This is a genomic window from Mycobacterium sp. 1274756.6, from assembly GCF_001668625.1.
GTDB lineage: Bacteria > Actinomycetota > Actinomycetes > Mycobacteriales > Mycobacteriaceae > Mycobacterium.
Genome location: NZ_LZLJ01000081.1, coordinates 1 through 52,915, shown reverse-complemented (window position 1 = coordinate 52,915; position 52,915 = coordinate 1). Strand labels below are relative to the sequence as shown.

The window sequence follows — 52,915 nt, the reverse complement described above, 5'->3', positions numbered from 1 at the left end:
CCGACGGCACCCACCCACCCCAAACCAACCACGCCCACCACCCCGACGAACTCCTCCACGGCGACACCGACCCACCGGAGCAGGACTGAGGTCGCGCCTCAGGCCGGGCCGCGCAGGTGGATGAACCCGACCACCCGGGCGCCGGTTTGCGGGGCGGTGCCGACAGTCATCTCGATCACCGCGGCCGCCTGGTCGCGCACCGGGGTGTCGGGGTCGAGCACCGACAGGTATTTCTCATGGGCGGCAAGGGCGTCCACCGCCACCTCGAGGTAGTCATCGACCGTTTCGATGTGGGTCGGGTCGGGACCGAACTGGAACAGCCAGCGGGGCGGGTCGGCGAGTAGGTCGAAGGCCTCGGTGACCGCGGCCGCGAATTCCATGTGGTCACGCTGGTTGGGCATCCCCGGGCCCCATTCGCCGCCACCGTAGATGGAGAGCACCACATCGGGGCGCAGCGCGCTGATCCGGTCGGCGATCCGGTCGCGCAGCGCGGCGGTGTTGCGGATCGCGCTGTCGGGAAAGTCCCAGAACTCGACGTGGTCGACGCCGACGATGGCGGCCGACCGACGTTGCTCGCCTTCCCGGATCGGGCCGGCCTGCTCGGGGGGCATGCCTTCGATGCCGGCCTCACCGCGGCAGGCCAACTCGTAGCGGACCGTGCGGCCTGCGGTGGTCCATTTCGCCACCGCGGCGGCCAGCCCGTATTCGGGATCGTCGGGGTGCGGCACGAGCACCAGGGCGCTCTGCCAATCGGTCGGGAACGGTTCGATCGTGCTCACCGCACTATGTGATCACACCGTGCACCACGATCGCGGTGGTCTGATCCACCCAGGCGTCGTCGAGTTCGTCGTCCGGGCGGACCAGCACCCGAAGCAGCGTGGCGCCGCCGATGACCTCCACCAGCCGGTCCGGGTCGACGTCGGGGCGTACCGCGCCGCGTTCCACCGCTTGGCGCAGCCAGTTGCGCACCGCATCGAACGATTCGGCGAACCGGGACAGCACCCGGGCGTGCAGTTCGGGGTCGACCGACATGTCCGCGGTCACTCCCGGTAGGGCCGCCCGCACCACCGGGTTGGCGAACACCTCGCGCGCGGCGACGATCATGGCGCGCACGTCGGCGGTGATGTCGCCGGTCGACGTCTCCAGCACGGTCGTCTCCGCCGGGAACGAGGCCTCGTGCACCAGTTCGGCCTTGCTCGACCACCGCCGGTACAGCGCGCTCTTGGTCGTCCCGGCCCGCTCGGCGACGCCGGCCAGCGTCAGGTTGGTGTAACCGACCTCGCCCAGCAGTTCAGTGGTGGCACGCAGGATCGCGGCGTCGATGCGCGGATCGCGCGGGCGACCCGCGGTCGGGGTCTTGCCATCGAGCCGCACATCTGCTTTCATAACGCTACTCCTAGTATCGTAATACTCGCCGGAGGTGGCCACCGTGGTCGAACAACCGACTGTGACGACCAAGGTCGACCGGGTACAACGATCCAGTCGTGACACCTCGACCGTACCGGCTCAGCTGGCCAATTGGCTTGCCACGGTGCTGCCCGGCGGGGCGACGCCGCAGGTGACCGTGGAAAGCGGCGTCGACGCCAACGGAATGTCCTCGGAAACCCTGATGCTCACCGGACGCTGGACCCAGGACGGTGAGGCGGTCGAACAGCGCTGGGTGGGTCGGGTCGCTCCCAATGCCGCCGACGTCCCGGTGTTTCCCAGCTACCGGTTGGACCACCAGTTCGAGGTGATGCGGCGGGTCGGCGAACTCACCGACGTGCCGGTCCCGCGGGTGCGGTGGCTGGAGAACACCGGCGCGGTGCTCGGCGAACCGTTCTTCCTGATGGACCGCGTCGACGGTCAGGTGCCGCCCGACGTCATGCCCTACACCTTCGGCGGCAACTGGTTCGCCGACGGCAGCGCTGACCAGCAACGCCGGTTGCAGGACACCACGGTGGCGGTGCTGGCCGACCTGCACGCCATCCCCGACCCGCAGGAGGCGTTCGCCTTCATCGATGAGGGGCGCGTCGGCGACAGCGCGTTGCGCCGCCACTTCAACTGGGTGCGCGACTGGTACGCGTTCGCCGTGCCCGATATCGGCCGGGTCCCGCTACTGGATCGCTGCTTCGATTGGCTGGAGCGGCACTGGCCGGCCGAGGCGGCCGCCGCCGCGCCGGTGTTGTGTTGGGGCGACGCCCGGATCGGCAACGTCGTCTACCGCGACTTCGCCCCGGTGGCCGTGCTGGACTGGGAGATGATGACGCTGGGTCCGCGCGAACTCGACGTGGCCTGGCTGATCTTCGCCCACTCGGTCTTTCAGGAACTCGCCGGCCTGGCGAACCTGCCCGGGCTGCCCGATGTCCTCACCGAGGACGAGGTGTGCCGCACCTACGAGCGGCTCACCGGTGTCACCCTCGGTGATCTGAACTGGTTCTACGTCTATGCCGGGCTGATGTGGGCGGTGGTGTTCCTGCGCACCGGCGCCCGCCGGGTGCACTTCGGCGAGATCGAGGCGCCCGCCGACCCGGAGTCGCTCTTCTACCACGGTGCTCTGTTGAAACGTCTGATGGGAGAACAGAACTGATGATCGGACCAGTCGACGAATACCCGGTTCACCAACTGTCCCAGCCGATCGCCTGGCCGGGCTCCTCCGACCGCAACTTCTACGACCGCTCCTATCTCAACGCCCACGACCGCACCGGCGACATCTTCGTGATCACCGGCATGGGCTACTACCCCAACCTCGGCGTCAAGGACGCCTTCTTTCTGGTGCGCCGCGGCGACACCCAGACCGCGGTACACCTGTCCGACGGAATCGACCAGGACCGGCTCAACCCGCACGTCGGCAACTACCGCATCGAGATCGTCGACCCGCTGCGCACCCTGCGGGTGGTGCTGGAGGAGACCGAGGGCATCGCGGCGGACCTGACCTGGCAGGGGCTGTTCGATGTCGTCCAGGAGCAGCCCCATGTGCTGCGGTCCGGAACGCGCGTGACCCTGGACGCCCAGCGGTTCGCCCAATTGGGCTCCTGGAGCGGGCACCTCGTGGTCGACGGGGAGGAGATCGCGGTCGACCCGCAAACCTGGATCGGCTCGCGGGACCGGTCCTGGGGCATCCGTCCGGTGGGCGAACCGGAGCCGGCCGGCCGGCCCGCCGACCCGCCGTTCGAGGGCATGTGGTGGCTGTATCTGCCCGTCGCCTTCGACGAGTTCGCGATCGTGCTGATCATCCAGGAGGAGCCCAACGGGTTCCGCACTCTCAACGACGCCACCCGGGTCTGGCGCGACGGCCGAGTCGAGCAGCTGGGCTGGCCGCGGGTCAGCACCACCTACCGGTCTGGCACCCGGATCCCGACCGGCGCCACGATCGAGGCCACCCGGCCCGACGGCACCCCGGTGCGCATCGAGGTGGAATCCAAACTGCCGGTGCCGATTCACGTCGGCGGCGGCTACGGCGGCGACCCCGATTGGCTGCACGGGATGTGGAAGGGCGAGAACTTCACCGAGCGGCTCACCTACGACATGACCGACCCGGCCATCGTCGCCCGCGCCGGGTTCGGGGTGATCGACCATGTCGGCCGCGCGGTCTGCCGCGACGGCGACGGGCCGGCCGTGGAGGGCTGGGGGCTCTATGAGCACGGGGCGCTGGGCCGCCACGACCCGTCCGGGTTCGCCGACTGGCTGTCGGTGGCGCCCTGACCGGCTGCGCCGGTTAGGAACTGGCTTCCCGCACCGGGTCGGTAGCCACCGCAGCGACCAGGGCGCGCAGTTCGGCGTTGACCGCCGCCGGTTGTTCCAGCGGTGAGCAGTGCCCGCCGGCCAGCTCGACGAGCCGGAACAGGTTGGGCACGTCCTCGGCGATGCGGCGGGACTGGCTGATCGGGGTGAGCCGGTCCCGGTGGCTGCCGATCACCAGCGTGGGCACCGTCAGCCCCGACAGGTTCATGTAGGTGTGCCCCAGTTCGCGGATGAGGGCGCGCGCACAGCCACCGCGCCCGGCCGGCGGCGTGGTCTCGAACATCTCGTAGACGTAGTCGGCGACCACGGGGTCAGCGGCCGCGCCGGCCGCCATCATCGCCACCACCGGGCGGATCGGCATCCGCAGCGGCGGAGGCACCGGTAACCCGCCGATGAGGCGGATCAGGTTGGTGGCGGCCAACCGCCGGGTCGGCACCAGCCGGCGCGGAAACGGCAGCAGATCGATCTTGTCCAGCAGGTCGCCGGTGGTCGTGTTGATCAGCGCGATCCCGTCGGCGTAGTGCGCCACCCGATGGCGGTAGCGGGCCGACCAGGCGTCGACGGTGATGCCGCCCATCGAGTGGCCGGCGATCACGGCCCGCTCGCCCGGGTCCAGCGTGGCCTCCAGCACGGCGTCGAGGTCGGCGGCGAGGTGGTTGAGCGAATAGGCGCCCCGTCGCGGCATCCCGCTGCGACCGTGGCCGCGGTGGTCGAAGGCGATGACCCGGAAATCCTTCGACAGATCGGCGATCTGATTGGCCCAGAACCGGATCGCGCAGACGAAGCCGTGCGATAGCACGATCGGATAGCCGTGCGGGGGGCCGAAAACCTCGGTGTGCAACCGGGTGCCGTCGGCGGCGCGGACGATCACCGGCCGGCCGGGCGGCATCGCGGCAATCGGGGATCGCGTGGGCACGCTCGATGCTCGGGCCATGACAGCTCCCTTCGCCGCGGCGACGTTGCCGCGTGGACGAGTCTAGCCGACATCGGACAACCCGCCGGGCTGCGACATGGATCGGGAGACGACGGACGTCAAATGGAATACGGCCCCGGCGTTTCCTCCGGGGGCCCTTCTCACTAGTAGCGGGGGCAGGGTTCGAACCTACGCCCTCTGGGGTATGAGCTGATGGATGGGCGTTCCACCGGGTGAGCGGTGTCGCGTTTATGCAAATCATGCGTCTGACGGGTTCGATGGTGTTTGCGTGGTCGGTACTGATTTCAACTGTTTTGCGGAGTTTTGTACCCAAATCTGTTCCCAATTTCCCAGGGTGCCCGTCGCGCAAGATCCGACCGTCGAATGTCCGACTACCGGGGAATGAGCACAGTCAACGTGTCACTGCTATCCGCCACCTTTTTGCCACGAGCAGCGCCCGGGAACACATCCGAGTGGTGCCTCCTCCCGGAGGAGTCAGATGGGCCCATCGGGAGCTAGCGGCCAAGAGAATACTCAGGTTAGCGCAGCGACAACCATCTGCACATCTAGCCCGATTGAGCTCGCCAGCTGCACAACGGCTTCGGGAAACGACTTACCTCTTGCACGTGGATAGCGCTCACCGGATCGAGGTACCTCCGCGAGCATCGTCATCGGAGTACTCAACGGCGACGGCTGATCGAAGACACGCCATACCTGTGATTGCGTTTCTGCTAACGCGTATGTTCCGCTGTCGCACAATAGAACACAGGCTCCCCGCTCACCTCGGGCAACGACGGCATAAATTCTGTCGTAGCGTTCGACGAGTGTCGCAATCCGGGCTGCGTAACGCCGAGGCGCCGCGCTGCCGCAGTCGACGACCCACGCGCCACTGTCTATTTCCGCGCCCAACCCTTCCGCCTCGAAAGCGGCGAGTAGCTCGGCGCGCGGATCCTCACGAGCTGCGCTGGCAAGCTCGATGTACGTTTCGATGTCGCGCCACTCGGCGACGCGACTGAAAGACTGCGATGGTTGGTACAGGTATCGATCGATGAGATCTGGGTCGGCGTCCGCGGCGAGGGCTCCAACTGCCTGCCATGCCCGCTGCAGGACGATGTCGCGCGGGCCTCCCCCATGCAGCGTCGCGCCCTGAGCAAGCAACGCCACCCCCACAGCGATCAGGGCACCGACGTAGGGCTCCGCCCTGTCCGGCAGATTGTCGTCCGGAGTCGGTGGAGTCGCGATGAGAACGTCAGCGAGTTGGTCGGCCCACTCGTCGTTATCCGGACCCCATACTCCGCCCGCGAGTAGATCGAAGTGCAGCTGCAGCACCAACATCCGAAGCTCGGCCGCTGGCGCAGGAGTCGCAGTGACCCCCCGCCGCAGCCGCTGGGCCCAGAGCTGCAGCCGGTGGCGTTGTTCGGCGGGAATATCCGGCGTGGGCCGGCGATCCGAAAGGTCTTCGGCCGTCTCGCCTTCATCCTCGCTTTCCTCGTCGAGAGGTCCGTCGGCATCCACGCTGACGGCGGAGTCGACCGCCCAGGTCGAGTTGGAAGTTCGGAGCGTCGCCAGCGATCCCGGGAAAAGCCCTGTTGTCAAGGCGGGTCCCAATGCTGCCTCAACATCGTTCAGCCACGCTCCCCAACGGTCGTTGTCGTCCACCGCTACATCGCGCGGCGCGGAGGTTCCCGAAGACTGGGACGGTCGATGGACGGAGTTGGCCTGCAACAACTTCAGCAAGTCGCTCTCGAAGCGGTTGCGCAACTCGTCATCGGTGAAGACATCCGTGTAGTCGCGAGTAAGCCGAGGCGTCGTGGCTTGGCCGGTTCGCGGTAGACAGGCGGCGGTATCGGTGAGGAACACCACCGAACTGGTCACGGTTTTGTCACCGATGTTGGTCGTTGCCCGAACAGCGGCGCCTGCCGGCTCCGGCGCCAGAAATTCAACCTGGATCACGCGGTGGCAGTCCTCTTTGATCACCTCGAATGAATGGTATGCACGCCACTGCCCCGGGGCAGCAGTCGAGGCCATCTCCAGCGTGATTCGGGCAACCTCGCGGCAGATCAACTCGACTGTGATTCCGGTGTCGCTGGCTCGTGCTCCGAGCAACGTCAGCACCGCGGTGACGCGCTCATCGGAGGCGGCAATCGTGCAGCGCATCTGCAAGTCCGACTTCGCGGCCGCCACACCTTCAGGCACCAGCGACACCCCGGCCGGGCTGACAGCGGCGAGCTCACAGTTCCCCCCGTGGCGTGTCGCGCGCAGCAACGCGACACGACTGAGGTTTGGGCTGCCCACCATCGCGGTCAGCGACTCTCTGGTGCGCCACTCAACAAGCTTGCCGTGGCTTAGGCGTTCGCCCTGTTCCGATAGCCACCGGTACTCGACGACGTCGACATCCCGGGCCGCCGCGGCCACCGCGCTACCGTCATAACTGCCGAGCTGTGGTTGCAGCGCTACAGTCAGCGACTTAGGCTGCAGACGCGCGACCAAAGCGGCGAGGGCCGCGGCATCGGGATCCAAGAATGGTGCACTGACGCTGAGCGCATCGACGGCAAGGTTGGGCAGCTGGTCGAGGATAGGACGATCGAGATTTCCGAGGATCGACAGCTCCGAGATCTCAACGGTCTCAGGGCGCACCATGTCCGCAATCTGCGTCACGGTGACGGCGATCCAGCTCGGCATGTGCACTGCGGGATGGCCGGCCAGCGCTGCCATCCAGTCGGCAAGATCAGCCAACGCTGCAGGGCCCTTCGACCGTTGCCCCCGAACCACGATCCAGAGTTCATCGTTATGTCCCCAACCGGCGGTCGTCGGATTACCCGAGCCGACGGCCGCCCACACGTCGTCCTCCCCCACAAGAACGGCCAGCTTCGGATGAAATGCGCCGTGACACGCGGCGTAGCCGTGCTGATATGCGCGACCGGCACGGCGAATATCCACAGGGTCGTGGACGGCGTGGTGGGCGTCACTGAGGATGGTCACCCGCGCTCCCATTCCCCGCGCCAGCCCAACTGCCCGCTGCTCGATAAATAACAAATCGAGGGTGTAGCCGGTGAGCAAGACTTCGCGCAGCGCCGCACCGTCGGCGCGGCCGTGCCACTGCTGGAGCAGAGTCAATGGTGAGCAGAAGTCGAATCGCGCTCGCGCGCTCACGGTAGGCCCATCGTGGTGCGACCCAAGTCGGTGACGGCGAATCCATCCTTGTCGCAGGACAGCACGCCGAGCTGTCGTGCGATGCTCCCGAGGGTCTCGGCGCGAAACCCGATGTTGTAGGCGCCTTCAGCCGCCAGGGCGAAGTAGCGGCCCTCCCGATCGGCGAGCTTCGTCGGGAGCTCAATCCGACCGTCGGCGGTGACCTCCAGCTTGCTCAGCGCGATGCGATGCGACTGGGCGAGCATGTCGTCGACGATCAGTGCTGCGAAGTCCCGCGTGGTGCCCTTCGATGCCGCCGCCGCGCGGGTGCTCACCCACAGCGGGTCAAGGTATGCCCGCAGTGGAGCCTGCCGACCCCCGCGAAAGGCGGCGAGCGCTTCTCCATCGAGGTCTCCGAGGCGGCGCGAGCCCAACAGCAGTGTCGCAATTGCCGTTTCAATTTCGCCGCGCCCGGCGAGGTCATCCTCAGCAGGGTGCGGATGCCCAGCTGCGTCGGCGGTGGGTGGGAGATCCGACAAGAACGCCGCCAACTGACCCTCTGGCATCTGGCCGCGGACCCAGTCATGAAGTTGGTCGCGTCGCATCGGGTCGGTGGCCTCGCGCACCTCGTCGACCAGTCGGGCCCATAGGAGCCGCCAGGCACCCACGAACCGGTGTCGCAACAGCAAGCCCCGCCAAGCCGCAGCGCGGCCGGCTTCTTGTTGAAACACGGTGTCAGTGGCGAGCTCGTGGCCGTAAGCGATTGCACCGTAGGCGATTCGTCGCCAATCATGCTGTCCCGGTTGAAGCTGCGTCGCGCGGCAAAAGATCCGCAAGGTTGCGCGGCGCGTTTGGTCGTCACCGGTCCAGTCCCCTGCCCCGGTAGCGGCGACAACTTTGCGCAGCGGAGCTACAAAGGGTGCCGTCGGCCCGGCGTGCGCAATGGGAAGTAGGTCGGATAGATCGTCATCGGTGATAGGCCGATTGACGATGATGTCCAGCAGCGGAGCGAACATGCCCAGAATTGCTTCCGGGCACGGTCGCGGACCTTGCCGCAGCGCGTTCTTGTCCGTCGCCACTACGCCGAGGGTTGTTGCCGGCCCTTTGTACTGCGACCAGAAACCGGAGGCCCGTTCTGAGTACGATTCCGGACCGACTTCGCTGAGTCGGTTGCCCAACCCATCGGCGAGCAGTCTCCGTACGGTGTCGGCGCCGTGGAGGTGACCGGGCCCCGTCAGATCGCCGGCATCTTGAGAGACGAGAGACGCCCACGCCAGGGCGGATTCAGCCCGCCGGATCAAGGTTTGGCAAGTGGCGGAGTCGTACTGGCGCGCGGAGGCCAGGTCCGCGAGTGCCCAGTACAGCGCAAAGTGCAATGCACTCTCGCTCAACGTTGAGATGCCCGGCACCAACACACTCACCATTCGCAGGACAGGCGCCTCCACAGCCAACGGGTAACGACTTGTGCGCTTACTGATCCCCGGCGCTGACCACGCCGGGCCGTCGATGGATACCAGGGCACCTAGTTTGTCGTTCAGCGGTCATCCCCCACAGCCACGAACATTAGTTGCTCCGCACGGCCTCGGGTGCCGGTTTTCGCCATCGGCTGGTTCTCTCGCAAGACCACCCATCCAGCCGTTACGCCTCGGATAAAGCCATCGACACTCGCGAGCATCAGCAGGAATGCGCCGCGCATGGCCCCATCCCACTTGCGACCCGATGGCTCATCACCCTCGCAACCGTCCGTCGCCGGACCCCGGCAGGCGGGTCGTCAGTTGCCACACGCGCTTCGACGTATAGGGCCGAAAGCTCGACAACGAAGATGTTGTGGAAGGTCCTTCCGCCAAGCTCTTTCGGTCCGGATGGGGCGGGTAGGCCCGCGCGGAGTCTTTCATTAGCCAAGCTAATGCTCCCCCAACCCGATAGAAAATGCCCCTCAGGCTGTTGCCTGAGGGGCATCTTCACTAGTAGCGGGGGCAGGATTCGAACCTACGACCTCTGGGTTATGAGCCCAGCGAGCTACCGAGCTGCTCCACCCCGCGTCGGGCATGTACAGGTTACCCAACACCGGCCGGTGCCACCAAATCGCGCGGTGACCAGCGGTTATTTCGCGTCGTCGAACTTACTCATCGCCTCATCGAGGTGCTGCAGCGCCTCCCCGTAGCCGGCGAAGTCGCCCTTCTTCTGCGCGTCGCGCACCGCGTCGATCGCCGCGTCGATCTCCCGCAGCGCCTCGGCCTTCTCCGCGGAGAGCCCGGTGGTGGTGTCCGGGGTCGCCGCCGCGGGCGGGCGCGGGGCCTCCTCGCCGGGAACCCGATCCGGCGGGCTGTCCGGAGTCCCGGTGTCGGTGGGGGCGATGCCGGTCGCGGTCGCATCGGCGCCCTTGCCGAACAACTCGGTGAGCGCGTCGCGCACGGTCGGGCCGTAGCCGATCTTGTCGTTGTACATCATCGCCACCCGGATCAGCCGCGGATACGACGACGCCGCGTCACTGGAACCCGGTGAGGCGTACACCGGTTCGACGTAGAGCAGCCCGCCGTCGCCCAGCGGCAGGGTCAACAGGTTGCCCCAGCGGATCCGGTTCTGGTTGTCCCGGCCGATCACACCGAGGTCCTGGGAGACCGCGGTGTCGGTGGTGATCGCGTTGTTGGCCAGTTTGGGCCCGTTGACCTGACCGGGGATGGTCAGCACGGTCAGCTGCCCGTAGGTGTCCGGATCGGAGCTGGCCGAGACGTAGGCCGCCAGATAATCACGCTTGAACCGGTTCATCGCGCTGGTCAGCTGGAACGACGCCGACCCGTCGCCCTTCGCCAGATCCTTGGCGACGATGTAGTAGGGCGGCTGGAAGCTGCTCGCGGTCGGGTTCGGATCCAGTGGCACATCCCAGAAGTCGGACGTGGAGAAGAACGTCACCGGGTCGTTGACGTGATATTTCGCCAACAGCATGCGCTGGACCTTGAACAGGTCCTCCGGGTAGCGCAGGTGCTCGGCGAGCTCCGGGCTGATCGCGCTCTTGGGCTCCACGGTGCCGGGGAACACCTGCATCCAGGCGTTGAGCACCGGGTCGTTCTCGTCCTGCTGGTAGAGGGTGACGGTGCCGTCGTAGGCGTCGACGGTGGCCTTCACCGAGTTCCGGATGTAGGAGACCTGCTTGTCCGGGGTGAGCCGGTTGAAGGCCACCTCGTTGGAGTCCGCAGTCGCCGACGACAGCGACGTCGACTGCGAGTAGGGGTAGTTGTCCAGTGTGGTGTAGCCGTCGACGATCCACACCATCCGCTTGTCGACGATCGCCGGGTACACGGTCGTGTCGGTGGTCAGCCACGGGGCGACCGCCTTCACCCGCTTGGCCGGGTCGCGGTTGAACAACAGCTTGCTGTCGGCACCGATCACCGAGGAGAACAAGAAGTTGCGTTCGGCGAACTTCGCCGCGAAGACGCTGCGCGCCAACCAGTTACCGATCGGCACCCCACCGCGCCCGGTGTAGGTGTAGTTCTTCGTCTCGGTGTTGGTCTCGTAGTCGTATTCCCGGTCGGGACCGTTGCTGCCCACGATCGCGTAGTCGGCCGGAGTGTTGGCGATGACCGGGCCGTAGTAGATGCGCGGCTGGTCCAGCTGGGCGGGCCCGTCGGAGACGACGCTGCCGTTGGCGCCGACCGCGTTGACCAGGAACTCCGGGTAACCGCCGTTCTGGTTGGGGTCGTTGGCGATTCCGCGCACCGTGTTGGCCGGCGAGGCGATGAACCCATTGCCGTGGGTGTAGACGCTGTGCCGGTTGATCCAGTCGCGCTGGTTGTCGGTCAACCGGTCCGGGTTGAGTTCGCGGGCGGCGACGACGTAGTCGCGCAGGTGCCCGTCGTCGTCGCGGTAGCGGTCGATGGCCAGCTGGTCGGGGAAGTAGTAGAAGTTCTTCCCCTGCTGGAACTGGGTGAACGCCGGGGACACGATGGTCGGGTCGAGCAACCGGATGTTGGAGGTGGTGGCCCGGTCGGCGGCGACCTGTTTGGCGGTGGCCGGCGCGTTGCCGGGGTAGGGCACGTAGTGCACCACGTCGCTGGTCAACCCGTAGGCGTTGCGGGTCGCGGTGATGCTGCGCGAGATGTACTCGCTCTCCTTCTGCGCGGCGTTGGGTTTGACGCTGATCTGTTCCATCAGCATCGGCCAGACCGCCCCGACGATCAGCGAGGACAGCAGCAGCAACGCCAACCCGATCGCCGGGATGCGCAAGTCGCGCAACACGATCGCGGAGAACACCGCCACCGCGCAGATCAACGCGATCGCCAGCAGGATCAGCTTGGCGGGCAGCACGGCGTTGATGTCGGTGTAGCCGGCCCCGGTGAACGGCTTGCCGGTCCGGGTGTTGGACAACAGTTCGTAGCGGTCCAGCCAGTAGGCCGCCACTTTCAGCAGCACCAGCACCCCGACCAGGCTGACCAACTGGATCCGCGCCGGCCGGGTCAGCGCACCGGCGCGCCCGCTCAGCCGGATCCCGCCGAACACATAGTGGGCGGCCAGGTTCGCCAGGAACGTCAGGAAGACCGCCACCAGCAGGTAGCTCAGCACCAGGCGGTAGAACGGCAGATCGAAGGCGTAGAAGCCCATGTCCTTGCCGAACTGCGGGTCGGCGACACCGAATTCACCGCCGTGCAGGAACAGTTGGACCGTCGCCCAGTAGCTCTGCGCGACCGCCCCCGCCAGCAGGCCGACCAGCAGCGGCACGCCCAGCCCGATCAGGTGGGGCCGGGCGAGCACCACGGTGCGGTAGCGCTCCACCGGATCGTCGGGCCCGTTGCTGGGCACGAAGACCGGCCGAGTGCGGTAGGCCAGCGCCAGTCCCCCGTAGATCAGTCCGCCGACCGCCAGGGTGACGACGACGAACACCACCAGCCGGGTCACCAGCACGGTGGTGAACACCGAGCGGTACCCGATCTCACCGAACCACAGCCAGTCGACGTAGCCGTCGATGAAGCGCGGGCCGATCAGCAGCAGGGCGAGCGCCACCAACCCCAACGCGATCAGTACCCGGCTCCGTCGGTTCAGCTTCGGCATCCTCGCCGCCGGCCGCATACCCACGTGACTTCGCTCCCTGCTCGTTGACCCCGACGCTTCACAACTGTACGCACCGCCGCGGGGCGATGACCCGGTGCTAGCAGCGGGGTGGTTCACCGCCGGCACGCAGCGTGTTCAGCGCGTCGACGGCCTGGGCGAGGTTCTCGATCTTGATCAGCGTCAGCCCCTTGGTCTCCGAGCGGGCCTCATAGCAGTTGTCCACCGGCACCAGGAAGAAGTCGGCGCCGGCCTCACTGGCCGCGGTCATCTTGTGGGTGATGCCGCCGATCGGCCCCACCTCGCCGTCGGCGTCGATGGTGCCGGTGCCGGCGATGAACTTCGGGCCGGCGAGCCGGCCGTCGGTGAGCTTGTCCACCACGGCCAGGCTGAACATCAGCCCCGCCGACGGCCCGCCGATGTTGGCCAGGTGGAAGTCGACGGTGAACGGCGCCCACGGGGCGTCGAGGACCGCGATCCCCAGAAAGCCGTAGTCGCGGTCCGGGTTCTCGCCCAGGGTGATGCGCGCGATGCCCGCCGGTTCCTGTTTGCGGCGGTAGTCGATCACCACCTCCTGGCCGGGTTTGGTCTTGCGCAGTTCGGCGGTGAACTCCTCGACCGAGGCGACCAGGTGGCCGTTGACCGCGTCGATGGCGTCGTCGGCGCGCAACTGCCCGTGCGCGGGGCCGGGGTCGTTGACCGCGGCGACGGTCACCGCGGTGGGGTATTTCAGGTAGGCCAGCGCGGCGAACTCGGCGGCGTCCTCGGACTTCTTGAAGTCGGCGGTGTTGTTCTCGTCGATCTCCTCGCGGGTCTTGCCCGGCGGGTAGACGATGTCACGCGGCACCAATTGCTGCCGCCCGGAGAACCACAGCGCCAGCGCCTGCCCCAGGGTCAGGCCGTCGCGCTGGGCGACGGTGGTCATGTTGAGGTGTCCGGTGGTCGGCTGGGTTTCGGTTCCGACGATCTCCACGACCTGCTTGCCGTCGAAGTGTCCCAGGGTGTCGTAGGTGGGGCCCGGCCCCATCGACACGTACGGCACGGTGACCGCGGCCAGCAGCACACCGAAGGCCACCACCGGCACCAACGCCACCATCAGCGTCAGAATCCGCCTGTTCATCACGCTTACCCTAAACGGCACCGGTCAGCGGGGCGTTCACTCAGGGCGTGATCCGCCGCGCCCGGTGGGCCTGCTCGGCCGGTACCGTTGGGTTATGGCTGACCTGCCCTTCGGCTTCTCCTCCCCCGGCGAGGACCCCGACCGTGACCGTCGCCGCGGCGAGGAGCCCGGCTCCGGGTCCTCCGACCCGTTCGGGTTCGGCGGCGATTTCAACGTCGCCGACCTGGGCCAGATCTTCACCCGCCTCGGGCAGATGTTCAGCGGCGCGGGCAGCGGTTCGGCGGGCGGCTCCGGGCCGGTCAACTACGATCTGGCGCGCAAGCTGGCCGCCAGTTCGATCGGGTTCGTCGCACCGATCCCGCAGGCCACCGCCGCGGCCATCGGCGACGCGGTGCACCTGGCCGAAACCTGGCTGGACGGGGCGACCGCCCTGCCCGCCGGCACCCGCACCGCTGCCGCCTGGTCCCCCACCGACTGGATCGACAACACCCTGGCGACCTGGAAGCGGCTGTGCGACCCGATGGCCGAACAGATCTCCACGGTGTGGGCCTCGGCGCTGCCCGAGGAGGCCAAGCAGATGGCCGGCCCGCTGCTGTCGATGATGTCGCAGATGGGCGGGATGGCGTTCGGCTCCCAGCTGGGCCAGGCGTTGGGCCAGCTGTCGCGGGAGGTGTTGACCTCCACCGACATCGGGTTGCCGCTGGGCCCGCAGGGGGTGGCGGCGCTGATGCCCGAGGCGATCGAGGCGTTCTCCGCCGGGCTGGAGCAGCCGCGCGGCGAGATCATGACGTTTCTGGCCGCCCAGGAAGCCGCCCACCACCGGCTGTTCAGCCATGTGCCGTGGCTGGCCAGCCAACTGCTCAACGCGGTCGAGGCCTACGCGCGCGGGATGAAGATCGACATGTCCGGCATCGAGGAGATGGCCCAGGGGCTGGACCCGACGATGCTGACCGACCCGCAGGCCATGGAGCGGCTGCTCAGCGAGGGGATGTTCGAGCCGAAGGCCACCCCGGAACAGACCCAGGCCCTCGAGCGGCTGGAGACCCTGCTGGCGCTGATCGAGGGCTGGGTGCAGACCGTGGTCAGCGCCGCGCTCGGGGAGCGGATCCCGTCGACCGCGGCGCTCGCCGAGACGTTGCGGCGCCGCCGGGCCACCGGCGGGCCGGCCGAGCAGACCTTCGCGACGCTGGTCGGGTTGGAGTTGCGGCCCCGCAAACTGCGGGAGGCCGCCGTGCTGTGGGAGCGGCTGACCGAGGCGGTCGGCGTCGACGCCCGCGACGCGGTGTGGGCGCACCCGGACCTGCTGCCCGGCGCCCGCGACCTCGACGAGCCGGCCGCGTTCATCGACTCGGTGCTCGGCGGGGACACCAGCGGCATCGACAGCGCCATCGATGCGGCGCTCGCCGAATTCGAGAAGGACGGCGACGGCCCCGGCGACGGGCCGGCTGTGGATAACTGAGCGCGTCCGCGCGTTCGCTGTGCCAGTCTCTCCGCCATGGTCCGGTGCTACACCCTGGATCCGGCGATGCCGGTGCTGGTGCGCCCCGACGACACCGTGCAGGTGGGCTGGGATCCGCGCCGCGCGGTGCGGGTGTGCCCACCGGCGGGGCTCACCCCGGCCGGGCTGGCCGACCTGCTGCGGACCCTGCAGGCCCGGACCGCGCTGCCGGAGCTGCGTCGCCGCGCCGCCGGCGGCGGGTTGACCGACGCCGGCGCCCTGACTGAGCTGCTCGGCGCGCTGGTGGCCGCCGGGGTGCTGCGGTGCGGGCCGGCGCGACCCGCCCGCCCGCGCTCACCGGGAATCCGGGTGCACGGCCGCGGGCCGCTGTCGGACCTGCTGGCCTCCGCGCTGCGCTGCTCGGGGGCACGGCTGAGCCGCAGTTTCCAGCCGCATGCGCGGCTGGGGGCCGGCACCGATCTGGTGGTGCTGGCCGACACCCTGGTCGTCGACCCCCGGCTGCTGCGCGATCTGCACGCCGGCCGGGTGCCGCACCTGGCGGTGCGGGTGCGCGACGGCGGCGGGCTGATCGGCCCGCTGGTGGTGCCCGGGGTGACCAGCTGTCTGGGCTGCGCCGATTTGCACCGCAGTGACCGCGACACCGCCTGGCCGGTGCTGGCCGCCCAGCTGCGCGACACCGTCGGCACCGCCGACCGCGCCACCGTGCTGGCCACCGCCGCGCTCGCGCTGCACCAGGTGGACCGGGTGATCGCGGCGGTGCGCGGCACCGCATCGCGCAGCGCGCCGCCCGCGACCCTCAACGCCACCCTGGAGTTCGACGTCGGCACCGCCGCGGTGACCGCGCGGAGCTGGCCGCGCCACCCGCGTTGCCCGTGCTGACTCCCCCAGTGAACCGGGCGGTCGGACCAACCGCGCCTGCCCGCCGCGGCCATAGGGGATGATGGAAGCGTGACGGAGATCAAACGCGGCCGCGCCGCCCGCAACGCACGACTGGCCAGCCTGCCCATGGGGATCGCTGGCCGGGCCGCCCTGGGCTTGGGTAAGCGGATGGCCGGGAAGTCCAAAGACGAGGTCACCGCCGAGATGATGGAGAAGGCGGCCGACCAGTTGTTCACCGTGCTCGGTGAGCTCAAGGGCGGCGCCATGAAGGTCGGGCAGGCGCTGTCGGTGATGGAGGCGGCGATCCCCGAGCAGTTCGGCGAGCCCTACCGCGAAGCGCTGACCAAGCTGCAGAAGGACGCCCCGCCGCTGGCCCCCGACAAGGTGCATCGGGTGCTCGACGCCCAGCTGGGCACCAAGTGGCGGGAACGGTTCGCCTCGTTCGACGACACCCCGGTCGCCTCGGCCAGCATCGGGCAGGTGCACAAGGCGGTGTGGGCCGACGGCCGCCAGGTGGCGGTCAAGATCCAGTACCCCGGCGCCGACGAGGCGCTGCGCGCCGACCTGAAGACCATCCGGCGGTTGACCGGCGTCTTCAAGCAGCTGGCCCCCGGGGTCGACGTGCAGGGCGTGGTCGACGAGCTGATCGAACGCACCGAGATGGAGCTGGACTACCGGCTCGAAGCCGACAACCAGCGGCGCTTCGCCAAGGCCTACGCCGGCCACCCGCACTTCCTCATCCCGAACGTGGTGGCCAGCGCGCCCAAGGTCGTCATCCAGGAGTGGATCGACGGCATCGGCATGGCCGAGATCATCCGCAACGGCACCGTCGAACAACGCGACCTGATGGGCACCCGGCTGGCCGAGTTCACCTGGGACGCGGCGCGCCGGCTGGAGCTGATCCACGGCGACGCCCACCCGGGCAACTTCATGCTGCTCCCCGACGGCCGGATGGGCGTGATCGACTTCGGTGCGGTGGCGCCGATGCCCGGCGGGTTCCCCCCGGAACTGGGTGCGGCCGTGCGCTACGCCCGCGACAACGACTACGAGAACGTCATCGCCACGATGCGCAAGGGCGGCTTCATCCAGAAGGGCCAGGAGGTCTCGGTGCGCGAGATCGACGAGATGCTGCGCCAGTACGTCGAGCCGGTCGAGGTCGAGGTCTTCCACTACACGCGCAAGTGGCTGATGCGCCGGGCGGGCAAGCAGCTGGAACGCCCCGTCGAGCAACTCAAGATGGCCCGCCAGCTGGACCTGCCGCCGAAGCTGGCGATGGCGATGCGGGTGCTGGGGTCGACCACGGCGATCATGTGTCAGCTCGACGCGCACGTGCCGACCAAACGGCTCTCCGAAGAGTTGGTGCCGGGCTTCACCGATCCCGACCTCGAGAAGAGCGCCGAGAAAGTCGGGCCGTCGGCCTAGCCGCGCTCACGCCGCGACCGGCTGTTTGCGGGGCCGGCCCCGCGGTCGTTTGCGGGCCACCACCCGGCCGCGCAGCAGAATCTCGCCACCCCAGACGCCCCACGGCTCACCGCGGTCGAGCGCCGCGGCCAGGCAGGCGCGGCGCAGCGGGCAGTCGGCGCATAGCGCCTTGGCGCGCTCCAGGTCGGCGGGGTCCTCGGCGAACCACAGGTCGGGGTCGCGGGTGTGACACGGCAGTGGCCGGCGCGGGCGGCGGGTCGCCGGGTCGGGGATGGTCGCCGAGTCCGGCCGGGTGGTCACCGGGTCGGGGCTGAGAGTCGGCATGGCGGTCCTGCTTTCTGGTCTGGCGGCGGGTTTTTCCGGTCCGGACCAGGGCTGGCAGCGACGCTGCGGACGGGGAAGACGATGTCGGCCACGGATCCGGGGTGGGGCGTCCGTGACCGAGGGGTGGGGGGGTCAGCTCAGTGCGGCTGCGATTGCGCAGGCGGTGGGCACCCCGGCGGCACGGACGCCGCGGCGGCATGGCGGGCGGCAGCCACGCCGACGAGTACGGCTGTGCCGATCATCGCGGCGACCCCCTTCCCGGTGTGTGCCCGCCCCTGCGCGGAACGGTTGCGTCGAGCGTAGCGGCCCGCCACCGACACCGGCAAACCATTTTTGACCAGCGGCGTTGCGGTCAGCCCCGGGCGCGGACCAGCTCCAGCACGTCGGGGCCGTACTGTTCGAGCTTGCGCGCCCCGATGCCGGGGATGGCCACCAGGGCGGCGTCGTCGGTGGGCAGCGCTTCGGCGATCGCGATCAGCGTGTTGTCGGTGAACACCACGTAGGCGGGCACCTTCTGCTCCTGGGCGGTGCGCAGCCGCCACTCCTTGAGCTCGGCGAGCAGCTTCTCATCGATGTCGACGGCGCAGGTCTCGCAGCGTCGCAGCATCACCGCGGTGGGCGTGGTCAGTGCCGCGTTGCAGACCCGGCAGCTGCTGACCTTGCCGCGGGTCCGGCGGGACCGCGCCGGGGCGGCATCCCCGGTGGCCTGCGGCGCGATCCCGGTCAGGAACCGGGAGGGCCGCCGGCTGGCCCGCCCGCCGGGGCTGCGGGCCAGCGCCCAACTCAACGCCAGATGCACCCGCGCCCGGGTCACCCCGACATAGAGCAGCCGCCGCTCTTCCTCGACCGCTTCACTGTCCGGGCCGTGCGCCAGCGCGTGGGAGATCGGCACCACCCCGTCGGTCAGCCCGACCAGGAACACCGCGTCCCACTCCAGGCCCTTGGCGGCGTGCAGGGAGGCCAGCGTCACCCCTTGCACCACCGGCGGGTGCCGCGAGTCGGCGCGCAGCTTCAGCTCGGTGAGCAGCCCGGCCAGGTCCAGGCCGGGGCGGGTCGCCACCTCCTCGTCGACCAGTTCGGCCAGCGCGGTCAGCGCCTCCCACCGTTCGCGGGCGCGCGCACCGCTGGGTGCGGCCGCGGTCAGCCCCAACGGTTCCAGCACCGCGCGCACCAGCTGCGGCAGCCCGGCCCCACCGGCCTCGCCGTCGGTGTCGCGTTCGGCGACGCGCTGCAGCGCCACCAGCGCCTGCCGGATCTCCTGGCGGGTGAAGAACCCTTCCCCGCCGCGCACCTGGTAGGTGATGCCGGCCTCGGTCAGCGCCTCCTCGTACACCTCCGACTGGGCGTTGATGCGGTAGAGCACCGCGATCTCGGCGGCCGGGGTGCCCGCGTCGACGAGCCGGCCGATCGCGGCGGCCACCGCGGCGGCCTCGGCGACCTCGTCGGGGTGCTGGCCGAAGCTGGGCTCCGGGCCGGGGTCGCGCTGGCCGACCAGCTGCAGCCGGCTGCCCGCGACCCGTCCGCGGGCCGCGGCGATCACCCGGTTGGCCAGCGACACGACCTGCGGCGTGGACCGGTAGTCGCGTTCCAGGCGCACCACCGCCGCGTCCGGGAAGCGGCGGGAGAAGTCCAGCAGGTAGCGCGGGGAGGCCCCGGTGAACGAGTAGATGGTCTGGTTGGCGTCGCCGACGACGGTGAGGTCGTCGCGCTCCCCCAGCCACGCCGACAGCACCCGCTGCTGCAGCGGGGTGACGTCCTGGTACTCGTCGACGACGAAGCAGCGGTAGCGGTCCCGGAACTCCTGGGCGACCGCGGCGTCGTTCTCGATGGCGGCGGCGGTGTGCAGCAGCAGGTCGTCGAAGTCGAGCAGCACCAGCTCGCCGCGTGCCTTGAGCGCCTCGTAGCCGGCGTAGACCGCCGCCACCTGGGCCGGGTCCATCGGGGTGTCGCGGCGGGCTTCGCCGACCGCGCCCGGGTACTGCTCGGGGCTGATCAGCGAGGCCTTGGCCCACTCGATCTCCCCGGCCAGGTCGCGCACGTCGTCGGTGCTGGGGTGCAGCCCGGCCCGGTTGGCGGCCTGCGCCACCACACTGAACTTGCGGTCCAGCAGCTGCCAGCCGGTGTCGCCGACCACCCGCGGCCAGAAATACCGCAGCTGGCGGCGCGCCGCGGCGTGAAAGGTCAGCGCCTGCACCGCGCCGACCGGTGCGCCGATGTCGGCGGCGGCGTCCAGGGCGCGCAGCCGGCCGCGCATCTCCCCGGCGGCGCGGGAGGTGAACGTCACCGCCAGCACCTGCCCGGCGGCCACGTGCCCGCCGGCCACCAGGTGGGCGATGCGGTGGGTGATGGTGCGGGTCTTGCCGGTGCCCGCCCCGGCCAGCACGCAGACCGGGCCGCGGGGGGCGAGCACCGCTTCGCGCTGCTGCTCGTCGAGGCCGACCAGCAGCGGGTCACCGCCGGGCGGGGGTTGGGTCGGCATGGGCTCCATCTTGGCATCGGCGAACGACACCGCGGCGGTGGGCATAACCGCGGCCACCGATTAGGTTGGGAGACCTATGAGCACCAGCAAGAGCGCCAGCAACGACTCGTTGACCCTGTACTCCACACCGTGGTGCCCGTTCTGTCTGCGGCTGAAGACGATGCTGAAGGCGGCCGGTATCGGCTACACCGAGATCAACATCGAAAAGGACCGCGAGGCCGCCGAGTTCGTCGGGTCGGTCAACGACGGCAACCACACCGTGCCGACGCTGCGGTTCGCCGACGGGTCGACGCTGACCAACCCCAGTCTCGGCGAGGTGAAGGAGAAGCTGGCCGCGCTGGCCGGTTAATTCACCGCGGTGCGCACGTAGAGCAGCCGGTCGCCGGCCTCGACGGTGTCGACCTCGGGGGCGTCGATGCGCAGCAGGTGGCCCTCGCGCACCACCCCGAGCACGATGTCGCGCAGGTGGCGGGCGGAACCGCCGACCTCGGTCTGCTCGACCTCACGTTCGGCGATGGTCAGCCCGGTGTCCGGGCTGAGCAGGTTCTCGATCATCTCCACCACCCGCGGGGTGGAGGTGGCGATGCCCAGCAGCCGCCCGGCGGTCTCCGAGGACACCACCACCGAGTCGGCGCCGGACTGCTGCAGCAGGTGCTGGTTCTCGGCTTCCCGGATCGAGGCGACGATCTTGGCGTCCGGGGCGATCTCGCGGGCGGTGAGGGTGACCAGCGCGGCGGTGTCGTCGCGGTTGGTGGCGACGATGATCGCCGCGGCGTGCTGGGCGCCGGCCAGCCGCAGCACGTCGGCCTTGGTGGCGTCGCCGAGCTGGGTGACCAGCCCGGCGTTCTCGGCGTGTTTGAGGGCGGCTTCGTCGGTGTCGACCACCACGATGCTGCTGGTCGGCACGTCGTCACCCACCATCGCGACGACCGCGGTTTTGCCCTTGGTGCCGTAGCCGACGACGATGGTGTGGTTGCGCACTCTTTTCCTCCAACGCTGGATCTTCAACGCCTGCCGGGAGCGTTCGGCCAGCACCTCCACGGTGGTGCCGACCAGCACGACCAGGAACGCGACCCGCAGCGGGGTGATCAGAAAGATATTGGTGAGCCGGGCGAATTCGGTGACCGGGGTGACGTCGCCGTAGCCGGTGGTGGTCAGCGAGACGGTGGCGAAGTAGACGCAGTCCAGCAGGGTCATCGGCTCGCCGCGCACGTCGGTGTAGCCGTCGCGGGTCAGGTAGACGATGACCACCGCGGCCAGCATCGCCCCCAGCGCGATCGCGATGCGGCGCAGGATGGCGCGGGTCGGCGAGTCGCTCTCCGGGATCCGCAGCACCCCGACCAGCGCGTAGTCGGGTTTGGCGGTCAATCGCTCGTCGAGGCCGCCAAGTCGGCGCAACTTCCCTCTGGCCACCGCACAATGTAACCATGACCACGACACTTCCGGACCCGCAGCGCGCCGCCGGCCGGGCCGCCGCCCGCCGCCTGTCCGCCCTGCTGCTGGGCATGGGCACCCTGCATTTCCTGGCGCCGCGGCCCTTCGACGGCATCGTTCCCACCGAGCTGCCCGGCAGCCCGCGGGCCTACACCTACGCCTCGGGGGTCGCCGAACTCGCCGCCGGTGCGCTGCTGGCGGTTCCGCGCACCCGGCGGCTGGGCGCGCTGGCGGCGCTGGCGGTGTTCGTCGGTGTGTTCCCCGGCAACCTGAACATGGTGCGGGTGATGTGGGATCGGCCGTGGCCGGTGCGGGCCGGCCTGCTGGCCCGGCTGCCGCTGCAGATCCCGCTGATCACCGAGGCAGTGAAGGTTCGCCGGCACGGGTGAGGGCGGCCAGCTCGTCGCGGCCGGGCAACGCGTCGGGCGCCACGGTGGTGTTGTCGCGCACGTAGTGGAATGCGGTGCGCACCAAAGATTCCGGCTTACCGGATAGCTCCGCCCAGGCGAGCCGGTAGACACCGAGCTGCACCGCGGCGGCCTGCGCGGCCGCCGCACCCGACGGTGGCGCGCCGGTCTTCCAGTCCACGACGGTGACCCCGCCGTCGGGGTCGGCGAAGACGGCGTCGATCCGGCCGCGCACCACGGTCTCCCCGAGGGCCATCTCGAAGGGCACCTCGACCGCGATCGGCGTGCGCTGCGCCCACCCCGACTCGCGGAACGCCGCCTGCAGGGCGCCCAGCCCGGCGGTGTCATCGACGGCGGTGTCGGCCGCGCCGGGCAGGTCGGCGAGGTCGAAAAGCCGCTCCGCGCCGTAGAAACGCTGCACCCAGTCGTGGAATGCGGTGCCGCGCAAGGCGTGTGGGTCGGGTCGGGCGGGCAGCCGGTGGGCCAACCGCCGTCGCGCGGCCTCGGGGTCGGGGTCGGCGGCTAGATCCACCAGGGCGCTCACCGACAGCTGCCCGGTGCTCGCCGGTACCGGCGGGGTGGCGGCCCGGGCCCGCTCGGCCAGCAGCGCGTCGACTTCGACCGCCCAGCCGTTCGGGTCGGGGCCGGGTTCGGTGGGGTCGGGTTCGGTGGTGTCGGGTTCGGCGGAGTCGAGTTCGGCGGGGCCAGCTTCGGCGGTATCGGGGTTGGCGAGTTCCGGTTCGGCGAGCGCGGCGGCAACCAGCGCGGCGCCCCGGTCGACGTCGACGCGCCGCTCCCCCAGCGGATCCACCGGCCATTGCGCCTCGACCGTCTCGTCACACAGCGGGTTGGGTTCGCCGGCGGCCGGTTCCGGTGCCCACTGCTCGACGGTGACGGCGCCGGGCAGGTCGGCGGTGGAGTCGATGAACTCTTTGATCTCGGTGAGGAATTCCGCCGGGCCGCGGGGCTTGCGTCCGGTCTCGCCCCAGTGGTGGCCGGAGAGCAGCAGGGTGTCCTCGGCGCGGGTGACCGCCACGTAGAGCAGCCGGCGTTCCTCGTCGGTGCGGCGCCGGTCGAGCTGGCGCCGGTGGCCGTCGATGACCTCGGAGAGCTGCTTGCGGTCGGTGACGCCGTCGGTGTCGAGCACCGGGACGCCGTGCGCGCTCAGCGAGGCCCGGTCCCCGCGCAGCAGCGGCGGCAGGTCACCCGGGTCGGTGAGCCAGGTGCTGCGGGCGGCGGTGGACGGGAACACCCCCGTCACCAGGTGCGGCACCGCCACCAGCTGCCATTCCAGTCCCTTGGCCGCATGCACGGTGAGCACCTGCACCCGGTGGGCGGCCACGGTGACCGGTTCGGCGGGGGCCAGGCCGTTCTCGGCGACCAGCGCGGCGTCGAGGTAGCCCAGCAGGCCGGCGGCGGTGCCGGTGCGGGTGCCGGTGTGTTCGGCGTAGCGGGCCACCACGTCGGCGAAGGCGTCGAGTTGCTCGGTGCCGCCGCCGGCGCCCGGCGGTTGGGCCGACCGTGCCTCGGTGTCGGCGCCGAGCGCCCGGCGCAGTTCGGCGACGACGTCGGGCAGCGGGTGGTGCAGCTGGGCGCGCAGGGCGGCCAGTTCGTCGGCCAGCGCGAGCAGCCGCCGGTAGCCGGCCGGGGAATAGTCGTCCGCCGGGCCCGGGTCGGTGATGGCGTCGGCCAGGCAAGGCGCGTCGGCGTCGGGGCCGGCCGCCGCGGCGATCTCGGCGGGCCCGGCGGCCGGGGCGGGCGGGTCGACCAGCCGGCGGGCGCGGCGCCACAGTGCGGCCAGGTCGGCCGCGCCGAGTCGCCACCGCGCGCCGGTGAGCACCCGCAGCGCCGCCGACCCGGCGGTCGGGTCGGCCACCAACCGCAGCATCGCCACCAGGTCGGCGACCTCGGGGATGGCCAGCAGCCCGGCGAGGCCCACCACCTCGGCCGGCACCCCGCGGGCCCGCAGCGCGTCGGCCATCGGGGCGGCGTCGGCGTTGCGGCGCACCAGCACCGCCGCCGTCGGCGGTTCGTCGCCGGCGCGGCGGGCCCGGGCGTAGCGGCGCTGCAGCTGCTCGGCCACCCAGTCCCGTTCGGCGGCGACGTCGGCGAGCAGTGCGACGGTCACGGTGCCCGGCGCGGCGTGCGGGGCCGGGAGCAACTCCTGCACCTCGACCGAGCGCCGGCGGGCCTGCGCGGACACGGCGTTGGCCACCGCCAGGGTCGCCGGCGGGTTGCGCCAGCTGGTGCGCAGCTCCCGGGTGGGGGCCGGGCTGCCGTCGGGCAGCGGGAAGTCGGTGGTGAACCGCGGCAGGTTGGTGGCCGAGGCGCCGCGCCAGCCGTAGATCGACTGGATCGGGTCGCCCACCGCGGTCAGCGCCAGGGCGCCGTCGGCGCCGCCGCCGAACAGCGCGGACAACGCGACCCGCTGGGCGTGGCCGGTGTCCTGGTATTCGTCGAGCAGCACCACCCGGTAGGTGCGGCGCAGTTCGGCGCCGATCTGCGGGAACCGCTCGGCCAGCCGGGCGGCGGTGGCCATCTGGGTGCCGAAGTCCATCACCGCGTCGGCGCGCATCCGCTGGTGCAGCGCGTCGATCAGCGGCACCAGGTCGCTGCGTTCGGTCTGGGCCGCCAGCAGGCCGCGCAGCTGCTGGTTGGGTTCGGCGCGCTGCCGCGGCCCGGGCGGCAGCGTGTGGATGAGCCGCTCGAGTTCGCGGTGGGTGTCGCGCAGCTCGGCGGTGTCGACCAGGTGCTCGGCGAGCTGGTCGCAGAGCCGCAGCACCAGCCGGGTGACCGTGTCGGGGGATCTGCGGGTGGGCAGCGGCCCGGGGTGGCCGGCGACGACGTCGAAGGCCAGTTGCCAGCGTTCGGTCTCGCTGAGCAGCCGGGTGTGCGGCTCCACCCCGAGCAGCAGGCCGTGCTCGCGCAGCAGCTGCCCGGCGAAGGCGTGGTAGGTGGCGACGGCCGGGCTGCCGGTCGGGTCCGGGTCGTCGAGCAGGCCGGCGGCGGCCAGCGCGGCCAGCCGCGAGCGCACCCGCCGCAGCAGCTGGCCGGCGGCTTTGCGGGTGAAGGTCAGCCCCAGCACCTGCTCGGGGCGGGCGTGGCCGTTGGCCACCAGCCACACCACCCGGGCGGCCATGGTCTCGGTCTTGCCCGCCCCGGCGCCGGCGATGACCACCAGCGGCCCGGGTGGGGCGGCGATGACGGCGGCCTGCTCGTCGGTGGGTTGGTGCAGGCCCAGCGCCGCGGCCAGTTCGGCGGGGCTGTGCCGGGGGTTCACGGTCGGCTTCCGGGCGGGTGGGCCGGGCAGGTCGGCCGGATCGGGCAGTGCGCGCAGCCGTCGTTGGCCCGGGCGGTGAACTCGGGTCCGGCGGTGGCGGCGACCGCCGCGCGGATCTGGGCGCGCCACGCCGCGTCGGTCTCCGGGGTCAGCGGCACCTGGTCGCGTTCGCAGGCGCTGCCGGCGGCGGTGGATTTGGCCGGGTAGACCAGCCGGGCGCCGCCGGGCTCGGCGTCGGGTTCGAGCAGGCCGGCGGTGACGGCCAGCTGGTAGGCGGCCAGCTGGGCGTGGCTCTGGGCGGCGTCCTTGGTGACCGGGTTGCGGCCGGTTTTGACGTCGACGATCACCAGCCGGCCGGCGTCGTCGCGTTCCACCCGGTCCACGCGGCCGCGCAGCCGCACCCCCGGTCCGTGCTCACCGGGGGCGTCGAGCAGCCCGTCGACCTCGCGTTCCACCGCGACCTCGGTGAGCTGGCCGCGGGTGGCGGCCCGCCACTGCAGAAACGTCGAGACCATGTCGCGGTGCCGGGCCAGTTCGTTGGCGGCCTGCCAGCGGGCCGGGAACGGCAGCTGCTCCCACACCCGGTCGAGTTCGGCGAGCAACGCGGTCTCGGCGCGGCCGGACTCCGCGATCAGGGCGTGCACCAGTGAGCCGATCGTGGTGGCCAGCGGCGCGGCGTCACGGCCGCCGTGCTGTTCGGCCAGCCAGCGCAGCGGGCAGTCGGTGAGCGTGCCCAGCGACGACGGCGAGACGGTGACGACCTGCTCGCCGGGCGGGTGCAGCGGCGCCGTCGTGCTCGGCGGGGTCATCCCCGCCCAGCGGGCCGGGTCGGCGCCGGGCACCCCGGCGCGGGCCAGCCGGGCCAGCTGCCGGGCCGCGCTGAGCCGGTCGGGCTCGCCGACCGCGCCGGCGCGGGCGCAGACCACCGCCCGCAGCCGGCCGACCACCCCGGCCGCGGAGAGCACCGGCGGGGCGGCGACCGGCGGGCCGGCATCGGGGTGGCCGGCGGCCAGTTCGGTGAAAAACGGTGAGGGCAGTTCGGAGTCGGCGTCGCCGGGGCCGGCCTCCCCGTCCACGGCGGTGATCAGCAGCCGGCGCCGGGCCCGGCCCAGCGCGGCGATGAGCAGCCGGCGTTCCTCGGCCAGCATCAGCGCCCGCACCGACGCCTGTTCGGGGACGCCGTCGAGCACGTCGAGCAGCCGCTGGGTCGCCAGCACGCCGCCGCGCGGCACGGTGTTGGGCCACAGCCCGTCCTGCAGGCCGGCGATGACCACCAGGTCCCACTCGCGGCCCAGGGCGGCGTGCACGCTGAGCACGCTCACCGCGGCGCTGGTCCCGGCGGGCTCGGCGGCCGGCGGCAGCTGCAGCGCGGCGACGTGGTCGAGCAGCCCGCGCACCGAGGCGCCGCCGGTGCGGGCCACGTACCGGTCGGCGACGTCGAACAGGGCGTTGACCGCGTCGAGGTCGCGGCCGGCGTGCAGGGCGGCCGCGCCGCCGCGGTCCAGGGCGGTCAGCCAGCGGCGCTGCAGGCCCGATGCCGCCCACGCCTGCCACAGGGTCAGCCGCGGGTCGTCGTCGGTGTGGCGGCGGGCGGCGCGCAGCGTGGCCGCCACCCGCTGCAGCGGCCGGGCCAGCACCGGCGCCAGCCCGGCGGGGGGCGCGTCGGTCAGGGCGTCGACCAGCAGGTCGGGGAACCCGCGGGCCGGGTCGGCGGCGGCGCGGCGCAGCGCCCGGCGCAGCGAGCGCAGGGTCACGGGGTCCACCCGGCCGATCGGGCCGGTGAGCAGCCCTTCGGCGGCCGCCCCGTCGAGGCCGTCCAGGCCGGCCGCCAGCACGGCCAGCAGGGCGGCGACGGCGGGCTGCTGGGCCAGCGCCCCGCGCGGTGCCGGCAGCTCCACCGGCACGCCGGCGCTGCTCAGGGCCCGCGACAGCGCGGCCGCCGAGCGCGGCACCGACCGCACGATGACCGCCATCTCCGACCAGGGCACCCCGTCGATCAGGTGCGCGCGGCGCAGGGTGTCGGCGATCAGCGCGGCCTCGGCGTGGCCGGAGGCGGCGACCCGGGTGCTCACCGCGCCGCCCGGGCCGCGGCCGGCGATGCGCCGCGCCGGTCCGGTGCCGGGCAGCCGGGCGGCGACGGCGCTGACGGCGTCGGCGACCGCGGGGGCGCAGCGGTGCGAGTCGACCAGGTGCACCGCGGGGGTGTCGTCGCCGAGCAGCGCGGCGGGGTCGGCGCCGCGGAAGCCGTAGACCGCCTGGTTGGGGTCGCCGGCCAGCAGGGTTGTCCGCGCGCCGGCGGCCAGCACCCGCACCAGCCGGGCGGCTTGCGGGTCCAGTTGCTGGGCGTCGTCGACCAGCAGCACGTCGATGCGGTCCCGTTCGGCGGCCAGCAGGTCGGGGTCGTCGGCCAGCGCGGCCAGCGCGGCGCCGACGAGTTCGGCCGCCCCCAGGGTCGGGACGGTGGCCTGCGGGGCGGCGGTGCCGACCGCCGCGCGCAGCCGCATCACCTGCTCGTACTGGCGGGCGAAGCGGCCGGCGGCGATCCATTCCGGGCGCTTGTGGTCGCGGCCGAGCCGTTGCAGCGCAGCCGAATCGACGCCCCGTTCGGCGCAGCGGGCCAGCAGGTCGGCCAGCTCGTCGGCGAACCCGGTGGTGGGCAGGGCGGGGTGCAGGTCCGCCGGCCAGCCGCCGGCGCGGTCCTCGAGGTCCCCGGCGAGCAGCTCGGCGATGATGCCGTGCTGTTCGGCGCTGGTGACCAGCCGCGGCGGCGGGTCGCCGGCGCGCTGCGCCGCCAGCGCCAGCACCGCGAAGGCGTAGCCGTGCACGGTGCGCACCAGGGGTTCGGCGATCACCGTGGCACCGCCGGCGCTGAGCAGGGTGCGGGTCAGCCGGTTGCGGGCCGCCGCGGGCATCCGGCCGGCGCCGGTCAGCAGCAGCACCGAGCCCGGGTCCGCGCCGGCGCCGATGTGGGCGGCCGCCGCGTCGACCAGCAGGGTGGTCTTGCCGGTGCCCGGCCCGCCGAGCACCCGCAGCACCCCCCGGCGGTCCGGGTCGAGGGCGGCGGCGGCCTGCGCGGGCCAGCGATGGGACATGTCGGCATGACACCACACCGGCCCGACAGCCATCCGCGACCCGCCGCGCCCGCAACTGACCGGTGCGGCAGCATGGCACGGGTGACCGCTGCCCTGCACACCCACCTTTTCGGCCCGCCCGGCCCGGCCCGGGTGCTGGCCCTGCACGGCCTGACCGGCCACGGCCGGCGCTGGCGGGCGCTGGCCGAGACCCAGCTGCCCGATGTCGCCGTGCTGGCCCCCGACCTGCTCGGCCACGGCCGCTCGTCGTGGGATGCGCCGTGGACGATCGACGCCAACGTCGCCGCGCTGGCCGGCCTCACCGAGCGGGCGGCGACCGGCCCGGTCGTGGTGGTGGGCCACTCGTTCGGCGGGGCGATCGCGCTGGCGTTGGCCGCGGCCCGCCCGGATCTGGTGGCGGCGCTGGTGCTGCTCGACCCGGCGGTCGGGCTCGACGGCGCCTGGATGCGCCGGATCGCCGAGGCGATGTGGGCCTCCCCGGACTACCCCGACGCGGCGGAGGCCCGCGCGGAGAAGGCCGACGGGGCGTGGGCCGACGTGCCTCCCGCGCTGCTGGACGCCGAACTCGACGACCATCTGATCGCGCTGCCCGACGGCCGTCGCGGCTGGCGGCTGAGCCTGCCGGCGATGATGGCTTACTGGAGTGAGCTGGCCCGTGCCATCGCCTGGCCGGCGGCGGGCACCCCGACCACGCTGGTGCGCGCCACCGCCACCGACCCGCCCTACGTCGGCCCCGACCTCATCGACGGGCTGGCCCGACGCCTCGGCGGCGAGTTCGAGCTGGTCGACCTGGACTGCCGGCACATGGTGGCCCAGGCCCGCCCCGCCGAGGTGGGCGCGCTCATCCGCGCGCGGCTGCCGGGCTAGCGATGCCGGCGATCACCGAGGCGCAGGTCGAGGCGGTACGGGCCCTGGTCGCGGCGATCCCGGCCGGGCGGGTCGCCACCTACGGCGACGTCGCGGTGGCCGCCGGGCTGAGCAACCCGCGCAGTGTGGGCTGGATCCTGCGGGTCGACGGCGCCGACCTGCCGTGGCACCGGGTGATCCGCGCCTCGGGGCGACCGGCGCCGCACCTGGGCACCGAGCAGCTGGCGCGGCTGCGCGCCGAGGGGGTGCTCGCCGCGGCGGGCCGGGTGGATCTCGCCGCCGTGCGCCACCGGTTCGTGCCGGGCTGAGCCGCGTTAGAGCATCAGCCGCACCAGCGCGGCGGTGCGGGCCAGGCCGGGGAACGCCTCGGCCGTCGAGCGCGGGTGCAGGGCGTGCACGGCCAGCCGGAAGATCAGTGCCCGCAGCAGCATCTGCGGCCACTCCGGCAGGGCCTCCCACCGCTCGATGAGGCCGTCGTCGGCTTCTCCCCAGGACAGGGCGTCGACGACCACCACCCCGGCCGCCCAGGACGGCGGCCGCCAGTAGGGGGTGATGTCGGTGATGCCGGGGGCGGCGCTGCCGGCGAACAGCACCGTGCCGTAGAGGTCGCCGTGGACGAGCTGGCTGGCGCTGCGGGTCGGTCGGCGCAGCCCGGCCAGCTGGTTGATCAGCTCGATGGAGCGCTGCCCGTCGGCGGAGCCGGGCGCGACCTGCGCGCCGGGCGGCAGCGCCTGCAGCGGCCGTTCCTCCCACGCGGCCCGGTCGGCGACGTTGAACACGTCGACCTCGGTCCACGGCAGGGTGGGCGCCTGGGTGAGGAAGCGGGGCCGCTCGAGTTTGCTGGTGGCCTCGTGCAGCCGGATGCCGGTGGAGACGACCTCGTCGTGGCGGGGCTCGGGCACCCCGGCCACGAAGGTGTCCGCACGCCAGCCGGCGACCACGTAGCGGCCGTCGGAGGAGCGGACCGGGCGGGCCAGCCGCACCCCGTCGACGAAGAGGGTCTCACGCACCCGGGCTGACCAGGCGGCCCGCGCGTTGTCGGCAACCAGCGACAACACCACTTCGCCGCAGCGCCAGCCGCCTTCCCAGCTGACACCGAGCGGCTCCGGCCGCTCATCGCTCAGCCCGAATGCCACCAACACGTGTTCAGGGGGCGGCTCGGGGGTCACACCGTCAGCCTAACGGTGCCCCGCCCGGGAACCGGTCAGTACATGACCATGTCGGGTTGGATTTGCTTGGCCCACGCCACGATGCCGCCCTGCAGGTGCATGGCGTCGGCGAATCCGGCGTTTTTGACGGTGGCCAGCGCCTCCGCCGAGCGGACCCCGGTCTTGCAGTACAGCACCGCGGTGCGGTCCTGCGGCAGCTTGGCCAGCCCGTCGCCGGTGTTCAGCGTCGACTGCGGGATCAGCTGCGCCCCGTCGATGTGGTTGATCTCCCACTCCACCGGCTCGCGCACGTCGATCAGCGCCACCGTGCCCGAGTCCAGCATCTCGCGCAGCTCGCGGGGGGTGACGGTGGCGTCGGCGGTGGCGGTGGCCGCCTCGTCGGACACCATCCCGCAGAACGCCTCGTAGTCGATGAGCTCGGTGATCTTCGGGGTGGTCGGGTCCTTGCGGACCTTGACGGTGCGGTAGCTCATCTCCAGCGCGTCGTAGACCATCAGCCGGCCCAGCAGCGGTTCACCGATCCCGGTGATCAGCTTGATCGCCTCGGTGCCCATCACCGAGCCGACCGAGGCGCACAGGATGCCCAGCACGCCGCCCTCGGCGCAGGACGGCACCATCCCCGGCGGCGGCGGCTCGGGGTACAGGTCGCGGTAGTTCAGGCCGCGCCCGTCGGGGGCGTCCTCCCAGAACACCGAGATCTGGCCCTCGAACCGGTAGATCGAGCCCCACACATACGGCTTGCCCGCCAGCACCGCGGCGTCGTTGACCAGGTAGCGGGTGGCGAAGTTGTCGGTGCCGTCGAGGATCAGGTCATAGCCGGCGAACAGCTCGACGGCGTTGTCGGTGGTGAGCTGCTGGTTGTGGGTCTGCACCGTCACCAGCGGGTTGATCGCGACGATCGCGTCGCGCGCGCTGTCCACCTTGGGCCGGCCGATGTCGGCCACGCCGTGGATGACCTGGCGCTGCAGGTTGGATTCGTCGACGACGTCGAAGTCGATGACCCCGAGGGTGCCGACCCCGGCGGCGGCCAGGTACAGCAGGGTCGGGGCGCCCAGCCCGCCGGCGCCGATCACCAGCACCCGGGCGTTCTTCAGCCGTTTCTGCCCGTCCACCCCCACGTCGGGGATGATCAGATGCCGGCTGTAGCGGGCGACCTCGTCGCGGGTCAGGTCCGCGGCCGGCTCAACCAGCGGCGGCAGCGATGTCGACACCGGATATCTCCTCGATTCGCTCGTTCGGGTACACGCTGATCATCGCAGCAGTTGACCGCTACAACGACAAACCGGTCCGGAACCTTCCTGCCGCCCGCCCGCCGGATCAGGCGATCGGGTACGGCCAGGGGTTGAACCGACAGATCTTGCCGTCGGGGTGCACCGAGTCCGGGTCGAACAGGGCGGCGTCGTCGTTGGCGGTGGAGAACGTCTGCTGCATCATGATCGGCGCCAGCGCGTCCTGCTTCTCGCAGGGCTCGTGGCGTTCGTAGCCGATGGCGTGGCCGACCTCGTGGTTGATCAGGTATTGCCGGTAGGAGCCGTTGTCGCCCTGGAACGACATCGCGCCGCGCTCCCAGCGGGCGGCGTTGATGAACACCCGGGCCTCCCGGTCGGCGCCGTAGGCGGGGTTGTAGCAGGAGGCCTCCAGCTCGATCTCGTAACCGCAGCCCTCCCGCACGGTCATCGGCGAGGTCAGCGAGATCCGGAAGTCGGGTTCGACGCCGCTGGCGGCGTCGACGCGGGAGAACCCGAACTGGGTGTTGTGGATCCAGCTCTTGGGGTTGCTCAGCGTCTTGTCGACCATGGTCGCGAACGCGAAGTCACCGCCGAACGCCGAGGTGTCGATGCCGTCCTCGACCTCGATGGTGTAGGTGAAGGTCTTGTCCAGGCCCTGACCGATCGGCCCCATCGCGCCGGGCACGATGTGCCAGGACTTGTTGCCGGCGACCGTGTAGGGGCCGCCGACGGGCAGTTTGCCGGTGGGCAGGTTGGCGTCGAACTGGGTCAGGCCGCGCGGCGGGGCGCCGATGATCGCGGTGCCCGACGACCCGATCGTCGGCGGGCCCTGCACCGGCTCCTCGCTGTCCGGGCCGGGCGCGCTGGTGCCGCTGACCGTCTGGTAGAGCACCACCGCGGTGAGCGCGATGAGCGCCGGCAGCGCGTAGGCCCGCCAGCCGTAGGTCGACACGAACCGGCCCAGCCAGGTCTGTTTCCGCCAGCGGCGACGGTCACGGGCGGCGCGCGGGCGGCCGGATCCGCCCGCCAGCGGGTCGCGCTGGGCGCGCAGCGGCTCCCGCCATCGATCGTGGAGCACCGGCACCTGACCGGCGCTGCCCACGTGCCGCACCGGTTCGTAGGTCACCGCTCCAGAATGACACAACCGGCCGCAACCTGGGATTCTCGGCGCGCCCGACGCCGCGGGCGGATGCGCGGCGCGGGGTGTGCGCCCCGGGCGGGCGGCGGGTTCAGAGTAGTGTCAAGGCGGTGACGGCGGCCGGTGGCCGCGGAACCCAGATTGAGGATCTAGATGAGCGATCTTGCCAAAGCCGAGCGGAGCGGCTCACGCGGAACGCACCGGCGCGGTAACCGGTTGCCCCGCGATGAGCGGCGCAGCCAGTTACTTGTCGCTGCGAGCGAGGTTTTCGTCTACCGCGGCTACCACGCCGCCGGGATGGACGAGATCGCCGACCGGGCCGGGGTCAGCAAACCGGTGCTCTACCAGCATTTCTCGTCGAAACTGGAGTTGTACCTGGCGGTGCTGCAGCGCCACGTGGACAACCTGGTCTCCGGGGTGCGCCAGGCGCTGCGCACCACCACCGACAACCAGCAGCGGTTGCGCGCGGCGGTGGGGGCGTTCTTCGACTTCATCGAGCACGACGGCCAGGGCTACCGGCTGATCTTCGAGAACGACTACATCAGCGAGCCGCAGGTCGCGGCGCAAGTGCGGGTGGCCACCGAATCGTGTATCGACGCCATTTTCGATCTGATCAGCGCCGACTCCGGTCTCGATCCGCACCGGGCGCGCATGATCGCCGTGGGGCTGGTGGCGATCAGCGTCGACTGCGCGCGGTATTGGCTCTCCAACGACCGGCCGATCACCAAGGCGGACGCGGTGGAGGGCACCGTGCAGTTCGCCTGGGGTGGGCTCTCCCACGTGCCGCTGACCCGGTCCTGAGCCGACGGTCCGGCCCTCAGCTGGTTTTCTCTCAGCTGGTTTTGGTGCGCTTGACCGCTGCGGTGGCGCCGATGCCGAAGCCGACCCGCGGGGCGTCGGCGGTGCCGATCTCGACGTAGGCGATCTTCGCGGCGAAGATCAGGAAGCGGCGGCCCTTCTCGTCGGTGAAGGTCACCACCTCCGAGCCGTCGCGCAGCGCCGCGGTGAGCACCCCCTCGACCTCGTCGGGTGTCTGCGCGCTGGTGAAAACCAGCTCGCGCGGGCTGTCGGTGATCCCGATCTTGACCTCCACGCCGGCCCCTTTCCTTTGGTAGACGTCCCCCACCTGAGCAGGTTAGTGCAGGTTAATCGACCGCGGTCCCGGCGCCGCGGCTGGCATCCGGAAAACCGTCCCCAGCTGCGGTAACGGTTCGCTAACGGGCAGGCGCGTCGGCGCGGGAGCGGGCCGGGGTGCCGCTACCGTCGGCGCTGTGACCGACTTGGACTCCCGTCAACGCGACCGCGGCCCGCACTCCGGCCGCGGTCGGGTCGAGGGGGCCCGGCGCGACTACCGCAACCACCCCGGCTACCGGGGCTACGGCGCCGAACGGGAACCGCTGGCGCCCTACCGCGGCTTCGGCGCCCAGACCGGCCCGGCGCCCGCCGACTACCCCGACTACGCCGACTACTACCCGGACTACGCGGAGGACGACGGGGACTACGCGGACTACGACGAGTACGCGGACTACCCCGACGACGGTGGCCGGTGGCGCCCGGTGGCCATCACCGCCGGGCTGGTGCTGGCGGCCGCCCTGGTGGCCACCGCGGTGATCCTGCAAAGCGGCGGCAACGGCGGCACCGCGGGCACGGTGTCCTCCCCGCCGACCCGCACGGTGATCGCCACCCCGCCGCCCGCGCCCGCGCCGACCGGCTCACTGCCGCCCGAGACCATCACCACGGTCACGCCGACCACGCCGACCACCACCGCCGCGCCCAGCACCACCTCGGCGCCCCCGCCGCCCCCGCCGACCAGCACCACCGCACCGGCGGAGCAGCGGCGCGTCATCACCTACACGGTGACCGGCACCAAGTCCCTGCTGGACCTGGTGACCGTCGTCTACACCGATGAACAGGGTTTTCCGCGCACCGACCTGAACGTGGCGCTGCCGTGGTCGCGGCGGGTGGTGCTCAACCCCGGGGTGAACATCACCTCGGTGACCGCCACCAGCGTGCACTCCCAGCTCAACTGCGCGATCACCGACGGCACCGGTCAGCTGCTGCGCCAGACCGCCACCAACTCGATGATCGCCACCTGCACCCGCTGAGCGGGTCAGGCCAGCCCGAGTTCGCGCATCCGGGCGTCGTGGGACTGCTGTAACCGGTCGAAGAACACGGTGAGCTCGCCGAGCCCGCCGGTGCCCTCGACCACCAGGTCCACCATCTCCTCGCGGTCGGCCAGCACGTGCTGGGCCTGGGTGATCGCCTCCCCGAGCAGTCGCCGCGACCACAGCGCCAGCCGACTGCGTTGTTTGGCGCTGGCGGTCACCGCGGCCCGCACCTCCGCGACGACGAACTGCGAGTGCTGGGTCTCCGAGAGCACCTCGCGCACCACGCCGGCCACCTCCTCGGGCAGCACGTCGGCGATCTGCCGGTAGAAGTCCGCGGCCAGCGCATCACCGAGATAGGTCTTGACCAGCGCCTCCAGCCAGGTGCTCGGCATGGTCAACCGGTGGTAGCCGTCCAGGGTCGACGCGTGCTTGCTGATCGCGGGCAGCACCTCGACCCCGCGCTGCTGCAAGGTGTCGCGCAGCAGTTCGTAGTGGCGCATCTCGGCGGCCGCCATGCTGCCCATCGAGATGCGGCCCCGCAGGTCGGGGGCCATCCGGGCTTCCTCGGTGAGCCGGTAGAAGGCCGCCACCTCGCCGTAGGCCAGCAGCGAGAGCAACTCGTCGATACCGGGGTGGTCGGCGGGCAGCCGCGTCGCGGGCGCCACGGTCACCTCGTCGGAGGGCGGAAGCGGGGTCATCGTGCCCACTCTAAAGCCTCGGCGCGGGCCCTCAACGCGCCCGCGGGACCCCCGGGCGCGCCCACCTGGTCGGGCGCGCCGCCTCGACCCGCTATGCTGGGGGGACGGTAACGGCATGCCATGCCGATGCCACAGGAAATGTGCGTGCACTTCTTGGCCCGACCGGCCCGGCGGGCGGCCCACTTTGCGGCCCCGCGAATCGGCGACATCTCCGGCAGTCTGGACTCGTGCGCGCTCGACGATATGAACCGCGATCGCGACCCCGGAAAGGCTGTTGCCCCCCGCATGACACCCATCACCACCCATCCTGAACAGACATTCGCCCAGCTCGGCGTCCGCGAGGAGATCGTGCGCGCCCTGGCCGAGCGCGGCATCGAACGGCCGTTCGCCATCCAGGAGCTGACCCTGCCGCTCGCGTTGAGCGGCGACGACCTGATCGGTCAGGCCCGCACCGGCATGGGCAAGACCTTCGCGTTCGGGGTGCCGCTGCTGCACCGCATCTGCGCCGACACCACCCGCCCGCTGACCGGCACGCCCCGCGCCCTGATCGTGGTGCCCACCCGGGAGCTGTGCCTGCAGGTCTACGACGACCTGGCCGGCGCCGCGAAGCACCTGAGCACCGAGTCCAACCCCGGCGACGACGGCACCGTCCGGCCGCTGTCGGTGGTGTCGATCTACGGCGGGCGGCCCTACGAACCGCAGATCGAGGCGCTGCAGGCCGGCGTCGACGTCGTCGTCGGCACGCCCGGGCGGCTCCTCGACCTGGCCCAGCAGGGCCACCTGCAGCTCGGCGGGCTGTCGGTGCTGGTGCTCGACGAGGCCGACGAGATGCTCGACCTGGGCTTTCTGCCTGACATCGAGCGGATTCTGGCCCAGATCCCCGACCAGCGGCAGGCGATGCTGTTCTCGGCGACCATGCCCGACCCCATCGTCACCCTGGCCCGCAGCTTCATGAACCAGCCCACCCACATCCGCGCCGAGGCGCCGCACTCCTCGGCGGTGCACGACGCCACCGAGCAGTTCGTCTACCGCGCCCACGCGCTGGACAAGGTGGAGCTGGTCAGCCGGGTGCTGCAGGCCCGCGGCCGCGGCGCCACCATGATCTTCACCCGCACCAAGCGCACCGCCCAGAAGGTCGCCGACGACCTCGCCGAGCGGGGCTTCAAGGTCGGCGCGGTGCACGGCGACCTCGGCCAGGGCGCCCGGGAGACCGCGCTCAGCGCCTTCCGGTCCGGGGAGAGCGACGTGCTGGTCGCCACCGACGTCGCCGCCCGCGGCATCGACATCGACGATGTCACCCACGTCATCAACTACCAGTGCCCTGACGACGAGAAGACCTACGTGCACCGCATCGGGCGCACCGGCCGGGCCGGCAAGACCGGCGTCGCGGTCACCCTGGTCGACTGGGACGAGCTGGCCCGCTGGACGATGATCAACAAGGAACTCGACCTGGACTGCCCCGACCCGGCCGAGACCTACTCCAGTTCGCCGCACCTGTACACCGAGCTCGACATCCCCGACGACGTCACCGGCCGGATCGGCAAGCCGCGCCGCTCGCCGGGCCGGCGCCCCGAGCGCGGCGGCGCCGAGCGCAGCCGCGGGGAGCGGGCCGCCCGGCCGCGCACCCGCTCACGGCGACGCACCCGCGCCGGCAAACCGGTGAGCGAGAACGGGTCGACGCCGGCGGCCACCGATTCATCGCCCGCCGACTCGGCCGGCGCCGGCGCGGCGGACGACGCGGCGGCCGCGGAACGGTCGGCCGGCGGGGACGCGCCCCGCAAACGCCGCCGGCGTCGTCGGCCCCGCAAGACCGCCGACAGCGCCGCCACCGGCACCAGCTGACCAGCGGCTGACCCCCGATGGTTCGACCGGAGCGCCGTACCACCGGCGACCTGATCGCCGCCGCCACCATCGTCGTGGTCCTCGCCCTCGCCGCGACCCTGATCTGGTGGGTCAGCGACGCCCGGCACACCGTCAGCAGGCCGGCCGCCGAGCCGGCCACCAACCGGCCCTCGGCCATCGCGTTGCCCACCGCCCTGCACGAGCTCTGGGCCGCCCCCAGCCCGGCGACCACCCGCCCGGTGCTGGTCGGCGGGGTCGTCGTCACCGGCGCGGGCGCCCAGATGAGCGGCCGTGATCCGCGGACCGGCGCCGAGCTGTGGAGCTACGCGCGCGGCGCCGACCTGTGCGGGGTCAGCTGGGTCTACAAGTACGCGCTGGCGGTCTACCCCGACCGCCGGGGCTGCGGGCAGGTCAGCGCCGTCGACGGCGCCACCGGGCAACGCGGCCCGACCCGCAGCAGCTACGCCGACAAGCAGGTCCGGTTGAGCTCCGACGGCACCACGGTGCTCGCCCTCGGCGCGACCCGACTGGAGATGTGGCGCTCCGACCTGGTCCGGATGCTCTCCTTCGGCGAGATCGACGCGCCGGTCAAACCCTCCGCGCGCCGGCTGGGCAGCGGCTGCACCCTGACCTCCGCGGCGGCCAGCCCGTCGGCGGTATCGGTACTGGAGAGCTGCGGGGAGCAGCCCGGCCTGCAGCTGCGGCTGCTGCGCCCGGGCAAGGACGAGGACGAGCCCGAGCAGCGCGATGTGCCGCTGCCCACCCTCGACGCCGACTCCGGCGCCCGGGTCGTGGCCGTCGCCGACACCACCACCGCGGTGTATCTGCCCACCCCGGCACCGCACGTGGACATCATCGACGAGACCGGCTCGACGATCGCCAGCACCGCGCTGACCGCGCCGCCGACCGCGTTCGCGGTGTCCAAACCCGGCGACCTGATCACCTGGTGGACCGGGGACGCGGTGCTGGTGTTCGACCCCGCGGACCTGCGCTACCGCTACACCGTCGGCGCCCGCGACGGCGCGGTGCCGCTGGGCCCGGCGGCGCTGATGGCCAACCGGATGCTCATCCCGGTCACCGACGGTATCGCGGTCTACCACCCGGACACCGGCGAGTACGAGCGGACCATCCCGGTGCGCCGGCCGGCCGAGTTCAGCGCGGTGTACCCGGCGGTCTCCGGCGGCCTGGTGCTCGAGCAGCGCGGCCCGACGCTGGTGGCGCTCGGCGAATAGGACGCGTCGGGTGGCTCAGACCTCGGGGGCGAACGTCGGCATCGCCTTGCCGGTCTTCCAATGCTTGACCAGCGCCTCGGCCAGCTCCCGGTAGGCCTCCGCGCCCTTGTTCTTACGCGCCGCGAGCACCGAGGCGCCCGAGGCGCTGGCCTCGGCGAAGCGCACCGTGCGCGGGATCGGCGGCGCCAGCACCGCCAGGCCGTAGCGGTCGGCGATGTCGAGCAACACGTCGCGGCTGTGGGTGGTGCGCGAGTCGTACAGCGTGGGCAGCGCCCCGAGCAGGGCCAGCTCCGGGTTGGTGATCTGCTGCACGTCGGAAACCGTCCGCAGCAACTGGCCCACCCCGCGGTGGGCCAGGGTCTCGCACTGCAGCGGGACGATGACCTCGTCGGCGGCGGTCAAGCCGTTGAGGGTCAACACCCCCAGCGACGGCGGACAGTCGATGAGCACCACGTCGAACCGGTCGGCGAGCTTGGCCAGCGCCCGTTTGAGCGCGTACTCACGCCCGGCGCGCATCAGCAACATCGCCTCGGCGCCGGCCAGGTCGATGTTGGCCGGCAGCAGGGTCATGCCCTCGGCGGTCTCGACCAGCGTCGCGTCCGGTTCCACGTCGCCGAGCAGCACCTCGTGCACCGACGCCGGCAACGAATCCGGGTCGGTGCCCAGCGAGAACGTCAGACAGCCCTGCGGGTCCAGGTCGACCAGCAGCACCCGCGACCCGGCGTCGGTGAGCGCCGCACCGAGCGAGGCTACCGTCGTCGTCTTGGCCACTCCGCCCTTCTGGTTGGCCACCGCCAGCACCCGCATCTGCGTCACGCCGCTCCTCCCCGCCACACGGTTCACCGCCGTCACCGGCGATCCCCGCCATCCTGTCATGCCCAGCGGTGCCCGTGGGGGATGGTTCGGGCAGAATCGGTCGGCGTGACCGTCGCGCTCTCCCGGCCCGCTGCCCGGCTGCTGCTGTTGCGCCACGGCGAGACCGAATGGTCCAAGACCGGCAGGCACACCGGCCGGACCGACCTGGCGCTCACCGACTACGGCCGGCGGCGCGCGCAGGCGGTCGCGCCGGTGCTGCGCGGGCTGGATCTGGTCGACCCGCTGGTGCTGTGCAGCCCGCGCCAACGCGCCCGCACCACCGCCGAGCTGGCCGGGCTGCACGTCACCGAGACCACCGAACTGCTCGCGGAGTGGGATTACGGCGCCTACGAGGGCCGCACGACCGAACAGATCCGCGAGAGCGTCCCGGACTGGCTGGTGTGGACCCACGGCTGCCCCGAGGGCGAATCGGTCGAGGAGGTCGGCAGGCGCGCCGACCGGGCGATCCGCATCGCCCTGGACCGGATGGTCGAGCACGACGTGGTCTTCGTCGGGCACAGCCACTTCTCCCGGGCGGTGATCGCCCGGTGGCTGGGGTTGCCGGTCGCCGCCGGCGCCGGGTTCGCGATGGCGGCCGCGTCGGTGGCGGTGGCCGGGTTCGAACACGGCGGGCACCAGCTGTTGGCGCTGGGGCTGGCCGGGCCGTGACCACCCCCGAGGACGACACGCTGCCCGACACCGAACCGCAGTTCGTGCTGAGCGGGCCGGAGGGCACCCTGATCGGGTACGGGTTCGGCGCCCACTACCCCGACGTCGACGCGGCCCGCGCCGCGCTGCGCACCGGTGAAGCCGCAATCGTGGTGGGGGCGTTGCCGTTTCATGACGGTGCGCCGGCCGCCCTGTTCTGCCCGCAGACCCTGGCCCGCCGCGACACGTTGCCGGACTGGCCGGCCGGCCCGCTGCCGACGGTGCGGGTCGAGGCCGAGGAGCCCAGCGCCGCCGAACACCGCCGCCGGGTGGCGGCCGCGCTGACCGAGCTGCGCCGGCCGGACCCGGTGCTGCACAAAGTGGTGCTGGCCCGCGGGCTGCGCCTGGCCGCCGACGCGCCGCTGGACGCCCGCACCGTGTTGGCGCGGCTGGTGGCCGCCGATCCCACCGCCGACGGCTACCTGGTGGACCTCTCCCCCGCCGGCCCGGCCTACCGGGGCGCGGCGCTGGTGGGCGCCAGCCCGGAACTGCTGGTGACCCGCCGGGGCGATCGGCTCAGCTGCCGGCCGTTCGCCGGGTCCGCACCCCGCTCGGCCGACCCCGACCGGGACCGGGACAACGCGGCCGCGCTGGCGGCGTCCGGCAAGGACCGCCACGAGCACCAGCTGGTCATCGACACGATGCGGGCCCTGCTCGAACCGCTGTGCACCGAGTTGACGATCACCTCCGCCCCGCGCCTGGGCCGCACCGCCACCCTGTGGCACCTGAGCACCCCGATCAGCGGCCGGCTGCGCGACCCGGCGACCACCGCGCTGGACCTGGCGCTGCGGCTGCATCCCACCCCGGCGGTCGGCGGCGTGCCCACGCCCGACGCGGTGGCGATGATCGGCGCCCTCGAGGGGGACCGCGGGTTCTACGCGGGGGCCACCGGATGGTGCGACGCGCGCGGCGACGGGCGGTGGATGGTGTCGCTGCGGGGCGCTCAGCTGAGCGCCGACCGTCGTGGCGCCTTCGCCCGATCCGGCGGCGGGATCGTCGCCGAATCCGACCCCGACGACGAAGTAGCCGAAACGACAACGAAATTCGGCGCGATCCTCAACGCCCTCGAGGTGCGGCGATGAGCCTGGAGATCCGGCCGGCAACACCCGGCGACGTCCCGGCGATCACCGCGATGGTGCACGAGCTCGCCGCCTTCGAGGGTGCCGCCGAGGCATGCACGGTGACCGAGACCCAGTTGCACACCGCGTTGTTCGTCGAACCGGTGAGCGCGCACGCCCATCTGGCGCACGTCGACGGCGCCGCGGCGGCGATCGCGGTGTGGTTCACGAATTTCTCCACCTGGGACGGAATGGCGGGAGTGCACCTGGAAGACCTGTTCGTGCGTCCGGCGTTCCGGCGGCGCGGCGTGGCCCGGGCGCTGCTGGCCACGCTGGCCCGGCTGTGCGTGCAGCGCGGTTACACCCGGCTGTCGTGGGCGGTGCTCAACTGGAACACCGACGCGATCGCGCTCTACGAGCAGGTCGGGGCGCAGCCGCAGCGGGAGTGGACCACCTACCGGTTGTCGGGCCCGGAACTGGCCGGGTTGGCCGGATCGGGCTGACCCCGCCCGGCGGTCCAGGCCACCGCGGCCGGGCTGAACAGCAGGCCCAGCACCGTGAACGCGACCACCGCGACCGGGATGCCGTAGGCCCACTGGTGCGAGCCGACCGCCAGGTACCAGGCCACCGGCAGCAGCAACAGCTGTGCGAACACCGCGATGCCGCGGCCCCACACCCGGCCGCGCACCAGCGCGGCACCGGCGGCCAGCACCGCCCCGCCGATCAGCAGGAACCAGACGGCGGTGCCGAAGCCGTTGACCATGGACTGGTCGGACCCGGCCATCCCGCGCAGCACCAGCACCAGCGCGGCGAGCAGCGCGAGCACCCCTTCGGCGGCGACGATGAAGCCGGCTTTGCGTACCCCTTCGGGGGGGATGACACTCACAGCGCCAGCGTAGCCACCGGGTCGCGGGAGGCGAGGTACTCGGGTCGGCGCCGGGCGCCGCAGAACGGCTCGGCCAGCGGGTTGTGCACCGAGTTGAACACCAGGAACACATTCGAGCGGGGCAGCGGGGTGATGTTGGAGCCCGACCCGTGCAGCAGGTTGGCGTCGAACCACAGCGCGCTGCCCGCCGGGCCGACGAACTGGTCGATCCCGTGCTGGTCGACGACCTTGACCAGGGTGTCCCGGTCGGGCACCCCGATGTCCTGGCTGACCAGCGAGGTCTCGTAGTTGTTCTCCGGCGTCGCCCCCACGCACGGGTAGAACGTCCGATGCGAGCCGGGCACGAGCATCAGCGACCCGTTGTAGGGGTAGTTGTCGGTCAGCGCGATCGAGCAGGACACCGCCCGGATCTCGGGCATGCCGTCCTCGGCGTGCCAGGTCTCGAAGTCGGAGTGCCAGTAGAACCCGCTTCCGGTGAAACCGGGCATCATGTTGATCCGCGCCTGGTGGATGTAGACGTCACCGCCGAGCAGTTGGCGGGCGATCGGCAGCACGGTGTCCAACCGGATCACCTCGGCAACCAGGTCGCTGAGCAGATGCGGGGCGAACACCGAGCGGATCCCGCCGCCGGGTTCGCGGACCGCGCGCGGGTCATCGGCGTCGAGTTCGGCGCCGAGCCACTCCAGTTCGCGCTGCAACAGCGGCAGCGTGTCGTCGCCGACGGTGCCCGGGTTGATCAGGTAGCCGTGTTCGGCGAATCGGTTCAGCGCCGCCCGGTTCAGCGGCCCGTCGAGGGGGTCGCCCCACACGGTCGGCTCGGTCCGCGGGACCGGACTGATCGCGTGCCCGAGCCGGGTGGGGTAACGGTCTTCTACGCCTGTGAGTGTCGCCTGCGTCATGCCTGCTGGGCAGGGGCGGGATAGGCGCCGTTTTCGTCGTGAACCTCCCGTCCGGTCACCGGGGGGTTGAACACACACAGCATCCGCATCTGTTCCTCGCAGTCGATGCGGTGCCGTTCGTGGCCGTCGAGCAGGTACATCGAACCGGCGGCGAGCGGGAACTGCTCACCGTTCTCCAGGTTGGTGAGCGTGCCCTTGCCCTCCACCAGCCACACCGCCTCGATGTGGTGCTGGTAGTGGAACTGGTTCACCGAACCGGCTTCGATGGTGGTCTCGTGGAACGAGAAGCCGGCACCGTCGTCGGCGAGCACGATGCGCTTGGAGCGCCAGGTGCCGTCGGAGACGTCGCGCTCGGTGCCGGTGATCTCCTCGGTGGTGCGAACAATCATCGGGGGTTTTTTCCTCTCGGTCAGCGGACGACAGCCGAAACGGCGTCGGCGATGATGTCCATGCCGGTGTCGAGGTCGGCGTGCGAAGTGGTCAGCGGCGGAAGCAGTTTGACGACCTCGTCGGAGGGGCCGCTGGTCTCCATCATGGCGCCGCGCTCGAAGGCCGCCGCGCAGACCGCGTTGGCGTGTTCGGCGGTGTCGAACTTCAGCCCCTGGGCCATACCGCGGCCCCGGGCCTTGACGCCCTCGTGGTTGGCGGCGATGCCGTTGAGCCGCTCCCGCATGAAGTCGCCCTTGGCGATCGTGTCCTTCTCGAACTGCGAGTCCGCCCAGTAGGTCTCGATCGCCTTGGTCGCGGTGATGAACGACGGGTTCTGGCCGCGGAAGGTCCCGTTGTGCTCCCCGGGGGACCACACGTCGAGATCCCGCTTGAACAGGGTGAGCGCCATCGGCAGTCCGTACCCGCTGATCGACTTGGACAGCGTCACGATGTCGGGGGTCAGACCGGCCTCCTCGAAGCTGAAGAACGGACCGGTGCGGCCACAGCCCATCTGCACGTCGTCGACGATCAGCAGGATGTCGCGCTTGCGGCAGAGTTCGGCGAGGGCCTGCAGCCACTCCACCCGGGCGACGTTGAGCCCGCCCTCACCCTGCACGGTCTCCACGATCACCGCGGCCGGCCGGTTCAGCCCGCTGCCGGAGTCGTCGAGAACCCGCTCGAACCACTGGAAGTCCTCGGTGACGCCACCGAAGTAGTTGTCGTAGGGCATCGGGGTGGCGTGCACCAGCGGGATGCCCGCACCGGCCCGCTTCATCGAGTTCCCGGTCACCGACAGCGATCCCAGCGTCATGCCGTGAAAAGCGTTGGTGAAGCTGATGATCGACTCGCGTCCGGTCACCTTCCGGGCCAACTTCAGGGCCGCCTCGACGGCGTTGGTGCCGGTCGGACCCGGGAACTGCACCTTGTAGTCCAGGTTGCGCGGCTTGAGGATGGTGCCCTGGAAGGTCTCCAGGAAGTGCTGCTTGGCCACCGTCGCGATGTCCAGCGAGTGCACGATCCCGTCGGAGGCCAGGTACTCCAGCAGCGGCTCCTTGAGCACCGGGTTGTTGTGGCCGTAGTTCAGCGCGCCGGCCCCACCGAACAGGTCGAGGTACTTGCGGCCCTCGGTGTCGGTGATCCAGGAACCGCTGGCGGTGGCCATCGTGGCCGGCCAGCCGCGGCAGTAGCTGCGTACCTCCGACTCGACTTCGCTGAACACAGCGGGCAGGTCGGTTTCCGACGCAGGGGTCAGGGTGGTCATGGGATCCTCCATCTCCATAAATCAGTTAGGGCTCGCAGTGGTCCTCGCCGTGGTCTCCGCCAGCGGTTCGGCGAGTGGACCGATGCGCAGCAGCGGTTCGTCCTCGTGGCCACCGTCGGTGTCGAGGAGTTCGGCACCGAAGCCGTCATGCTCGGTCAGGGCGACGCCGTGGCGGCGGGCGAACGCGCCGAAGAAGGCCCGCGACGCCTCGTTGCTCGGCGTCACCGTGGTCTCCACGGTGATCGGGTGGCCGTGGCGGTCGGCGCGCACCCGGTGCACCAGCGCGTCGAGCATGGCGCTGGCCAGCCCGGTGCCCTGCGCGGAATCGGCCACCGCCACCTGCCAGACGAACAGCACTTCGGGCCGGTCGGGCGGGTGGTAGCCGGTGATGAAGCCGCAGACCTCGCCGTCGCGGTCGGCGACGATCGAGGTGGCCGCGAAATCGGTGGCCATCAGCAGGTATGCGTAGGTCGAGTTGACGTCCAGCACACCGGTGGCTTCCGCCAGATCGCGCATGCCCAGCGCGTCCGCACCGTGGGGGGGACGCAACGACTCGGTCCGTGGAGTCCGGCTCACTTGCCCATCGAGGTACATAACGAGTTAGTAGTCACCACAATCCGAATTCGTCGTCAGTCATCAACTCAGCGCTCTCGGTACAACGACCGTAGGCACATGTTCAGTTCCCGATCAAACCGCCGCCACAGCTCACGCCTGCCGGATACCCGCTTCGGCACCGACTCAACCAGCACAAAGCATGGCGGCAACGCGCCCTTGGCTAACCCGAGCTATGTTATCAAATCGTTACCTAACGGCGGCGCTGCCGGCACGCTCTAGACTCGGCATCCGTGCGCGCCGTACTGATCGTCAACCCCAACGCCACCTCCACCACCCCCGCCGGGCGCGACCTGCTGGTCCACGCCCTGCAGAGCCGGCTGCACCTGCGGGTCGAGCAGACCGGCCACCCCGGTCACGGCGCCGAGATCGTGCGGGCCGCCGCGGCCGACGGGGTCGATCTGGTGATCGTGCACGGCGGCGACGGCACCGTGCACGGCGTGGTCAACGGGCTGCTCGGCCCGCCCGGACCGCTGCCCGCCGGGCCGCTGCCGGCGATCTCGGTGGTGCCCGGCGGATCGGCCAACGTCTTCGCCCGCTCGCTGGGCATCGCCGCGGACCCGGTGGTGGCGACCAACCAGCTGATCGACCTGCTCGACGCGCACGGTCCGCAGCGCGCCTGGCGCCGGGTCGGGTTGATCGACTGCGGGGAGCGCTGGGCGGTCTTCGGCGCCGGGATGGGCGTCGACGGGGAGGTGGTGGCCGCGGTCGAGGCCCGCCGCCGCGCCGGACGCGGGGTCACCATGTCGCGCTACGTGCGCGCTGCGGTGCCCGCGGTGCTGGCCAGCAGCCGCCGGGATCCGAAGCTGACCCTGCACCTGCCCGGCCGGGAGCCGGCCACCGGGGTGCATTTCGTGTTCGTCTCCAACACCAGCCCGTGGACCTACGCCAACGCCCGCCCGGTGTGGACCAACCCGGAGACCACCTACGAGACCGGGCTCGGCGTGTTCGCCACCACCAGCATGAAGGTGCTGCCCAGTCTGCGGCTGGTACGCCAGATGCTCGCCAAGAAGCCCAAGCTGGAGTTCAAACACCTCATCCGCGACGACGACGTGGCCGAACTGCGGGTGGTGAGTCAGGACACACCGATCGCCAGCCAGATCGACGGGGACTACCTGGGGACGCGGACCGACATGACTTTCCGCTCCGTGCCGGATGCTTTGAGCGTGGTGGCGCCACCCGCGAAATCCCCCGTCGACCTGCAGAAATGACGTTGGCCGGGTTGCCGGTGCGTTTAGTTTAGTGCACCGCTTTCGGCGGAATAATCCGGGTGTCGCCCGGCGAACAGCGCGTGACCAGCCCGTAACCGGGACGTGATATCGCCCACTTGGATAAGTGTTCCTATTGACATCTGTCGAGGCTGTGCAACGATCACACGGTCGGATGCAACAGTTCACAGACTTTTTTGCGCCCGGAAAAACAGCCGAAGAGAAATGCCGGTGCGCCGTGCTGCGCACACACGTGAGGAGTAACGAGATTATGGATTGGCGCCACAAGGCCGTCTGTCGCGACGAGGACCCGGAACTGTTCTTCCCGGTCGGAAACAGCGGCCCGGCCCTCGCGCAGATCGCCGAAGCCAAGCTGGTCTGTGCGCGCTGCCCGGTGGTCACCGAATGCCTGTCCTGGGCACTGGAGACCGGACAGGATGCCGGCGTGTGGGGCGGCATGAGCGAGGACGAGCGGCGTGCCCTCAAGCGGCGCAACGCGCGGACCCGCGCGCGCAGCAGCGTCTGATCGAAGCTTTCTCCACCGATGCGGCCCCGATTCGTCGGGGCCGCATTGTTATGCCCGGGTTATGCCGGCGGCCGGTGCGAAAGCCGGCTGCGCCGCCCGATCGGGATCCGCACCACCACGTCGGTGCCGCCAGACGTGCCGGTGGGCTGCATCGCCAGCGTCCCGTCCAACTCCGCGGCGACCAGGGTCTGCACGATCTGCAGGCCGAGCCGGTCGGACTTCTCCAGACTGAAGCCGTCGGGCAGGCCGCGGCCGTCGTCGCGCACCACCACCTTGAGCCGGCGCGCCGACCGGTCGGCGTGGATGGTGACGCAGCGCTGCGCGGCGGCCGGGTCGAAGGCGTGCTCGATCGCGTTCTGCACGAGCTCGGTGATGACGATGACCAGCGCCATGGCCCGGTCGGCGTCGAGCACCCCCAGCGCCCCGGTGCGGGTGATGCGGATCGGGGTGTCCACGGTCGCGACGTCGTTCATGCTCGGCAGGATCCGGTCGATCACGTCGTCGAGGTTGACCTCCTCGTCCACCGACATGGACAGCGCGTCGTGCACCTGGGCGATCGAGGCCACCCGCCGCACCGATTCGATCAGCGCCTCGCGGCCCTCGGGGTTGGTGATGCGGCGGGCCTGCAGGCGCAGCAGCGCCGCCACGGTCTGCAGGTTGTTCTTCACCCGGTGGTGGATCTCGCGGATGGTGGCGTCCTTGGACAGCAGGGCCCGGTCGCGCCGCTTGACCTCGGTCACGTCGCGGATGAGCACCGCCGCTCCCACCGGGGTGCCCCCGGTGAGCAGCGGCAGGGTGCGCAGCAGCACCGCGGCTCCGCCGGCGTCGACCTCCATGCGCATCCCCGACCCGCCGGTCAGCGATTCGCGGACGTGCTCGGCCAGCTCCGCGGCCTCGAACGAGTCGGAGATCAGCGGCCGGGTGGCGGCGATCAGGTCCTGGCCCGTCAGGTCCGATTTCAGCCCCATCCGGTGATACGCCGACAGCGCGTTGGGGCTGGCGTAGCGCACCGTGCCGTCGACCCCGAGCCGGATGAACCCGTCCCCGGCCCGGGGCGTGGAGCGCGACATGGCCAGGTCCCCGATCGGGAAGGTGCCCTCGGCGAGCATGTGCAGCAGGTCGCGGGCGCAGTCGAGGTAGGCGGTCTCCAGCGGGCTGGAGCCGCGCCGCTCGGCGACGGCGGCCTGGTGGGTCAACACCGCCACCACCTGCTCGCCGTAGCGCACCGGGACCGCTTCCACGCTCATCGCGGTGTCCGACAGGGCCAGCCGCCGGGTCACCTGCTCGCGGCGGATCGTCCCGGTCCGGAAGGTGCGGTCGACCAGGGGCACCTCGTCGGCGGTGACCACGGTGCCGACCGCGTCGGTCTGCAGCATGGTCGTCGCGGTGTTGGGCCGGCACTGCGCCACGCACACCAGCGTGTCGGCGTCGCGGCGCACCCACATCAGATAGTCGGCGAAGGACAGGTCGGCCAGCAGCTGCCACTCCCCCACCACGGCGTGCAGGTGGTCGACGGCGCCGCCGGGCAGCACCGTGTGGTCGGCGAGCAGATTGCCGAGGGTCGACACCGCCGGGCTCCGGTGGCTAGCCGATGACTGCGATCAGGTCGCCGGCGCGGATGACGTCGCCGACCGCGACACTGACCTTGGTGACGGTGCCGGCCACCTCCGCGAGCACCGGGATCTCCATCTTCATCGACTCCAGCAGCACGACGGTGTCACCGGCGTTGATCTCGTCGCCCTCGGCGACCACGACTTCGAGCACACTCGCCACGATCTCGGCCCGAACGTCTTCGGCCATCTTCACTCCGCTCGTTCCGGTGGTCAGTCGCTGCCCGTATATCGAACCACAACCGTCGGCCCGCGCCCGTCAACAGGGCACGCGGAGTCCGGCGGCACCGGCGTGCGAAACTGGTGGGGAACGATCGGTGTTTTTCCGATCCGATCCGACCCGACCGCCCGGAGGTGGCTCCCATGGCCAAACGAGGCCGCAAGAAGCGCGACCGCAAGCACAGCAAAGCCAACCACGGCAAGCGCCCCAACTCCTGACCCGGCGGGGCGCGCCGGTCAGCCCAGTTCGCGGACGATGGTGGTCCGGCGGATCTCCACCCGCAGCCGTTCGCGCAGCCCCTGCGGGGCCTTCTCCCCGCTGCACTTGGTGGCGATCAGCACCTTGATCCGCTCCTCGACCCCGTATTCGCGCAGGCAGCCGGGGCAGTTCTCCAGGTGCTGGCGCAGCCGGTCCCGGGACTCGGCGGTGCATTCGCCGTCGAGCAGCGTCCACACCTCGGCCATCACCTCGGCGCAGTCCACGCCGGAACCGGGGTGCTCGGCGTCGGGGGAACCACACCCACATGCGAAGTCGGTCACGACGACACCTCCTCGGCGGCGCGGTCACCACGGAGGAAGCCCCGGTCCTTGGCGACGTCGGTCAGCAGGTTGCGCAGTTGCCGGCGGCCACGGTGCAGCCGGGACATCACCGTCCCGATCGGGGTGCCCATGATCTCGGCGATCTCCTTGTAGGGGAACCCTTCGACGTCGGCGTAGTACACCGCCATCCGGAAATCCTCGGGCAGCGCCTGCAGCGCCGCCTTGATCTCGGTGTCCGGCAGCGCCTCGAGGGCCTCGATCTCCGCCGAGCGCAGCCCGCGCGAGGAGTGCTGGGCGGCCGAGGCGATCTGCCAGTCGGTGATCTCCTCGGCCGGGTACTCGGCCGGCTGCCGCTGCTTCTTGCGGTAGCTGTTGATGTAGGTGTTGGTCAGGATCCGGTACAGCCACGCCTTGAGGTTGGTGCCGGCCCGAAACGAGCGGAACCCGGCGTAGGCCTTCACCATGGTTTCCTGCAGCAGGTCCTCGGCGTCGGCGGGGTTGCGCGTCATCCGCAGGGCGCCGCCGTAGAGCTGGTCGAGCAGTGGGATCGCGTCGCGTTCGAAGCGCGCGGTGAGCTCCTCGTCGGTCTCGTCGGGCGCCCGGTTGGTGTCCTCCTCGTCGTGCGCCGCGAACCCGGTGTCGGGGCTGGTCTCCGACGGTGCCGAATCCGCACCATCGATGTCGGCCATCGCCGTCCCTTCCCTCGGGCGTTGCAGACACGCAGTCAACACCGCGACTCTCCTTCGCTCGATCCTACGGGGTGCGCCGCGGCGCGCAGCGGCGACCGGCGGCGACTGTCCCCCACAACACCGCGCTCGCGGGCGGTTGTTCCCGGGCCGCGGCGGCCGGGATGTGGCGGTGGCGCCCGGCGACCTGATCGAATTGACCGAGGCGGTCACCGCCGACCTCCGCGCGACCTAGGCTGGGCCCATGTCGCTAGCCGGGAAAACCATGTTCATCTCCGGGGCGAGTCGCGGGATCGGGTTGGCGATCGCCACCCGGGCCGCCCGCGACGGCGCCAATGTCGCGTTGATCGCCAAGACCGCCGAGCCGCACCCCAAGTTGCCCGGGACCGTCTACACCGCGGCCCGCGAGATCGAGGAGGCCGGCGGGCAGGCGCTGCCGATCGTCGGCGACATCCGCGACGGGGAGTCGGTTCAGTCGGCGGTGGCGCAGGCCGTCGAGCAGTTCGGCGGGATCGACGTCTGCGTCAACAACGCCTCGGCGATCAACCTGGGCTCGATCACCGAGGTGCCGCTGAAACGGTTCGACCTGATGAACGGCATCCAGGTGCGCGGCACCTACGCGGTGTCGCAGGCCTGCATCCCGCACCTGCGGGGCCGGGAGAACCCGCACATCCTGACGCTGTCGCCGCCGATCCGGCTGGAGCCGCAGTGGCTGAAACCGACCGCGTACATGATGGCCAAGTTCGGGATGACGCTGTGCGCGCTGGGCATGGCCGAGGAACTGCGGGCCGACGGCATCGCCTCCAACACGCTGTGGCCGCGCACCATGGTCGCCACCGCCGCGGTGCAGAACCTGCTCGGCGGGGACGAGGCGATGGCCCGCGCCCGCAAACCCGAGGTCTACGCCGACGCCGCCTACGCGGTGATCACCCGCCCGGCCGGCGAGTTCACCGGACACTCGCTGCTCTGCGAGGACGTGCTGCTCGAATCCGGGGTGACCGACCTGTCGGTGTATGACTGCGTACCCGGCGGCGAGCTGGGGGTGGACCTGTGGGTCGACGACGTCAACCCGCCGGGCTACCGCGCCCCCTGATCCGCGCCCGGTTAGGGGCGGTCACCGCGGCGTTTGTCGCCGGGAACCAACACCGCCCCCGAAGTTGAGCGGCTGGACACGTCGATGTGCCGCGGTGTCGTTGCGAGGCTGAAACCAGCAACGCCCATATCGCTGGAAGAGGGATTCGACGTGACAACGACAACACATCCCGGCGACGCCGCCGTCGCCGCCGCGCCCGCCGCCTGGCGGGACCGGAAACGCTATCTGTGGCTGCTGGGCCTGTTCGTGCCCACCATGCTGTTCTTGGTGCTGCCGATCAGCTGGGGCCTCAACCAGGCCGGCTGGCACACCGCCGCGCAGCTGCCGCTGTGGATCGGGCCGATCCTGCTCTACGTGCTGCTGCCCACGCTGGACCTGTGGGTCGGCGTCGACGGCCACAACCCGCCCGATGAGGCGATGGCCCGGCTGGAGAACGACAAGTACTACCGGTACGCGACCTACGCCTACATTCCGTTCCAGTACGCCAGTGTGCTGTTCGGGGCCTACCTGTTCACCGCCGCGGACCTGAGCTGGCTGGGTTTCGACGGCGGCCTGGGCTGGCTGGGCAAGATCGGGGTGGCCCTCACGGTCGGCACCGTCGGCGGGGTGGGCATCAACACCGCCCACGAGCTGGGCCACAAGCGGGACACCCTGGAGCGCTGGCTGTCCAAGATCACCTTGGCCCAGGTGTGGTACGGCCACTTCTACATCGAGCACAACCGCGGCCACCACGTGCGGGTGGCCACCCCGGAGGACCCGGCGTCGGCCCGCTTCGGCGAGACGTTCTGGGAGTTCTTGCCGCGCACCGTGTTCGGCAGCCTGCGCTCGGCGCTGCACCTGGAGGCCCAGCGCATCCGCCGGGCCGGCAAGAACCCGTGGAACCCGCTGACCTGGCCGGGCAACGACGTGCTCAACGCCTGGGCCATGTCGATCGTGTTCTGGGGTGCGCTGCTCGCGGTCTTCGGTCCGGCGCTGGTGCCGCTGATCGTCATCCAGGCGATCTACGGGTTCTCGCTGCTGGAGTCGGTGAACTACCTCGAGCACTACGGGCTGGTGCGCCAGAAGCGGGAGAACGGCCGCTACGAGCGCTGCACGCCGCAGCACAGCTGGAACTCCGACCACCTGGTCACCAACCTGTTCCTCTACCACCTGCAGCGCCACAGCGACCACCACGCCAACCCGACCCGGCGCTACCAGACGCTGCGCAGCATGGCGGAGTCGCCCAACCTGCCGGCCGGCTACGGTTCGCTGATCGCGGTGACCTACTTCCCGCCGCTGTGGCGCCGGCTGATGGACCACCGGGTGCTCGACCACTACGACGGCGACATCACCCGG

Annotated in this window: 48 protein-coding genes and 1 tRNA gene; 21 read left to right on the top strand and 28 right to left on the bottom strand. The window is 71.2% G+C overall.

The genetic code is table 11. The features are described 5' to 3' along the window. Positions 1-98: 98 nt before the first annotated feature. Both A5643_RS12530 and A5643_RS12525 read right to left on the bottom strand, forming a co-directional pair. On the bottom strand, positions 99-779 hold the full coding sequence (locus A5643_RS12530) for a PIG-L deacetylase family protein (protein WP_066855796.1): 681 nt from the start codon (positions 777-779) through the stop codon (positions 99-101). A 4-nt stretch (positions 780-783) separates the two neighbouring features. Then, complete coding sequence (locus tag A5643_RS12525; RefSeq protein ID WP_066855793.1) at positions 784-1,386, bottom strand: TetR/AcrR family transcriptional regulator; 603 nt, start codon at positions 1,384-1,386, stop codon at positions 784-786. A gap of 43 nt (positions 1,387-1,429) precedes the next feature. On the opposite strand from A5643_RS12525, the gene A5643_RS12520 reads away from it, so the two are divergent. Together A5643_RS12520 and A5643_RS12515 are read left to right on the top strand one after the other, a co-directional pair. Then, a complete protein-coding gene (locus tag A5643_RS12520) occupies positions 1,430-2,569 on the top strand; it encodes a phosphotransferase family protein (RefSeq protein WP_082948933.1) in 1,140 nt (379 codons plus the stop codon). Then, complete coding sequence (locus A5643_RS12515; RefSeq protein WP_066855787.1) at positions 2,569-3,684, top strand: Rv3169 family protein; 1,116 nt, start codon at positions 2,569-2,571, stop codon at positions 3,682-3,684. Before A5643_RS12520 ends, A5643_RS12515 begins: the two co-directional genes overlap by 1 nt. A 13-nt stretch (positions 3,685-3,697) precedes the next feature. Here A5643_RS12515 and A5643_RS12510 read toward each other — a convergent pair whose 3' ends face one another. The 6 genes from A5643_RS12510 to A5643_RS12485 all read right to left on the bottom strand — a co-directional run bounded on the left by A5643_RS12510 (position 3,698) and on the right by A5643_RS12485 (position 13,931). Then, positions 3,698-4,657 carry an alpha/beta fold hydrolase gene (locus tag A5643_RS12510; protein ID WP_066855784.1) on the bottom strand — a complete coding sequence of 320 codons (960 nt, stop codon included), beginning with the start codon at positions 4,655-4,657 and terminating at the stop codon, positions 3,698-3,700. A gap of 513 nt (positions 4,658-5,170) precedes the next feature. Next, positions 5,171-7,789 carry a phospholipase D-like domain-containing protein gene (locus A5643_RS12505; protein ID WP_066855781.1) on the bottom strand — a complete coding sequence of 873 codons (2,619 nt, stop codon included), beginning with the start codon at positions 7,787-7,789 and terminating at the stop codon, positions 5,171-5,173. Continuing rightward, positions 7,786-9,189 carry a hypothetical protein gene (locus tag A5643_RS12500; RefSeq protein WP_156628785.1) on the bottom strand — a complete coding sequence of 468 codons (1,404 nt, stop codon included), beginning with the start codon at positions 9,187-9,189 and terminating at the stop codon, positions 7,786-7,788. The genes A5643_RS12505 and A5643_RS12500 overlap by 4 nt, the downstream gene beginning before the upstream one ends. Before the next feature lie 547 nt (positions 9,190-9,736). After that, a tRNA-Met gene (locus A5643_RS12495) sits at positions 9,737-9,810 on the bottom strand. A 61-nt stretch (positions 9,811-9,871) separates the two neighbouring features. Further along, positions 9,872-12,838 (bottom strand): UPF0182 family protein, encoded by a 2,967-nt coding sequence (locus A5643_RS12490; protein ID WP_066855775.1) that lies wholly within the window; start codon positions 12,836-12,838, stop codon positions 9,872-9,874. Between the two features lie 73 nt (positions 12,839-12,911). Next, the gene (locus A5643_RS12485) at positions 12,912-13,931 is read right to left on the bottom strand and encodes a YlbL family protein (RefSeq protein WP_066855772.1); all 1,020 of its coding nucleotides are present in this window, start codon (positions 13,929-13,931) and stop codon (positions 12,912-12,914) included. A gap of 94 nt (positions 13,932-14,025) precedes the next feature. On the opposite strand from A5643_RS12485, the gene A5643_RS12480 reads away from it, so the two are divergent. From A5643_RS12480 to A5643_RS12470, 3 genes are read left to right on the top strand one after another with little or no spacing between them, the layout of a single operon-like run. Continuing rightward, a complete protein-coding gene (locus A5643_RS12480; RefSeq protein WP_066855769.1) occupies positions 14,026-15,390 on the top strand; it encodes a zinc-dependent metalloprotease in 1,365 nt (454 codons plus the stop codon). A 36-nt stretch (positions 15,391-15,426) separates the two neighbouring features. Beyond that, a complete protein-coding gene (locus A5643_RS12475) occupies positions 15,427-16,269 on the top strand; it encodes a TOMM precursor leader peptide-binding protein (protein ID WP_066855766.1) in 843 nt (280 codons plus the stop codon). A gap of 51 nt (positions 16,270-16,320) precedes the next feature. After that, the gene (locus tag A5643_RS12470) at positions 16,321-17,691 is read left to right on the top strand and encodes a macrolide-binding ATPase MABP-1 (RefSeq protein ID WP_197497723.1); all 1,371 of its coding nucleotides are present in this window, start codon (positions 16,321-16,323) and stop codon (positions 17,689-17,691) included. Between the two features lie 6 nt (positions 17,692-17,697). Here A5643_RS12470 and A5643_RS12465 read toward each other — a convergent pair whose 3' ends face one another. Continuing rightward, positions 17,698-18,015, bottom strand: coding sequence for a WhiB family transcriptional regulator (locus tag A5643_RS12465; protein ID WP_082948928.1), 318 nt, complete (start codon positions 18,013-18,015; stop codon positions 17,698-17,700). A 352-nt stretch (positions 18,016-18,367) separates the two neighbouring features. Beyond that, a complete protein-coding gene (locus A5643_RS12460) occupies positions 18,368-20,503 on the bottom strand; it encodes an ATP-dependent DNA helicase UvrD2 (RefSeq protein WP_066855817.1) in 2,136 nt (711 codons plus the stop codon). Positions 20,504-20,570: 67 nt separating this feature from the next. On the opposite strand from A5643_RS12460, the gene A5643_RS12455 reads away from it, so the two are divergent. Further along, positions 20,571-20,843, top strand: coding sequence for a mycoredoxin (locus A5643_RS12455; RefSeq protein ID WP_066855760.1), 273 nt, complete (start codon positions 20,571-20,573; stop codon positions 20,841-20,843). Here the strand turns inward: A5643_RS12455 and A5643_RS12450 are convergent. Next, positions 20,840-21,907: a potassium channel family protein gene (locus A5643_RS12450; protein WP_066855757.1), complete on the bottom strand. Its 1,068-nt coding sequence runs from the start codon at positions 21,905-21,907 to the stop codon at positions 20,840-20,842. The two genes, A5643_RS12455 and A5643_RS12450, sit on opposite strands and share 4 nt — an antisense overlap. 14 nt (positions 21,908-21,921) lie before the next feature. Here A5643_RS12450 and A5643_RS12445 point away from each other — a divergent pair, with 14 nt between their 5' ends. Beyond that, the gene (locus A5643_RS12445; protein ID WP_066855754.1) at positions 21,922-22,317 is read left to right on the top strand and encodes a DoxX family protein; all 396 of its coding nucleotides are present in this window, start codon (positions 21,922-21,924) and stop codon (positions 22,315-22,317) included. Here the strand turns inward: A5643_RS12445 and A5643_RS12440 are convergent. Next, a complete protein-coding gene (locus tag A5643_RS12440; RefSeq protein WP_066855814.1) occupies positions 22,283-25,615 on the bottom strand; it encodes an ATP-dependent helicase in 3,333 nt (1,110 codons plus the stop codon). The two genes, A5643_RS12445 and A5643_RS12440, sit on opposite strands and share 35 nt — an antisense overlap. Continuing rightward, complete coding sequence (locus A5643_RS12435) at positions 25,612-28,707, bottom strand: ATP-dependent helicase (protein WP_066855751.1); 3,096 nt, start codon at positions 28,705-28,707, stop codon at positions 25,612-25,614. The genes A5643_RS12440 and A5643_RS12435 overlap by 4 nt, the downstream gene beginning before the upstream one ends. An 81-nt stretch (positions 28,708-28,788) precedes the next feature. On the opposite strand from A5643_RS12435, the gene A5643_RS12430 reads away from it, so the two are divergent. Continuing rightward, positions 28,789-29,574: an alpha/beta fold hydrolase gene (locus A5643_RS12430; protein WP_066855811.1), complete on the top strand. Its 786-nt coding sequence runs from the start codon at positions 28,789-28,791 to the stop codon at positions 29,572-29,574. A gap of 2 nt (positions 29,575-29,576) precedes the next feature. Then, on the top strand, positions 29,577-29,882 hold the full coding sequence (locus A5643_RS12425) for an MGMT family protein (RefSeq protein WP_066855748.1): 306 nt from the start codon (positions 29,577-29,579) through the stop codon (positions 29,880-29,882). 6 nt (positions 29,883-29,888) lie between these two features. On the opposite strand, the gene A5643_RS12420 is transcribed toward A5643_RS12425, so the two are convergent. The 3 genes from A5643_RS12420 to A5643_RS12410 form a co-directional block, all read right to left on the bottom strand. Continuing rightward, positions 29,889-30,743, bottom strand: a complete 855-nt coding sequence (locus A5643_RS12420) for a TIGR02569 family protein (RefSeq protein WP_066855745.1) — start codon at positions 30,741-30,743, stop codon at positions 29,889-29,891. Between the two features lie 35 nt (positions 30,744-30,778). Further along, positions 30,779-31,954: an adenylyltransferase/sulfurtransferase MoeZ gene (gene moeZ / locus A5643_RS12415; protein WP_066855742.1), complete on the bottom strand. Its 1,176-nt coding sequence runs from the start codon at positions 31,952-31,954 to the stop codon at positions 30,779-30,781. A 106-nt stretch (positions 31,955-32,060) separates the two neighbouring features. Then, positions 32,061-33,098 (bottom strand): DUF3152 domain-containing protein, encoded by a 1,038-nt coding sequence (locus A5643_RS12410; protein ID WP_066855739.1) that lies wholly within the window; start codon positions 33,096-33,098, stop codon positions 32,061-32,063. Between the two features lie 165 nt (positions 33,099-33,263). On the opposite strand from A5643_RS12410, the gene fasR reads away from it, so the two are divergent. Then, positions 33,264-33,911, top strand: coding sequence for an HTH-type transcriptional activator FasR (gene fasR / locus A5643_RS12405; RefSeq protein WP_066855736.1), 648 nt, complete (start codon positions 33,264-33,266; stop codon positions 33,909-33,911). A gap of 31 nt (positions 33,912-33,942) precedes the next feature. On the opposite strand, the gene A5643_RS12400 is transcribed toward fasR, so the two are convergent. Next, on the bottom strand, positions 33,943-34,203 hold the full coding sequence (locus A5643_RS12400; protein ID WP_066855733.1) for a DUF3107 domain-containing protein: 261 nt from the start codon (positions 34,201-34,203) through the stop codon (positions 33,943-33,945). 178 nt (positions 34,204-34,381) lie between these two features. Between A5643_RS12400 and A5643_RS12395 the strand changes: the two genes are divergently transcribed. Beyond that, positions 34,382-35,215, top strand: coding sequence for a hypothetical protein (locus tag A5643_RS12395; RefSeq protein ID WP_082948927.1), 834 nt, complete (start codon positions 34,382-34,384; stop codon positions 35,213-35,215). Between the two features lie 5 nt (positions 35,216-35,220). Here A5643_RS12395 and A5643_RS12390 read toward each other — a convergent pair whose 3' ends face one another. After that, positions 35,221-35,916: a ferritin-like fold-containing protein gene (locus tag A5643_RS12390; RefSeq protein ID WP_066855729.1), complete on the bottom strand. Its 696-nt coding sequence runs from the start codon at positions 35,914-35,916 to the stop codon at positions 35,221-35,223. A 285-nt stretch (positions 35,917-36,201) separates the two neighbouring features. Here A5643_RS12390 and A5643_RS12385 point away from each other — a divergent pair, with 285 nt between their 5' ends. Next, positions 36,202-37,758 (top strand): DEAD/DEAH box helicase, encoded by a 1,557-nt coding sequence (locus A5643_RS12385; RefSeq protein ID WP_066855726.1) that lies wholly within the window; start codon positions 36,202-36,204, stop codon positions 37,756-37,758. Between the two features lie 17 nt (positions 37,759-37,775). After that, positions 37,776-38,990: an Rv3212 family protein gene (locus A5643_RS12380; RefSeq protein ID WP_066855723.1), complete on the top strand. Its 1,215-nt coding sequence runs from the start codon at positions 37,776-37,778 to the stop codon at positions 38,988-38,990. 15 nt (positions 38,991-39,005) lie between these two features. On the opposite strand, the gene A5643_RS12375 is transcribed toward A5643_RS12380, so the two are convergent. Continuing rightward, the gene (locus tag A5643_RS12375) at positions 39,006-39,806 is read right to left on the bottom strand and encodes a ParA family protein (RefSeq protein ID WP_066855720.1); all 801 of its coding nucleotides are present in this window, start codon (positions 39,804-39,806) and stop codon (positions 39,006-39,008) included. An 81-nt stretch (positions 39,807-39,887) separates the two neighbouring features. Here A5643_RS12375 and A5643_RS12370 point away from each other — a divergent pair, with 81 nt between their 5' ends. The 3 genes from A5643_RS12370 to A5643_RS12360 are packed head-to-tail and all read left to right on the top strand — an operon-like array spanning position 39,888 to position 42,114. Continuing rightward, entirely contained in the window at positions 39,888-40,514 is a 627-nt protein-coding gene (locus A5643_RS12370; protein ID WP_066855717.1) for an acid phosphatase, read from the top strand. After that, positions 40,511-41,635 carry an isochorismate synthase gene (locus tag A5643_RS12365; protein ID WP_231995554.1) on the top strand — a complete coding sequence of 375 codons (1,125 nt, stop codon included), beginning with the start codon at positions 40,511-40,513 and terminating at the stop codon, positions 41,633-41,635. The genes A5643_RS12370 and A5643_RS12365 overlap by 4 nt, the downstream gene beginning before the upstream one ends. Next, positions 41,632-42,114 carry a GNAT family N-acetyltransferase gene (locus tag A5643_RS12360; RefSeq protein WP_066855714.1) on the top strand — a complete coding sequence of 161 codons (483 nt, stop codon included), beginning with the start codon at positions 41,632-41,634 and terminating at the stop codon, positions 42,112-42,114. Before A5643_RS12365 ends, A5643_RS12360 begins: the two co-directional genes overlap by 4 nt. On the opposite strand, the gene A5643_RS12355 is transcribed toward A5643_RS12360, so the two are convergent. From A5643_RS12355 to ectA, 5 genes are read right to left on the bottom strand one after another with little or no spacing between them, the layout of a single operon-like run. Continuing rightward, on the bottom strand, positions 42,066-42,497 hold the full coding sequence (locus tag A5643_RS12355) for a hypothetical protein (RefSeq protein ID WP_066855711.1): 432 nt from the start codon (positions 42,495-42,497) through the stop codon (positions 42,066-42,068). The genes A5643_RS12360 and A5643_RS12355 overlap by 49 nt on opposite strands. Beyond that, complete coding sequence (thpD, locus tag A5643_RS12350; RefSeq protein WP_066855708.1) at positions 42,494-43,396, bottom strand: ectoine hydroxylase; 903 nt, start codon at positions 43,394-43,396, stop codon at positions 42,494-42,496. The genes A5643_RS12355 and thpD overlap by 4 nt, the downstream gene beginning before the upstream one ends. After that, positions 43,393-43,785 carry an ectoine synthase gene (locus A5643_RS12345; protein WP_066855705.1) on the bottom strand — a complete coding sequence of 131 codons (393 nt, stop codon included), beginning with the start codon at positions 43,783-43,785 and terminating at the stop codon, positions 43,393-43,395. Before A5643_RS12345 ends, thpD begins: the two co-directional genes overlap by 4 nt. Before the next feature lie 20 nt (positions 43,786-43,805). Further along, entirely contained in the window at positions 43,806-45,086 is a 1,281-nt protein-coding gene (gene ectB / locus A5643_RS12340) for a diaminobutyrate--2-oxoglutarate transaminase (protein WP_066855802.1), read from the bottom strand. Between the two features lie 21 nt (positions 45,087-45,107). After that, the gene (ectA, locus tag A5643_RS12335) at positions 45,108-45,680 is read right to left on the bottom strand and encodes a diaminobutyrate acetyltransferase (protein WP_066855702.1); all 573 of its coding nucleotides are present in this window, start codon (positions 45,678-45,680) and stop codon (positions 45,108-45,110) included. A 251-nt stretch (positions 45,681-45,931) separates the two neighbouring features. Between ectA and A5643_RS12330 the strand changes: the two genes are divergently transcribed. Further along, positions 45,932-46,909, top strand: coding sequence for a diacylglycerol/lipid kinase family protein (locus A5643_RS12330; protein ID WP_066855699.1), 978 nt, complete (start codon positions 45,932-45,934; stop codon positions 46,907-46,909). A gap of 268 nt (positions 46,910-47,177) precedes the next feature. Then, positions 47,178-47,432 carry a WhiB family transcriptional regulator gene (locus A5643_RS12325; protein WP_066855696.1) on the top strand — a complete coding sequence of 85 codons (255 nt, stop codon included), beginning with the start codon at positions 47,178-47,180 and terminating at the stop codon, positions 47,430-47,432. A 59-nt stretch (positions 47,433-47,491) separates the two neighbouring features. Here A5643_RS12325 and A5643_RS12320 read toward each other — a convergent pair whose 3' ends face one another. Both A5643_RS12320 and A5643_RS12315 read right to left on the bottom strand, forming a co-directional pair. Continuing rightward, positions 47,492-49,000 carry a sensor histidine kinase gene (locus A5643_RS12320; RefSeq protein WP_066855693.1) on the bottom strand — a complete coding sequence of 503 codons (1,509 nt, stop codon included), beginning with the start codon at positions 48,998-49,000 and terminating at the stop codon, positions 47,492-47,494. Between the two features lie 16 nt (positions 49,001-49,016). Continuing rightward, positions 49,017-49,232, bottom strand: coding sequence for a biotin/lipoyl-binding carrier protein (locus A5643_RS12315; protein ID WP_066855799.1), 216 nt, complete (start codon positions 49,230-49,232; stop codon positions 49,017-49,019). Between the two features lie 173 nt (positions 49,233-49,405). On the opposite strand from A5643_RS12315, the gene A5643_RS19020 reads away from it, so the two are divergent. Further along, a complete protein-coding gene (locus A5643_RS19020; protein WP_085976515.1) occupies positions 49,406-49,480 on the top strand; it encodes a 50S ribosomal protein bL37 in 75 nt (24 codons plus the stop codon). 18 nt (positions 49,481-49,498) lie between these two features. On the opposite strand, the gene rsrA is transcribed toward A5643_RS19020, so the two are convergent. Beyond that, positions 49,499-49,801, bottom strand: a complete 303-nt coding sequence (gene rsrA, locus A5643_RS12310; protein ID WP_231995552.1) for a mycothiol system anti-sigma-R factor — start codon at positions 49,799-49,801, stop codon at positions 49,499-49,501. Continuing rightward, entirely contained in the window at positions 49,798-50,490 is a 693-nt protein-coding gene (locus tag A5643_RS12305) for a sigma-70 family RNA polymerase sigma factor (protein ID WP_066855688.1), read from the bottom strand. Before A5643_RS12305 ends, rsrA begins: the two co-directional genes overlap by 4 nt. Positions 50,491-50,731: 241 nt before the next feature. Here A5643_RS12305 and A5643_RS12300 point away from each other — a divergent pair, with 241 nt between their 5' ends. Then, positions 50,732-51,580 carry an SDR family oxidoreductase gene (locus A5643_RS12300; RefSeq protein WP_066855685.1) on the top strand — a complete coding sequence of 283 codons (849 nt, stop codon included), beginning with the start codon at positions 50,732-50,734 and terminating at the stop codon, positions 51,578-51,580. A gap of 84 nt (positions 51,581-51,664) precedes the next feature. After that, a partial coding sequence (locus A5643_RS12295) for an alkane 1-monooxygenase (RefSeq protein WP_082948931.1) occupies positions 51,665-52,915 on the top strand: 1,251 nt, incomplete at its 3' end.

Bases quoted from the DNA above. Each gene is read 5' to 3' on its own strand.
- A5643_RS12525 (WP_066855793.1), bottom strand. From the start codon at position 1,386: ATGAAAGCAGATGTGCGGCTCGATGGCAAGACCCCGACCGCGGGTCGC.
- A5643_RS12515 (WP_066855787.1), top strand. From the start codon at position 2,569: ATGATCGGACCAGTCGACGAATACCCGGTTCACCAACTGTCCCAGCCG.
- A5643_RS12510 (WP_066855784.1), bottom strand. From the start codon at position 4,657: ATGGCCCGAGCATCGAGCGTGCCCACGCGATCCCCGATTGCCGCGATG.
- A5643_RS12485 (WP_066855772.1), bottom strand. From the start codon at position 13,931: ATGAACAGGCGGATTCTGACGCTGATGGTGGCGTTGGTGCCGGTGGTG.
- A5643_RS12480 (WP_066855769.1), top strand. From the start codon at position 14,026: ATGGCTGACCTGCCCTTCGGCTTCTCCTCCCCCGGCGAGGACCCCGAC.
- A5643_RS12475 (WP_066855766.1), top strand. From the start codon at position 15,427: ATGGTCCGGTGCTACACCCTGGATCCGGCGATGCCGGTGCTGGTGCGC.
- A5643_RS12465 (WP_082948928.1), bottom strand. From the start codon at position 18,015: ATGCCGACTCTCAGCCCCGACCCGGTGACCACCCGGCCGGACTCGGCG.
- A5643_RS12460 (WP_066855817.1), bottom strand. From the start codon at position 20,503: ATGGAGCCCATGCCGACCCAACCCCCGCCCGGCGGTGACCCGCTGCTG.
- A5643_RS12455 (WP_066855760.1), top strand. From the start codon at position 20,571: ATGAGCACCAGCAAGAGCGCCAGCAACGACTCGTTGACCCTGTACTCC.
- A5643_RS12445 (WP_066855754.1), top strand. From the start codon at position 21,922: ATGACCACGACACTTCCGGACCCGCAGCGCGCCGCCGGCCGGGCCGCC.
- A5643_RS12435 (WP_066855751.1), bottom strand. From the start codon at position 28,707: ATGTCCCATCGCTGGCCCGCGCAGGCCGCCGCCGCCCTCGACCCGGAC.
- A5643_RS12425 (WP_066855748.1), top strand. From the start codon at position 29,577: ATGCCGGCGATCACCGAGGCGCAGGTCGAGGCGGTACGGGCCCTGGTC.
- fasR (WP_066855736.1), top strand. From the start codon at position 33,264: ATGAGCGATCTTGCCAAAGCCGAGCGGAGCGGCTCACGCGGAACGCAC.
- A5643_RS12390 (WP_066855729.1), bottom strand. From the start codon at position 35,916: ATGACCCCGCTTCCGCCCTCCGACGAGGTGACCGTGGCGCCCGCGACG.
- A5643_RS12385 (WP_066855726.1), top strand. From the start codon at position 36,202: ATGACACCCATCACCACCCATCCTGAACAGACATTCGCCCAGCTCGGC.
- A5643_RS12380 (WP_066855723.1), top strand. From the start codon at position 37,776: ATGGTTCGACCGGAGCGCCGTACCACCGGCGACCTGATCGCCGCCGCC.
- A5643_RS12370 (WP_066855717.1), top strand. From the start codon at position 39,888: ATGGTTCGGGCAGAATCGGTCGGCGTGACCGTCGCGCTCTCCCGGCCC.
- A5643_RS12360 (WP_066855714.1), top strand. From the start codon at position 41,632: ATGAGCCTGGAGATCCGGCCGGCAACACCCGGCGACGTCCCGGCGATC.
- thpD (WP_066855708.1), bottom strand. From the start codon at position 43,396: ATGACGCAGGCGACACTCACAGGCGTAGAAGACCGTTACCCCACCCGG.
- A5643_RS12345 (WP_066855705.1), bottom strand. From the start codon at position 43,785: ATGATTGTTCGCACCACCGAGGAGATCACCGGCACCGAGCGCGACGTC.
- ectB (WP_066855802.1), bottom strand. From the start codon at position 45,086: ATGACCACCCTGACCCCTGCGTCGGAAACCGACCTGCCCGCTGTGTTC.
- ectA (WP_066855702.1), bottom strand. From the start codon at position 45,680: ATGTACCTCGATGGGCAAGTGAGCCGGACTCCACGGACCGAGTCGTTG.
- A5643_RS12325 (WP_066855696.1), top strand. From the start codon at position 47,178: ATGGATTGGCGCCACAAGGCCGTCTGTCGCGACGAGGACCCGGAACTG.
- A5643_RS12315 (WP_066855799.1), bottom strand. From the start codon at position 49,232: ATGGCCGAAGACGTTCGGGCCGAGATCGTGGCGAGTGTGCTCGAAGTC.
- A5643_RS12305 (WP_066855688.1), bottom strand. From the start codon at position 50,490: ATGGCCGACATCGATGGTGCGGATTCGGCACCGTCGGAGACCAGCCCC.
- A5643_RS12300 (WP_066855685.1), top strand. From the start codon at position 50,732: ATGTCGCTAGCCGGGAAAACCATGTTCATCTCCGGGGCGAGTCGCGGG.